This window comes from Streptacidiphilus carbonis, from assembly GCF_000787775.1.
Classification (GTDB): domain Bacteria; phylum Actinomycetota; class Actinomycetes; order Streptomycetales; family Streptomycetaceae; genus Streptacidiphilus; species Streptacidiphilus carbonis.
The window spans coordinates 213,044-270,714 of sequence record NZ_BBPM01000002.1 but is presented as its reverse complement, the minus strand read 5'-3'; the positions used below and the strand labels follow the sequence as shown (position 1 = coordinate 270,714).

51 protein-coding genes, 1 tRNA gene and 1 pseudogene (1 of these 53 cut by a window edge) are annotated in these 57,671 nt (G+C 70.2%); 37 read left to right on the top strand and 16 right to left on the bottom strand.

Annotation, left to right across the window (positions count from 1 at the left end; genetic code table 11):
- From TR46_RS02635 to TR46_RS02615, 5 genes are all read right to left on the bottom strand, one after another.
- Positions 1-516: the 5' portion of a helix-turn-helix domain-containing protein gene (locus TR46_RS02635; RefSeq protein ID WP_042392690.1), read on the bottom strand. The gene continues 690 nt to the left of window position 1, outside the view; the window shows 516 of its 1,206 coding nt (coding positions 1-516); it begins with the start codon at positions 514-516; its stop codon lies beyond the left edge, outside the window.
- Between the two features lie 136 nt (positions 517-652).
- Entirely contained in the window at positions 653-4,123 is a 3,471-nt protein-coding gene (locus TR46_RS02630; RefSeq protein ID WP_042392688.1) for a DEAD/DEAH box helicase family protein, read from the bottom strand.
- A gap of 48 nt (positions 4,124-4,171) precedes the next feature.
- Positions 4,172-5,341, bottom strand: coding sequence for a restriction endonuclease subunit S (locus tag TR46_RS39045; RefSeq protein ID WP_084717785.1), 1,170 nt, complete (start codon positions 5,339-5,341; stop codon positions 4,172-4,174).
- Positions 5,338-6,888: a type I restriction-modification system subunit M gene (locus TR46_RS02625; protein WP_042392685.1), complete on the bottom strand. Its 1,551-nt coding sequence runs from the start codon at positions 6,886-6,888 to the stop codon at positions 5,338-5,340. Before TR46_RS02625 ends, TR46_RS39045 begins: the two co-directional genes overlap by 4 nt.
- 742 nt (positions 6,889-7,630) lie before the next feature.
- Positions 7,631-8,074 (bottom strand): ATP-binding protein, encoded by a 444-nt coding sequence (locus TR46_RS02615; protein ID WP_042392681.1) that lies wholly within the window; start codon positions 8,072-8,074, stop codon positions 7,631-7,633.
- A 171-nt stretch (positions 8,075-8,245) separates the two neighbouring features.
- Here TR46_RS02615 and TR46_RS02610 point away from each other — a divergent pair, with 171 nt between their 5' ends.
- Positions 8,246-9,556, top strand: a complete 1,311-nt coding sequence (locus TR46_RS02610) for a helix-turn-helix domain-containing protein (RefSeq protein ID WP_052432499.1) — start codon at positions 8,246-8,248, stop codon at positions 9,554-9,556.
- Positions 9,557-9,572: 16 nt separating this feature from the next.
- Here TR46_RS02610 and TR46_RS02605 read toward each other — a convergent pair whose 3' ends face one another.
- Positions 9,573-10,106 carry an NUDIX hydrolase gene (locus tag TR46_RS02605; protein ID WP_042392679.1) on the bottom strand — a complete coding sequence of 178 codons (534 nt, stop codon included), beginning with the start codon at positions 10,104-10,106 and terminating at the stop codon, positions 9,573-9,575.
- Between the two features lie 524 nt (positions 10,107-10,630).
- Between TR46_RS02605 and TR46_RS37640 the strand changes: the two genes are divergently transcribed.
- Positions 10,631-11,536 (top strand): replication-relaxation family protein, encoded by a 906-nt coding sequence (locus TR46_RS37640; protein ID WP_052432498.1) that lies wholly within the window; start codon positions 10,631-10,633, stop codon positions 11,534-11,536.
- 103 nt (positions 11,537-11,639) lie between these two features.
- Positions 11,640-11,807 (top strand): hypothetical protein, encoded by a 168-nt coding sequence (locus TR46_RS42040; protein WP_161790079.1) that lies wholly within the window; start codon positions 11,640-11,642, stop codon positions 11,805-11,807.
- Positions 11,808-12,071: 264 nt separating this feature from the next.
- Here the strand turns inward: TR46_RS42040 and TR46_RS43920 are convergent, their stop codons facing one another.
- A complete protein-coding gene (locus TR46_RS43920) occupies positions 12,072-12,449 on the bottom strand; it encodes a hypothetical protein (protein ID WP_236655177.1) in 378 nt (125 codons plus the stop codon).
- Here TR46_RS43920 and TR46_RS45275 point away from each other — a divergent pair.
- A pseudogene (locus TR46_RS45275) lies at positions 12,412-13,068 on the top strand (recombinase family protein); the annotation flags it as partial. The gene TR46_RS43920 and the pseudogene TR46_RS45275 sit on opposite strands and share 38 nt — an antisense overlap.
- 240 nt (positions 13,069-13,308) lie before the next feature.
- Here TR46_RS45275 and TR46_RS40615 read toward each other — a convergent pair.
- Together TR46_RS40615 and TR46_RS02575 are read right to left on the bottom strand one after the other, a co-directional pair.
- Entirely contained in the window at positions 13,309-13,605 is a 297-nt protein-coding gene (locus tag TR46_RS40615; protein WP_152626263.1) for a hypothetical protein, read from the bottom strand.
- A 200-nt stretch (positions 13,606-13,805) separates the two neighbouring features.
- Positions 13,806-13,877: transfer RNA gene (locus TR46_RS02575), tRNA-Arg, on the bottom strand.
- Positions 13,878-14,105: 228 nt separating this feature from the next.
- Here TR46_RS02575 and TR46_RS02570 point away from each other — a divergent pair.
- From TR46_RS02570 to murA, 27 genes are all read left to right on the top strand, one after another.
- Positions 14,106-14,525 carry a response regulator gene (locus TR46_RS02570; RefSeq protein WP_439654333.1) on the top strand — a complete coding sequence of 140 codons (420 nt, stop codon included), beginning with the start codon at positions 14,106-14,108 and terminating at the stop codon, positions 14,523-14,525.
- A gap of 76 nt (positions 14,526-14,601) precedes the next feature.
- A complete protein-coding gene (gene argS, locus TR46_RS02565; RefSeq protein WP_042392667.1) occupies positions 14,602-16,263 on the top strand; it encodes an arginine--tRNA ligase in 1,662 nt (553 codons plus the stop codon).
- Between the two features lie 73 nt (positions 16,264-16,336).
- Positions 16,337-17,728: a diaminopimelate decarboxylase gene (gene lysA / locus TR46_RS02560; RefSeq protein ID WP_042392664.1), complete on the top strand. Its 1,392-nt coding sequence runs from the start codon at positions 16,337-16,339 to the stop codon at positions 17,726-17,728.
- A 164-nt stretch (positions 17,729-17,892) separates the two neighbouring features.
- A complete protein-coding gene (locus TR46_RS02555; RefSeq protein WP_042392661.1) occupies positions 17,893-19,185 on the top strand; it encodes a homoserine dehydrogenase in 1,293 nt (430 codons plus the stop codon).
- A gap of 6 nt (positions 19,186-19,191) precedes the next feature.
- Entirely contained in the window at positions 19,192-20,277 is a 1,086-nt protein-coding gene (gene thrC / locus TR46_RS02550; RefSeq protein ID WP_042392659.1) for a threonine synthase, read from the top strand.
- 255 nt (positions 20,278-20,532) lie between these two features.
- Positions 20,533-21,453, top strand: a complete 921-nt coding sequence (gene thrB, locus TR46_RS02545) for a homoserine kinase (RefSeq protein ID WP_042392655.1) — start codon at positions 20,533-20,535, stop codon at positions 21,451-21,453.
- A 560-nt stretch (positions 21,454-22,013) separates the two neighbouring features.
- Positions 22,014-24,149: a transcription termination factor Rho gene (gene rho / locus TR46_RS02540; RefSeq protein WP_042392654.1), complete on the top strand. Its 2,136-nt coding sequence runs from the start codon at positions 22,014-22,016 to the stop codon at positions 24,147-24,149.
- Between the two features lie 113 nt (positions 24,150-24,262).
- Positions 24,263-25,351 carry an LCP family protein gene (locus TR46_RS02535; protein ID WP_063770506.1) on the top strand — a complete coding sequence of 363 codons (1,089 nt, stop codon included), beginning with the start codon at positions 24,263-24,265 and terminating at the stop codon, positions 25,349-25,351.
- Positions 25,352-25,649: 298 nt separating this feature from the next.
- Positions 25,650-25,874 (top strand): 50S ribosomal protein L31, encoded by a 225-nt coding sequence (rpmE, locus tag TR46_RS02530; protein ID WP_042392652.1) that lies wholly within the window; start codon positions 25,650-25,652, stop codon positions 25,872-25,874.
- 128 nt (positions 25,875-26,002) lie between these two features.
- Entirely contained in the window at positions 26,003-27,082 is a 1,080-nt protein-coding gene (gene prfA, locus TR46_RS02525) for a peptide chain release factor 1 (RefSeq protein ID WP_042392649.1), read from the top strand.
- Between the two features lie 123 nt (positions 27,083-27,205).
- On the top strand, positions 27,206-28,072 hold the full coding sequence (gene prmC, locus TR46_RS02520) for a peptide chain release factor N(5)-glutamine methyltransferase (protein ID WP_042392648.1): 867 nt from the start codon (positions 27,206-27,208) through the stop codon (positions 28,070-28,072).
- 67 nt (positions 28,073-28,139) lie between these two features.
- A complete protein-coding gene (locus tag TR46_RS02515) occupies positions 28,140-28,787 on the top strand; it encodes an L-threonylcarbamoyladenylate synthase (protein ID WP_042392644.1) in 648 nt (215 codons plus the stop codon).
- Positions 28,784-29,542, top strand: a complete 759-nt coding sequence (locus TR46_RS02510) for an arsenate reductase/protein-tyrosine-phosphatase family protein (RefSeq protein ID WP_236655176.1) — start codon at positions 28,784-28,786, stop codon at positions 29,540-29,542. The genes TR46_RS02515 and TR46_RS02510 overlap by 4 nt, the downstream gene beginning before the upstream one ends.
- A gap of 111 nt (positions 29,543-29,653) precedes the next feature.
- Positions 29,654-30,922, top strand: coding sequence for a serine hydroxymethyltransferase (gene glyA, locus TR46_RS02505; protein ID WP_042392642.1), 1,269 nt, complete (start codon positions 29,654-29,656; stop codon positions 30,920-30,922).
- A 152-nt stretch (positions 30,923-31,074) separates the two neighbouring features.
- Positions 31,075-32,418, top strand: coding sequence for an MraY family glycosyltransferase (locus TR46_RS02500; RefSeq protein ID WP_042392641.1), 1,344 nt, complete (start codon positions 31,075-31,077; stop codon positions 32,416-32,418).
- Between the two features lie 218 nt (positions 32,419-32,636).
- Entirely contained in the window at positions 32,637-33,071 is a 435-nt protein-coding gene (locus TR46_RS02495; RefSeq protein ID WP_042392639.1) for a Cg1360 family ATP-synthase-associated protein, read from the top strand.
- 215 nt (positions 33,072-33,286) lie between these two features.
- Positions 33,287-34,096 carry a F0F1 ATP synthase subunit A gene (atpB, locus tag TR46_RS02490; RefSeq protein ID WP_042392637.1) on the top strand — a complete coding sequence of 270 codons (810 nt, stop codon included), beginning with the start codon at positions 33,287-33,289 and terminating at the stop codon, positions 34,094-34,096.
- 65 nt (positions 34,097-34,161) lie between these two features.
- The gene (gene atpE, locus TR46_RS02485) at positions 34,162-34,413 is read left to right on the top strand and encodes an ATP synthase F0 subunit C (protein ID WP_030257237.1); all 252 of its coding nucleotides are present in this window, start codon (positions 34,162-34,164) and stop codon (positions 34,411-34,413) included.
- Between the two features lie 40 nt (positions 34,414-34,453).
- Positions 34,454-35,002 carry a F0F1 ATP synthase subunit B gene (locus TR46_RS02480; protein ID WP_042392632.1) on the top strand — a complete coding sequence of 183 codons (549 nt, stop codon included), beginning with the start codon at positions 34,454-34,456 and terminating at the stop codon, positions 35,000-35,002.
- On the top strand, positions 34,999-35,814 hold the full coding sequence (locus TR46_RS02475; RefSeq protein ID WP_042392629.1) for a F0F1 ATP synthase subunit delta: 816 nt from the start codon (positions 34,999-35,001) through the stop codon (positions 35,812-35,814). The genes TR46_RS02480 and TR46_RS02475 overlap by 4 nt, the downstream gene beginning before the upstream one ends.
- Positions 35,815-35,954: 140 nt before the next feature.
- Positions 35,955-37,529, top strand: coding sequence for a F0F1 ATP synthase subunit alpha (gene atpA, locus TR46_RS02470; RefSeq protein WP_042392626.1), 1,575 nt, complete (start codon positions 35,955-35,957; stop codon positions 37,527-37,529).
- 28 nt (positions 37,530-37,557) lie between these two features.
- Positions 37,558-38,469, top strand: coding sequence for a F0F1 ATP synthase subunit gamma (locus TR46_RS02465; protein ID WP_042392624.1), 912 nt, complete (start codon positions 37,558-37,560; stop codon positions 38,467-38,469).
- A 2-nt stretch (positions 38,470-38,471) separates the two neighbouring features.
- Positions 38,472-39,917 carry a F0F1 ATP synthase subunit beta gene (gene atpD, locus TR46_RS02460; RefSeq protein ID WP_042392622.1) on the top strand — a complete coding sequence of 482 codons (1,446 nt, stop codon included), beginning with the start codon at positions 38,472-38,474 and terminating at the stop codon, positions 39,915-39,917.
- 166 nt (positions 39,918-40,083) lie between these two features.
- Positions 40,084-40,455, top strand: coding sequence for a F0F1 ATP synthase subunit epsilon (locus TR46_RS02455; protein WP_030257222.1), 372 nt, complete (start codon positions 40,084-40,086; stop codon positions 40,453-40,455).
- 165 nt (positions 40,456-40,620) lie between these two features.
- Positions 40,621-41,145 carry a DUF2550 domain-containing protein gene (locus TR46_RS02450; RefSeq protein ID WP_042392619.1) on the top strand — a complete coding sequence of 175 codons (525 nt, stop codon included), beginning with the start codon at positions 40,621-40,623 and terminating at the stop codon, positions 41,143-41,145.
- Between the two features lie 142 nt (positions 41,146-41,287).
- Positions 41,288-41,860, top strand: a complete 573-nt coding sequence (locus TR46_RS02445) for a cob(I)yrinic acid a,c-diamide adenosyltransferase (RefSeq protein ID WP_042392617.1) — start codon at positions 41,288-41,290, stop codon at positions 41,858-41,860.
- Between the two features lie 27 nt (positions 41,861-41,887).
- Positions 41,888-43,222, top strand: coding sequence for a UDP-N-acetylglucosamine 1-carboxyvinyltransferase (murA, locus tag TR46_RS02440; RefSeq protein WP_042392615.1), 1,335 nt, complete (start codon positions 41,888-41,890; stop codon positions 43,220-43,222).
- Between the two features lie 132 nt (positions 43,223-43,354).
- On the opposite strand, the gene TR46_RS02435 is transcribed toward murA, so the two are convergent.
- The gene (locus tag TR46_RS02435; RefSeq protein WP_052432497.1) at positions 43,355-43,696 is read right to left on the bottom strand and encodes a hypothetical protein; all 342 of its coding nucleotides are present in this window, start codon (positions 43,694-43,696) and stop codon (positions 43,355-43,357) included.
- Between the two features lie 206 nt (positions 43,697-43,902).
- Here TR46_RS02435 and TR46_RS02430 point away from each other — a divergent pair, with 206 nt between their 5' ends.
- The 3 genes from TR46_RS02430 to TR46_RS02420 all read left to right on the top strand — a co-directional run bounded on the left by TR46_RS02430 (position 43,903) and on the right by TR46_RS02420 (position 48,018).
- On the top strand, positions 43,903-44,757 hold the full coding sequence (locus TR46_RS02430; protein WP_042392612.1) for a 3-hydroxyacyl-CoA dehydrogenase family protein: 855 nt from the start codon (positions 43,903-43,905) through the stop codon (positions 44,755-44,757).
- A 216-nt stretch (positions 44,758-44,973) separates the two neighbouring features.
- A complete protein-coding gene (locus tag TR46_RS02425; RefSeq protein WP_042392610.1) occupies positions 44,974-45,315 on the top strand; it encodes an STAS domain-containing protein in 342 nt (113 codons plus the stop codon).
- Positions 45,316-45,501: 186 nt separating this feature from the next.
- A complete protein-coding gene (locus tag TR46_RS02420) occupies positions 45,502-48,018 on the top strand; it encodes a hypothetical protein (RefSeq protein ID WP_052432496.1) in 2,517 nt (838 codons plus the stop codon).
- 51 nt (positions 48,019-48,069) lie between these two features.
- Here the strand turns inward: TR46_RS02420 and nucS are convergent, their stop codons facing one another.
- Complete coding sequence (nucS, locus tag TR46_RS02415; protein ID WP_042392608.1) at positions 48,070-48,729, bottom strand: endonuclease NucS; 660 nt, start codon at positions 48,727-48,729, stop codon at positions 48,070-48,072.
- 504 nt (positions 48,730-49,233) lie between these two features.
- On the opposite strand from nucS, the gene TR46_RS02410 reads away from it, so the two are divergent.
- Entirely contained in the window at positions 49,234-49,626 is a 393-nt protein-coding gene (locus TR46_RS02410) for an SCO5389 family protein (protein WP_042392606.1), read from the top strand.
- Between the two features lie 89 nt (positions 49,627-49,715).
- Here the strand turns inward: TR46_RS02410 and TR46_RS02405 are convergent, their stop codons facing one another.
- Positions 49,716-50,831 (bottom strand): LLM class flavin-dependent oxidoreductase, encoded by a 1,116-nt coding sequence (locus TR46_RS02405; protein ID WP_042392790.1) that lies wholly within the window; start codon positions 50,829-50,831, stop codon positions 49,716-49,718.
- 383 nt (positions 50,832-51,214) lie between these two features.
- On the opposite strand from TR46_RS02405, the gene TR46_RS02400 reads away from it, so the two are divergent.
- Positions 51,215-51,553, top strand: a complete 339-nt coding sequence (locus TR46_RS02400; RefSeq protein WP_042392602.1) for an Rv1322 family protein — start codon at positions 51,215-51,217, stop codon at positions 51,551-51,553.
- 114 nt (positions 51,554-51,667) lie between these two features.
- On the opposite strand, the gene TR46_RS02395 is transcribed toward TR46_RS02400, so the two are convergent.
- Together TR46_RS02395 and TR46_RS02390 are read right to left on the bottom strand one after the other, a co-directional pair.
- Positions 51,668-52,435, bottom strand: coding sequence for an ABC transporter permease (locus TR46_RS02395; protein ID WP_042392599.1), 768 nt, complete (start codon positions 52,433-52,435; stop codon positions 51,668-51,670).
- A gap of 1 nt (position 52,436) precedes the next feature.
- Complete coding sequence (locus tag TR46_RS02390; RefSeq protein ID WP_042392598.1) at positions 52,437-53,474, bottom strand: ABC transporter ATP-binding protein; 1,038 nt, start codon at positions 53,472-53,474, stop codon at positions 52,437-52,439.
- Between the two features lie 128 nt (positions 53,475-53,602).
- Between TR46_RS02390 and TR46_RS02385 the strand changes: the two genes are divergently transcribed.
- Positions 53,603-54,403, top strand: coding sequence for an alpha/beta fold hydrolase (locus TR46_RS02385; RefSeq protein ID WP_042392596.1), 801 nt, complete (start codon positions 53,603-53,605; stop codon positions 54,401-54,403).
- Positions 54,404-54,507: 104 nt separating this feature from the next.
- On the opposite strand, the gene TR46_RS02380 is transcribed toward TR46_RS02385, so the two are convergent.
- Both TR46_RS02380 and TR46_RS42035 read right to left on the bottom strand, forming a co-directional pair.
- The gene (locus tag TR46_RS02380; RefSeq protein WP_042392594.1) at positions 54,508-55,443 is read right to left on the bottom strand and encodes a coiled-coil domain-containing protein; all 936 of its coding nucleotides are present in this window, start codon (positions 55,441-55,443) and stop codon (positions 54,508-54,510) included.
- Between the two features lie 130 nt (positions 55,444-55,573).
- The coding region (locus tag TR46_RS42035) for a polarized growth protein Scy-related protein (protein WP_042392591.1) at positions 55,574-57,671 on the bottom strand (2,098 nt) is incomplete at its 5' end.

Genomic DNA, 57,671 nt, shown 5'->3' with positions numbered 1-57,671 from the left:
CAGCACGGCGGTGTCCACTCCGGTGAATCGCTCGATCAGCTCGTCGATGTCGGAGATTGGGGCGCTGCCCAAGCCGAGATCGGCTCGTACCTGAGCAGCAAGCTCTTTGGCCTGCTTCTCCATCGGCAGTGACTCGTCGGGAATGGTGACGCCGACGGGTCGGCGTCGTTGCCGCTTGGAGGTCAACCCGGCGGCGTCGAGTCGGGCGTCCAGTTCGAGGACTTCCAGGACATGCCGGATGGCGGCGTCGCGGTCGGCAGGGACGAGATCATTGGTCCTGGCGGCGATCTGGACACGGTCCCGCAGCGGGTTCCCACTGGTGAGAAGCCGTACCGGGATGTCGAGGGCGGATGCGATGCGGTCGATTTCGACCAGGGTGACTCTGGCACGTGTGCCGAGTTCGATGCGGTTCAGGGTGGGCTGGGAGAGCATGGAGCGCTCGGCGAGCTGTCGCTGGTTGTAGCCGGCACGCTCGCGCTCTTGGCGGATCCGCTCCCCCACAAGCACGAGATCCACGTAGCACCTCCTTTTGAATCTAGTTTACAGCGCTGATTCAAGGTAGCCAGAGATATGTCTACCAGGTTGGTCTTAAGTCAGCCGGGCGGTCCGGACAGGCCACCCGAAAGGGTGATGGGAGCGTGTAGAGGACAGTTCAAGACGCTTGCTCGGCGGCTACGGCTGTCGCGCGGATGCCGTGGATGACGGTGACGATCGCGTCGACGTCGGCTCCGGGGAAGATGCCTTCGGGGCCGCCTGGGGCGAGTGAGTTGAAAGGGGACTCGTAGAGGGCTTCGATTTCTATGGTGCCGTTGCGGGCGAGGTAGTCGATCACGTGGTTGACGAAGCGGAGCTGAGGGGAGGTGAGGGTCTTGCCCTCCTGGAACTTGCTGAACGCGTGGGCGGCGTCCGCGCGGTCCAGGCCGGTGAGAGAACGCAGGAACAGGCCCATGCCGCCGGATCCTGTTCGGGCGTGGTCGATGTCGGCCTCGGTGCCGATGCCGGCCTCCAGGAAGATCTGCTCCAGCTGAGTCAGGTCGGTGGCGGTGATCTGACGGTTGCGGCGGATCTTCTGGACCGCCAGGTCGTTCTCGTGGGTGCGCAGGAAGATCCGCATCTTCTGCTCGAAGCGGGTGCGGTCGGCGCCGATCTCCATGCCGCGCAGGGAGGCGGCGGCGATCTCGCCGAGTTCGTCCTCGAAGTCGGTGAAGACGATCTCGCGCTTGGTCTTCACGATCAGCTTGACCAGGCTGCGGATGCGGCGGCGCATGGTTTCCAGCATGGGCAGGGTGACGTCCTGCCACCATTCGTCGCCGGCGAGCTCGTCGAGCAGTAGCTGCTGGGCTGCGATGGCGGGGATGGTCGTCTGGTCCAGGAGGAGTGAGGCGATTTGCTGGACCTGGCCCTGGAGCCGGGCGTAGCCGGGGTCGGCGTTGATCAGGGCGAGCTGGAGGCGGAGGGAGAGCAGGTCGAAGCGCTTGGCTTCCTCGCTGCTGTCCTGGTCGCGGAAGCTGGTCGGGAGTCCGGCGAGGTGGTCGACGACCTCGGCATGGGCTTCGGGGGTGAGAGTGAGCCAGCTGTCGAAGGCTGCGTAGGTGTCGTACTGGCGGCGGTGCTGGCGGACCAGGAAGTTTTCGGGGTTCATCCCGACGACCTCGTCGTGGAGGCGGTGGGCCAGGTCGCGGCGCAGTCCGGTGTCGCTCTTGGTGCCGTCGGACGGGTCGCTGTCGTCGGCGTCGGCGTCGGCGTCGGCGGGCTGCGGCGAGGTCGGGTGCTGGTCGTCCAGGGCCAGGATGAGGTCCGCGCGGCGCTCGAAGAGGCGCTGGCCGAGGGAAGGGCCGACCTTGCCCTCGGGCGGCATGAGGTCCTGGTTGAAGAACTCGATGTTCTGGCACAGGTCGAAGACCAGGAAGCCGGTCTTGTCGCGGTTGGGGCCGAAGAGGTCGGGAGAGAGACGGGTGCCGCGGCCGATCATCTGCCAGAACTTGGTCTTGGAGCGGACGAGCTTGAAGAAGACCAGGTTGACGACCTCGGGGACGTCGATGCCGGTGTCGAGCATGTCGACGGAGATGGCGATGTGCGGGGCCTTGGCGGGGTCGGAGAACTGCTCGATGAGGGACTGGGCGTAGTCCTTCCCGCTGACGATCACCTGCGCGAATTCGCCCTTGAACTCCGGGTAGTTGGCGTCGAAGCGCTTGGCGATGAACTCGGCGTGGTCGATGTTCTTGGCGAAGATGATGGTCTTGCCCAGGCGGTCTCCGCCGGCGACCTTGAGGCCCTCGGTCATCAGCGTCATCAGGGCCTTGTCGACGGTGTCTGCGTTGAAGAGGTACTTGTTGAGCTCTTCGGTGCTGACCTCGTCGGGGACGTCGCCGTCCTCGCTCCACTCCAGCTCGTCCCAGCGCTCCTTGTCCTCCTCGGAGAGGTCGGCGTACTTTATGCCGCCGCGCTGGAACTTCAGGGGGACGTTGACGGCCTGCGGGGCGACCAGGTAGCCCTCGGAGACGGCGGTCTCCAGGCTGTAGACGTCGGTGGGGATGCCGTCTTCCAGGTTGAAGCGGCGGTAGGTGTTTCGGTCGATCTCGTCCTTGGGGGTGGCGGTGAGGCCGACCAGGAGGGCGTCGAAGTAGTCGAAGATCGCGCCGTACTTCTGGTAGATCGAGCGGTGCGCCTCGTCGACGACGATCAGGTCGAAGTAGCCGGGACCGAAACGGCGCAGGCCGTTGGCGTCGATCTCGTTGATGCGGTTCATCAGGGTCTGGTAGGTGGAGACGAAGACCCGGGCTTCGAGGTCCTTGTCGGCGTTCAGCAGGTTGACGACCGGTGAGTTCGGCAGGTGCTTCTTGAAGGCGTTGGTGGCCTGGGCGACCAGGGCAGTGCGGTCGGCCAGGAACAGGACGCGCTTGGCCCAGTTGGCCCGGAACATCAGGTCGGTAAGGGCGATGACCGTACGGGTCTTGCCGGAGCCGGTCGCCATGACCAGCAGGGCCTGGCGGGCGGCATCCTGCTCGAAGGTTTCGGCGATGCGGCGTATGGCGTGGGTCTGGTAGTGCCGTCCGGCGATCTCGTCGTTCACCGGCAGCTTGGCCAGTCTGCGGCGACTGGAGCGGCGCTGGATCAGCAGGCGGAGTTCGTCCTTGGTGTAGAAGCCCTGGACGAAGCGGGGCGGGTAGGTGCTGTCGTCCCAGAGGTAGGTCTCGTAGCCGTTGGTGTAGAAGATGACGGGGCGCTGGCCGAACTGCGCGGTCAGGCAGTCGGCGTAGAGCTTCGCCTGGTGCTGGCCGGCGGTGGCGTCGCGGGTCGCGCGCTTGGCTTCGACCAGGGCGAGGGGCTTGCCGTCGTCGCCCCACAGGACGTAGTCCACCTTGCCGGTTCCGGAGGGGGAGGCTGTGGTCGGCATGCCGGTGACCGGGTACTCGCGGTCCTGGGGCTGTTCGAGGGTCCAGCCTGCCTCTTTGAGGAGCAGATCGATGATGAGGTCGCGGGTTTCGGCCTCGTTGTAGTCGTGGGTGTCGGGCTTGGACGCGTTCGCGGCCTTGGCGGTCTTGATCTGGGCGCGCAGGGCCTTCAGCTCGGCGTCGAGGTTCGCGTTCTTGTTGCGCTCGGCGATCAGGGCGGCGTCCTGCTCGGCGTACTTCGCGGCCTGCGCCTTGAGCTCGGCCTGCTTGGCGATGCGGGTCGTGGGGGAGAGCGGGCGGGGGACGGCAGCCGGGTCGAAGGCCAGCCCGGGGGTGGGGGTGTCGGCCTCGTGGAGGGAGTAGGTGCGGGCGAGCCAGTACATGACATGGAACAGCTCGCTGATCACGCGGACGGCGTCGTTGGCCGTTACGCCGGTTTTGCGGTGGACGGCGACGTTGCCCTGACGCCGGATCACATCCATTTTGGTGCGGATCGCCGGACCGGCGGCCTTGAGGAGGGTCGGCTCGGCGATCATCGCGGCCAGGTCCTCCTTGTAGGGGAGCTGGAGCGTGCTGTCGGCCTGGTAGAGCCAGGTCAGCGCGATCTCCAGGGACCGGCGGGCGTAGAAGCACGACGCGCGGGGGTCCGCGTGGGCGAGACGCTCGGCGTGGGTCGCCTCAGCGTGCAGGTCGGGCCACTCGGCCTTGAGGAACGCGAAGTTGCTCATGGGTGGTGCCCTTTCCTGGTGCGGACGGGGTGGGTGGCACGGGGCGGGTCAGGCGCTGGGGACTGGGGCGTTCCAGAGCTCGCCGCGGAAGGCGCGGTGCTGGAGGGAGGCGAAGAGGGAGTCGAGCTCGCCGAGAGATGCGGTTTGTGATCCCTTGAGAGCTGAGATTTCCTGCAGGCGCGCCGCAAACCTATCGATCAAAACGCTTCCCGGGTGCGGAATTTTGAGACCTCTGAGGATGGCGAGATTGATATTCTTCTGAGCGGACTCGGGGGCCATTCGTTCGAGGTTCTTCTGCAGGAATGACAGCCATGTCTGCACGTATTCAGCGGTAGAGGAATCGGCAGAAAATCCGACGATGCTATCGGGGAAGCAGGCGTCAAATTTGAGAATGCCAGTTTTGGCAATATTTGCAGCAATGGTGATGCATAGAGTTCCGGTCGGCCAGAGTCGACTTTGAGCCAGTCCGAAATCTGAATAGGTGCTGGTGAAATCCGTGATATATCCATGTGATGACGCAACGTCGCCGGTTTGAATTAGTGGATGATCTCCCCCTAGTAGTTTTGGGTCATTGCGTGGACGATGCTTTGATACGCCACGGTCCAAGCTGCCGAGATCCCCCAAGGGGTGCATTGGCCAGCCCTTGAGATTTTTAGCAGGATCGCCGAACATGTCCAGGAAGATTGACTGGGCGAGGTCGTCGAGGAGGGCGATGGCCTCGCGGCGCTTGGCGCGCAGCGCATCCACGCTATCCAGCACCTGGGCGATGCGACGCTGCTCTGCGATGGAAGGAAGAGGGATTTCGATGCTTGCCAGCTCTTTTGGTGCCAGGCGTGGGAGATTTGCGCCAGTAGAGCGGGATGCGGCAAGGGCCACCGTACTTGGGAGGGAGAGAAAGTGGCACAGGTAGTCTTTGTCGAGATCGGGCCCCGGTGAAATTGGAAGAATGTCAGTGCTGCAAACTCCGCTGAATGTAGGGCGTGAGATTTTTGCCAAGTAAGGACGCAATTTCCCAAAGAGAACTTGCTTATCCGTGAATCTGAATTTAGCGCTGGCAATCTCGGCAGCGCCGGCGGATTCGACGTTGATGATTTTTCCGCCGCGCTGGATATTTTCGAGAGCAATATACGGCGTAGTGTCATCGATTTCGGAAGGTTGAATGGCAATGCGCTCGATCGTCGCCGCCATGCCCAGTTTAGTTAGGGGAAACTTGCTCATCCCAGCATCCCCTTCAATTCGCTCATCCCCTGCTGAATTTCTGCTTCAATCCGAGCCAGCTCGTCCAGAATGTCCCCCGGCGCCCGGTGCTCGACTTCCTCGTGCACGATCTCCTTGTACCGGTTCAGGCTGAGGTCGTACCCCTGTGCCGCAATGTCGGCCTTCGGTACGCAGAAACTCTGTTCCGTCCGCTCCCGCTTCTGCTCGCTGCCGTTCCGCCGCTTCCAGCGGTCCAGCACATCCGGCAGGTTGTTCTTCGCGTGCTCACCAGCGTCCCCGCTCGGGGCCTCACTCGGCACCGGGCCGAGCTTGTCCTCGGCCAGCAGTGGCTGCCGCTTGTCGTCCAGGCTCCAGCCGTCCGCCGTGACCTCGTAGAACCACACGTTGTCCGTGCCGCCGCTGTTGGTCTTGGTGAAGAACAGGATCGCGGTCGAGACCCCGGCGTACGGCTTGAACACCCCGCCCGGCAGCTTCACCACCGCGTCCAGCTTGTGCCCTTCGACGAGGAGCTTCCGCAGTTCCGTGTGGGCCTTGCTGGCGCCGAACAGCACCCCGTCCGGGACGATGACCGCCGCCCGCCCGCCAGGCTTGAGCAGCCGCAGGAACAGTGCCAGGAAGAGCAGTTCGGTCTTCTTGGTCTTGACGACCGCCTGCAGGTTCTTCGCAGTGGCTTCGTAGTCCAGGCTGCCGGCGAACGGCGGGTTGGCCAGGATCATCGAGTACCGCTCCTCCTCGCCCGCTGTGCCTTCGGCCAGGGAGTCGCGGTAGCGGATGTCGGGGTTCTCGACGCCGTGCATCAGCATGTTCATGCTGCCGATGCGGAGCATCGTGCTGTCGAAGTCGAAGCCGTGGAACATGCTCTCGTTGAAGTGCTGCCGCTGCTCCGGCCCGAGCATCGCCTCAGCGTGCGTGCGTTCCACGTACTCCGCTGCCGCGACGAGGTACCCGGCGGTGCCGCACGCCGGGTCGCAGATCTCGTCCATGGGCCGGGGCGCCATCATCTCCACGATCAGCTGGATGATGTGGCGCGGAGTGCGGAACTGCCCGTTCTGGCCGGCCGTGGCGATCTTGCTGAGCATGTACTCGTACAGGTCGCCCTTGACGTCGCGTTCGTCCAGGGGGATGCCGTCGAGCATGTCGACGGCCTTGGCCAGCAGGCTCGGGGTGGAAATGGTGAAGCGGGCGTCCTTCATGTGGTGCGAGTAGGTGGAATCCTCGCCGCCGAGGGTCCGCAGCCAGGGGAAGACGCCTTCGCGAACCACGTCGAGCATCGCCCCGGGGTCGCCGAGGCCGGTGAACCGTGACCAGCGGAGATGGTGAGTGTCCTTGGTTCCCTCCGCCTCCGAGGCGAAGGTGTAGATCGGACTCTCGACCGGCCTGCCGAGTCGGTTGGCCTTGTTCTCCTTGGTGGTCTGGATCCCGTCCAGGCGGCGGATGAACATCAGGTAAGTGATCTGCTCGATGACCTCCAGCGGGTTGGAGATCCCTCCTGACCAGAAGGAGTCCCACAGTCGGTCGATCTTGCTCTTCAGCTCACCTGTAATCACAGGACTGAGGCTATCTGACCCCACTGACACACGTAGGGTCCATGGTCCTCTTCGTCCACCTTGGGAGTGGCTGGGCGCTGGTGCGGTTCTCGCCTCAGGGCCGGTCTCGGAGGAGTGCGAGCCCGGCGAAGACGACCTTCCCGACCCTGCTGCCCGGCGTGCTGGACCTGGGCGTGTTCGGGATCTTCTGGTACCGCAGGACGCGGCGCAATCCGGTGCGCAAGGCCCTGGTGGCGGTCATGGTCTGCACGGTCGGCGTGATGGTGGTGCAGTTCGCCGCGCCCTCTACGGGGAGGCCATCGAGAACACCAAGCACCTGGTCTACGGCATCTTCGCCGCCGGTCTCGCCCTGGTCTCACACCCGCCGCCATCTTCTGCAGTCCCCAGGGCCAGGAGGCCGTCGGGGGCGACCCTATGGATTCCGCGAAGCCCCGGACGAGTCGCCGCCCCGCTGGTGCGCAACTGACCGAGCCGGCACAGCGAAGACGTCGTTGGCGGGACGGTACCGTGCGGGATCGCGAGCCTTGGTGTCGAATGCCTCGTAAGCGCAGGTAGGCGTTCCGGATGAGTCGACCAGAATGTCGCGGTTGGTGCGCAAGGTTGCGCATTCGGCGTTGGTGGTGAGTCCGCTGGTGATGGTGACCGCGTCGTCGGTGCGGTCGGCGGCGATGCCCCGTGATCAGCCAGGGTTTCGGCCGGGAGGAGTCTGCGGCTGTGGGTGACGCTGGTGTCGGTGTCGACTCTACTTCTCTCGTCCTGTTGTCAGGTGTACGTATGCGCGGACGGTTTTGCCGACTGGGTGGCGTTCTTGGTGGCTCAGTCGTCCGTTGGTGAGGTCGGCGACCAGGTGGAGGCCCCGGCCGTGCTCGTGGTCGTCGGTGAGCGGGGTGGCCCAGTTGGGTGGGGTTCGGTTGGCGTCGGAGACTTCGATGAGCAGGTCGCCGGGGGTGAGGGCGAGCCCGACTTCGAAGAGGTGACCGTGGATGTGGCCGTGGCGGACTGCATTGGTGGCCAGTTCGCTGGAGATGAGGATCGCGGTGGTGGTGTCGTCCTCGGGGATGTTCCAGGTGTCCAGGGTGCGTCGGACCTGCTTGCGGACCAGGCTGACGGACTGGATGTGGGAGGTGAACTGCATCTGCCAGGTCAGGTGGGTGACCTGGTCAGGTGCGGCGGCCGTGCTGGGCATGTGGAGGTCCCTTCCGTAGCTGCGGGGTGTGGCTGGCGGTGGTCCGCGTGTCGATCGTGCTGTGCGGCGGGGTGACGGATTCAGGCCATGGTGGTTACCCAACGTGGGTAATGTCGTTCGTGGGCGGTGTTCGGAGCCGTGGTCGGCGTGGTGCCAGGGAGGTGGCGACCGGTGGCGGGGACGGGCGAGTGGGGCGGGTTACCGGCGGAGCTTGTGGCGGAGGCGGGGTTTCGGTCGGCTTGCCGGGATCGGGACTTCGGGCGGATCTTTCGGATGGTTCAGGCGCGGGCCGGGGTGTACCCCTCGCGGATCGCGCGGCTGTGCGAACTGACACCGAGTCGGGTGGGGGAGGTGATGGCGGGACGGCGGAGACTGGCCCATATCGAGGTCATCGAGAGGGTGGCGGACGGACTGCGCATCCCTGGAGCGCTGCTGGGGCTGGCGCACCGGCCGTGGGAGATTCCCGTGACGGCCGAGGTGCGAGTGCGGGAGGCGGAAGCGCCCGCGGCGGCGGAGGTGGGAGAGGGGGGCGAGGGTGCCGATGCGGGGTTGGCGGACGTGTTGGCGTTGGCGGACGGGCAGATCACCCGCTCGACGCTGGTGGCCTTGGAGTCCTCGGTCCAGGACTACTGGCAGCGCGATGACCGGCACGGCGGGGCGTCGCTGCGCCCGGCGGTGGTCGGACACTTGCGCTACGTCACAGACCTGATGGGCGGCTCGTGCTCCGAGGCGTTGCTGCGTGACCTGCGGGTGCTGGCGGCGGAGTTGGCACGCCTCGCGGCATGGGCGTACTTCGACGCCCGGCAGTTCAGTACCGCACGGATCTACTTTCGGCAGGCCCTGGCCACGGCGCGGGCACTGGAGGACCGCTCGTTCACCGCGAACGTGCTGTCGTGCATGAGCTTGCAGGCGACGTACGAGGGCGCGGCGACGCAGGCGGTTGCGCTGGCCTGCGCCGCACAGGACACGGTTCGCCGGGGCGTGGAGTCGCCGCTGGTCATGGCGATGCTGCAGATACGGGAGGCGTTCGCGCATGCCGCGCTGAGGGACGCAGCTGCCTGCCACGACGCGATCGGACGGGCGAACTCCGCCTTCAGCCGTGCCCGGCAGGCGGAGGAGGCTCCGGCGTGGGTGCGGTACTTCGACGAGACGAAACTGCTGGTGGACACCGGTATCGCTCTGGCGCGCCTCGGTGAGGCGCCGCGGGCGGAGCCGTTGATCGCTGAGGGGCTGCGGCGTGAGCGCGCGGAGCAGCAGCGCGGCCGGGCGTTCCATGCCTTCTGGCTGGCCAGCGCCCAGTTCCAGCAGGGGAAGCTGGACCAGGCGTGCGACAGCGCGACGCTTGCGCTGGACCTGGCCAGCGCGATCGACTCCCCGCGCGTGGCCGGCCATGTGCGGGACTTCCACCGCCGACTCGCGCCGTATGCCGGTGCGGCCCCGGTGGTGGCGTTCGAGGCGCGGATGCGGGCGGCGTTCGGCTGACGGCGGCGGCCGGGGGCTATGTGGTGGCCTGGTCCAGGAGGAGGTAGAGGAGGCCGACGAGGGTGCCGCTGCTGACGATCTCGCGGCGGTCGATCATGGCCCGGATCTCGTTGAGGGGGATCCACTCGATGCGGTCGGACTCGTTCACCTCGGTCGGTGGGGCGATGTAGGTCGCCCCGTCGGCGCGGAAGACGTAGTGCTCGGAGTCGGTGATGCCGTTCGCAGGTTGAGCGTAGATCAGCGGTTTCATCGCATGCACCCGCCACCCGGTCTCCTCCTCGACCTCGCGAGCGGCGGCGTGCTCGGGGGTCTCGTCGGCCTCGATCAGGCCCATGGGCAGTTCCCAGCCCCAGGTGTCGGTGATGAAGCGGTGCCGCCACATCATCAGCACGCGCTTGCGGTCGTCGACCACCGCAGCGACAGCCAGGTGCCGCATCCGCACGACGTGGTGCTCCCAGCGGCGGCCGTCGGGCTGCTGGACGTCGACCAGCCAGAGGTTGACCCACGGGTTGCTGTAGATCTGCCGCTCGCCATGGATCTGCCACCGCATGAGCCCCAACTCCCTGTCGCCGTCCCCTCCCAGGATGGCAGTCCGGCGGCGGAACGGTGAGCGGTTGGATCATCCTTCTGCGTCAGCCCGTCCAGGCGGGCTGACGATATGACCTATGCGGGAGGTGGTTTGGGAGGGGCCCGTGCGGGGTCTTCCTGCTGGTGAGGGGCGAATCGTCGCTCGTGGCGGCTGAGAGCGAGGCGTGTGGGTGGGTGGTGCTCTCCTGATTGCTTCACGGTGTCGTTCGGGTCGGACGCTCTGGCGGCAAGTGTGGTGGACGATGGCGCGGACGCTTTCACCGTCCGCCCCTGCCAGCACTGTAATGCCTGGTCAGGGCCGTGTTGGGGTGGACGGTGGTGTCGGCGACCTATCGTGTGAGGGGGTCTGTTCCCACTCGATAGGTGTGCGCGGGCGGCGGGCGGCGGTGTCCCGTGCCTGGTGACCATACGGCTCCTGTCCGTCTTCCGTTCCAGGCCATGCGTTCGGTCTCCCGGCATCTGACTGCCCGTGACCGTCGGCTGCTCGTGCTGCTGGCGGAGTTGCGGGTGCTGACGACGTGGCAGATCGCGGCGCTGGAGTTCACGAGTCCGATTAGTGCGCGGCACCGGATGAAGGTGCTCGTCGGTTTGAAGGTGCTGGACTGCTTCCAGCCGCGCCGCGAGCTCGGCTCGGCCCCGATGCACTACGTGCTCGCGCCGCTGGGCGCGGCGGTCGTTGCGGCCGAGGATCCGGATCGTACGCCGGAGGAGGTGGCGAAGATCCTGCGGCGTGCCAGGAGCGATCAGGCGCTGGCGCTAGTGTCGGAGCCGAAGCTGGCGCATTCCTTGGGCGTCAACGACTTCTACTGCGCGCTGCACGCCAGGGCGTCCCGGCTCAACGTGGTGGGGGAGGGGTTGGTGGCGTGGCAGGGGGAGCGGACGCTTCGGGATCTGGGGGACCTCTACCGCAGCTTCCGCCCCGACAGTTGGGGCTGGTGGCGCGAGGGCGGCGGGCAGACGGCGTTCTTCCTGGAGTACGACCGCGGCACCGAGCAGTTGAAGCGGCTGAGCGAGAAGCTGTCCGAATACCGCTTCTTCCAGAGCCTGCGGGACGACCACTGGCGCCAGCAACACGGAGACCAGGACGAAACGGTCCCGTGGCCGGAGCCCTGGGTGCTGTTCTGCTTCCTCAGCGAGCAGCGTGAGCGCAACGCCCGCACGCACCTGCGCCCCGCGGCGCTGGCGGCGGGCCTGTCGGTGGCCACCGGGGTGCTGGCCCCGGGAGCGGATCCGGGGGAGGCGGTGTGGCTGCCGGTCGCAGCCGCGGGCATCAGCGGCGGGACCCCTGCGCGGTTCACCCTCGCGGGCCTGCCGCCGGCCCGGTCCGCATACACCGTCGACCGGCGCAGCCGCGTCCCCGTCGAACCGGAGGGCTTCGATGACGATCGATGAGGACTTCCCCGAACCGCTTGAAGATGTCGGCGGACCACGGGTGGATGGACGGGGATCCCGTTCCGTTCCTGGTCGACCGGCACGCCGCCGCATGCGGTCGGCGGTGGTGCCGGCTGTCCGGCCGCTGCGGGTGACCGTCGAGTACATCGCCGTGGACGGCCCGGAGGGCGAGGCCCTGCAGGAGCGGCAGGACGCGGCGATCCGCGCGGCACTGGAGTGGCTGCACGCCAACCCGGAGCGGGAGCAGGACCCGCCTGCCGGGGGCGCGTGAGCTGCCGGGCCGCACCGAGCGAGAGGCAGGAGCGGGCATGACTGACACTGCATCGAGTGGACGGACCTGGGGCAGTCCGGTGCCGGGACGGCCCTGGGCGGAACAGCGGCTCCCGGACGCGGACCGGATCCCGGTCGCGGTCCCGGTGGCGTGGCTGGGCCGCACGTCGACCGAGGACAGCCAGGACCCGACGCTGTCCCTGCCCCGCCAACTGGCCAATGCCCGCAAGGCCCTGCCGCAGGGGTGGGTGATCGTCGCGCACTTCTACGACGTCGAGTCCGGCCGCAAGGACCTGGCCCAGCGCGGGCACTCCCAGGCCCACACCCGCTTCGACATCCCCGTCCCGCGCGACGGCGGCATCGCCGACCTGCTCGCCGAGGCCCAGCGCCCGGACCGCCGCTTCGCCGCGGTGATCTGCGAGTCCATCGAGCGGGTCGCCCGGCGCACGTACTTCGGAACGAAGGTCGAGTACGAGCTGGAGCAGGCCGGGGTGGCCCTGTGCGCGGCGGACGAGCCGATCTCCACCGGCGCGAAGGCGAAGAAGGCCACCCCGACGCTGACCCGCCGCGTGAAGCAGGCCGTCGCCGAGTGGTACGTGCTGCAGATGCTGGAACTGTCCTGGGACGGCTTCGTGGAGCACACCCAGCAGGGCTGGAACACCGGCAAGCCGCCCTACGGCTACCGGGCGGAGAAGGTCGCCCACCCGGTCCCCGCGCGCCGCGCGGAGGGCGGGACGAAGCACCGGCTGATCCCCGACCCGGAGCGCGGACCGGTCGTCACCCGGATCTACCAGCTCCGCGCGCTGGAGAAACTCGGCTACGACTCGATCGCGGCCCGGCTGAACGCGGACCTGGCCGCGAACCCGATCCCGCAGCCCACCCGCGCCGGCGCGGCAGTGGGGTGCTGGACCGGCGGCGCGGTACGCGAGATCCTGCGCAACCCTAAGTACACCGGCTACCAGGTCTGGAACCGGCGCTCGACCAAGCACGGCGGCAAGAACGTCGACCCGAGCGAGTGGGTCTGGTCGCCCCGGCCCACCCACGAACCGCTGGTCACCAAGGAACTGTTCGACGCCGTCGCCCAGATCCTGGGCACCCGCACCGGCTCGCGCGGCAGCGCCGAACCGAACCCGCACAAGCTGACCAAGCACGTCTACCCGCTGCGCGGCTACGTGTTCTGCGACCTGTGCGGGCGGCGGATGTGGGGCGTGACCCACCACGGTGTCCCGTACTACGCCTGCTCGAAGGACCCCAAGCGGCACTCCGACCGGCCCTGGTACGACGCCCACCCACGGATGATGATGGTCCGTGAGGAGCGGCTGATGCCGCATATCGCCGACTTGTTCGCAGACCGGGTCTTCGGACCCGACCGCCGCTTCCACCTGGCCGGCCGGCTCCAGGCCGCGCCCGGCGGTGCGGAACAGGAAGCACGAGAGGCCGAGCGCGCCCGGCTCGTGAAAGCCGCCGAGGACCTGGAACGCCGCCAACAGCGCCTGATCCAGTCACTCGCCGGTGGAACCGGCGGCGACAGCGATGACGATGAGGACGCCGAGCGGCAGTTCCGCGACGCCATCCGCGCCGAACACGCCGCCCTGGGCAGGAAGCTGAAGACCCACCGGTCCCGCCTGGCCGAGCTGGCCGCCACCCCCGCCACGACCCTCGCCGCCGACGAGGCCCTGCTGGACGCACTCCCGCACCTGGCTCTCGACGTGACCCGGCTCCCCGACGCCGAGCAGCGCCGCCTGTTCGACGCCTTCAACCTGGAACTGCGCTACAGCCGCGCCCGCGAAGACCTGCACCTCCAGGTCACCCTCCGCGCTGCCGCCATCGAGGCCCAGCGCACCGTAGCACTGGAGGTCGCACAGACCATCGGCGCACCACCCCTGAACCACTCCGAAACCGCATGCAAAACGGGCGTGGACAGTAAACTATCCACGCCCGCAGGCACTGCTGACGGCACACGTGCCCATCGCGGCGAACCGCGGATGGATGCACGGAGTGCCCCCGGTAGGATTCGAACCTACGCACCCGCCTCCGGAGGGCGGTGCTCTATCCCCTGAGCTACGGGGGCGCACTGTCTTGCGACGTGCAGAACATTACCAGCCCGGCCGTGGTGCTCGTGCACGGGTTTTCCGGTCGTGGCGTCAGGAGGGGGCGGAGGCGGTGCCCGGGCGGGTCCGGGGGCGCGTCCGGGACGGCTTCGGGGCGGGTCCGGGGCCGGGGTCGGAGCGGGCGACGCCGCGGCCCGGGGCGGCGGGATGCGGGAAAGCGGGGACGGGGAGTCACCCGTCCGCCTACCCTGAGTGATGTGTCCGCTTCGTCGGGACGGGTCCTCGTGGTGGATGACAGCGAGGTGATCCGCCATCTGATCAGGGTCAACCTTGAACTCGAGGGGTTCGAGGTGGTGACCGCGGCCGACGGTGCCGAGTGTCTGGACATCGTCCACGCGGTCCAGCCCGATGTCATCACCCTCGATGTCGTCATGCCCCGGCTGGACGGGCTGCGGACGGCGGCCCGGCTGCGGGCCGATCCGGCGACCAGCGGGCTGCCGATCGCCATCGTCAGCGCGTGCACCCAGCTGGATCTGGAGCGCGGGGAGTCGGTCGGGGTGGACGCGTACCTGGGCAAGCCCTTCGAGCCGATGGAACTGATCGCGCTGGTACGGCGGCTGGCGGAGGCGCGGTCGGCAGCATCGGGGTCGGAATTTCGCTCAGAGTGAACAAATCCGGCTCACTCCGTCTCGCACCGCAAAAGCGATGAAGGTCGACGGGCCCTTCTCGCCTACGCTTGCCCCTGTGACACCCGCAGAGCTTTCCCAGGCAGTCCAGTCCGCGGTTCGTGCCGCCGTAGAGGCGGGCGAGCTGACCGTCGCCGTGCCCGAAACGGTGACCGTCGAGCGGCCCAAGAACAGGGACCACGGCGACTACGCCACCAACGTGGCCCTCCAGCTGGCGAAGGCGGCCGGACAGCCGCCGCGCCAGGTGGCCGAGCTGGTCGCCGCACGCCTGCGAACGCTGCCCGGGGTCGCAGGAGTCGACATCGCCGGGCCGGGCTTCATGAACATCACCCTGGACGCCGCCACCCAGGGCGAGCTGGCCCGGGCCATCGTCGCGGCCGGGGCCGACTACGGCCGCAACGACTCCTTCGCGGGCCGCCGGATCAACCTGGAGTTCGTGTCCGCGAACCCGACCGGCCCGATCCACATCGGCGGCGTGCGCTGGGCCGCCCTCGGCGACTCCCTCGGCCGGGTGCTGCGCGCGTCCGGCGCGGAGGTCACCACCGAGTACTACATCAACGACGCCGGCGTGCAGATCTCCAAGTTCGGCGGCTCGCTGCTGGCCGCGGCCAACGGCCGGCCGGTCCCCGACGACGGCTATGTCGGCGAGTACATCAACGACATCGCCGCCGACATCGTCGACGCCAACCCGGGCATCCTCGACCTCCCCGAGGCCGAGCAGCTCGCCCGGTTCCGCGCCGAGGGCCTGCGGCTGATGATCGCCGAGATCCAGCGGTCGATGGAGGAGTTCGGCGTCCACTTCGACGTCTGGTTCTCCGAGAAGTCGCTGCACGACTCCGGCGCGGTGGAGAAGGCGGTGGAGCGGCTGCGCGAGCAGGGCCACGTCTTCGACCAGGACGGTGCGACCTGGCTGCGCACCACCGACTTCGGCGACGACAAGGACCGCGTCCTGATCAAGGCGGACGGCGAGACCACCTACTTCGCCTCCGACTCGGCGTACTACCTCAGCAAGCGGGACCGCGGCTTCGACGTCAACGTCTACATGCTGGGCGCCGACCACCACGGCTACGTCAACCGGCTCAAGGCCATCGCCGCCTGCGCCGGTGACGACCCGACCGTCAACATCGAGGTCCTCATCGGACAGTTCGTGAAGATGCTGAAGGACGGCCAGGAAGTCCGCATGTCCAAGCGTGCGGGCAACATCATCACCATCGACGACGTCGTCGAGTGGATCGGCGTGGACGCCGCGCGCTACACCCTGTCGCGCTCGCCCTCCGACTCCACCATCACCCTCGACATCGACGTGCTCACCAGCACCTCGAACGAGAACCACGTGTACTACGTGCAGTACGCGCACTCCCGGATGTGCTCGATCGAGCGCAACGCCGCCGGGCTCGGCTTCGACAAGGGACCGGCCGAGGGCTTCAAACCGGAACTGCTCGCCCACGAGGCCGAGAAGGAACTCCTGGGCCAACTGGCCGAGTTCCCTCGGATCGTGGCCAAGGCGAGCGAGCTCCGCCAGCCCCACCACGTCGCCCGCTACTTGGAGGAGTTGGCCGGTTCCTACCACCGGTTCAACGACAAGTGCCGGGTCCTGCCCTTCGGTGACGACGAGGTCACCGACCTGAACCGCGCCCGCCTCTGGCTGGTCGAGGCCACCCGAACGGTGATCGCCAACGGCCTGACCCTGCTGGGCGTCTCAGCCCCCGAACGCATGTGAGTCAGGGGAGGGGCGCGGGATCAACCCCCGCGCCCCTCACCGTAGATCACCCGGACCCCCGGAGACAGAAGACATGAGCCGCTCCGCCCACCCCGCCGGCCCGCGCCACGGGGACGTCCTGCCGGAGGGTCACTTCACCGCGCCCCCGGCCGACCTGAACCTGCTCGACCCCAAGGTCTGGTCCGCCACGGTGCGCCGCACCGACGCCGGCTCGGTCACCGTCGGCGGTATCGACGTGCGGGATCTCGCCGAGCAGTTCGGCACCCCCGCCTACGTCATGGACGAGCAGGACTTCCGGGCCCGCTGCCGCGCCTGGCGCGAAGCCTTCGGGACCGGCGCCGACGTCTACTACGCCGGCAAGGCGTTCCTCTCCCGCGCCGTGGTCCGCTGGCTGCACGAAGAGGGCCTGAACGTGGACGTGTGCAGCGGCGGCGAGCTCACGGTCGCGCTGTCCGCGGGGATGCCGGCCGAGCGGATCGCCTTCCACGGCAACAACAAGTCCAAGGCCGAGCTGGAGTACGCGGTGAAGTCCGGGGTCGGCCACATCGTGGTGGACTCCTACGACGAACTGGTCCGGCTGTCCTGGATCGCACAGCAGCAGGGTGTGCGCCAGCAGATCCTGATCCGGGTCACCGTCGGCGTCGAGGCGCACACCCACGAGTTCATCGCAACCGCCCACGAGGACCAGAAGTTCGGCCTCTCGCTCTCCGGCGGCCACGCCGCCGAGGCGGTGCGCCGTGCGCTGACGCTGGACGGACTGGAGCTCCGCGGCATCCACTCGCACATCGGTTCGCAGATCTTCGACACGGCCGGCTTCGAGGTCGCCGCCCGCCGGGTGGTCGGCCTGCTGGCCGAGATCAAGGCCGAGCACGGCGTCGAGCTGCCCGAGATCGACCTCGGCGGCGGTCTGGGCATCGCCTACACCAGCGACGACGACCCCCGCGAGCCCGCCGAGATCGCCGGGTCGCTCACCGAGATCGTCCGGCGCGAGTGCGCTGCGGCGGATCTCACACCGCCGCGGATCTCGGTCGAGCCCGGCCGCGCCATCGTCGGCCCCACCGCGTTCACGCTCTACGAGGTCGGCACGGTCAAGCCGCTGGACGGCCTGCGTACCTACGTCAGCGTCGACGGCGGCATGTCGGACAACATCCGCACCGCGCTCTACGACGCCGAGTACAGCGTGGCGCTGGTCTCCCGGGCCTCCACCGCCGAGCCGATGCTCAGCCGGGTGGTCGGCAAGCACTGCGAGTCCGGCGACATCATCGTCCGGGACGCCTTCCTGCCCGCCGACCTGGCCCCGGGCGACCTCATCGCGGTCCCGGCCACCGGCGCCTACTGCCGGTCCATGGCCAGCAACTACAACCACGCCCTCAAGCCCCCGGTGGTGGCCGTGGCCGACGGCCGTTCCCGGGTGATCGTCCGCCGGGAGACGGAGGAGGATCTGCTGCGCCTCGATATCGGCTGATGAAATCCCGGTCTCAGACTATGGAACGGCCGAAGATTTATCGGTTCTGTCCCTGAGACTTGTCGGTGGGGACAGGCACCCCTGCGACACCAGCCAGCACCAGCAGGCAGCACCACCCAAGAGACCACACTCACCAGAGATCATCAGCAGAGCGGAGTCGGACGATGCGCACACTGAAGGTAGCGCTCCTCGGTTGTGGAGTAGTAGGCACCGAAGTGGCCCGCATCATGACGACGCACGCCGCCGACCTCGCCGCCCGTATCGGGGCCCCGGTGGAGCTCGCCGGGGTCGCCGTGCGCCGGGCCAACCGGCCCCGGCCCGGCATCCCCGAGCACCTGATCACCACGGACGCCGCCGAACTGGTGAAACGCGGCGACATCGACGTGGTGATCGAGGTCATCGGCGGGATCGAGCCGGCCCGCACGCTGATCCTCAGCGCCTTCGACAGCGGCGCCTCGGTCGTCAGCGCCAACAAGGCCCTGCTCGCGGCCGACGGGGCCGCCCTGCACGGCGCGGCCGCCAAGGCCGGCGTCGACCTGTACTACGAGGCGGCGGTGGCCGCGGCCATCCCGCTGGTCCGCCCGCTGCGCGAGTCGCTGGCCGGCGACAAGGTCAACCGGGTGCTCGGCATCGTCAACGGCACCACCAACTTCATCCTCGACAAGATGGACTCCACCGGCGCCGGCTACTCCGAGGCGCTGGAGGAGGCCACCGCGCTGGGCTATGCCGAGGCCGACCCCACCGCCGACGTCGAGGGCTTCGACGCCGCCGCCAAGGCCGCGATCCTGGCCGGCATCGCCTTCCACACCCGGGTCACCGCCGCCGACGTCTTCCGCGAGGGCATCACCGAGGTCACCGCCGCCGACATCGCCAGCGCCAAGGCGATGAACTGCGTGGTCAAGCTGCTCGCCATCTGCGAGCGCGGCGTCTCGGCGGACGGGACCGAGTCCGTCACCGCCCGGGTGCACCCGGCGATGATCCCGCTCGCCCATCCGCTCGCCAACGTCCGCGGCGCCTACAACGCCGTCTTCGTCGAGGCGGACGCCGCAGGGCAGTTGATGTTCTACGGCCCCGGCGCCGGCGGCGCGCCGACCGCCAGCGCGGTCCTCGGCGACCTGGTCGCCGTCTGCCGCAACAAACTGGGCGGGGCCACCGGCCCCGGCGAATCGGCGTACGCTCAGCTCACCGTGAACCCCATGGACGACGTGGTCACCCGCTACCACGTCAGCCTCGACGTCGCCGACAAAGCAGGCGTCCTCGCCCAGGTCGCCACCGTCTTCGCCGAGCACGGCGTGTCCATCGACACCGTCCGCCAGCAGGGCCGGGAGGGCGACGCCTCACTGGTCGTAGTGACCCACCGCGCCACCGACGCCGCGCTGTCCGCTACGGTCTCCGAACTGCGCACTCTGGACAACGTCCGCGGCGTGGCCAGCATCATGCGTGTCGAAGGGGAGTAACCCACTATGCGAAACAGCGCAGTCACCAGCGCCCGTACCCACCAGTGGCGTGGCCTCATCAACGAGTACCGCGACCGGCTCCCGGTCACGGACGCCACGCCCGTCGTCACCCTGCTGGAGGGCGGCACGCCCCTGGTCCCGGCCCAGCTGCTGTCCGAGCGCACCGGCTGCGAGGTCTACCTCAAGGTCGAGGGCGCCAACCCGACCGGCTCCTTCAAGGACCGCGGGATGACCATGGCCATCTCCAGGGCCGCGGAGGAGGGCGCGCAGGCCGTCATCTGCGCCTCCACCGGCAACACCTCGGCCTCGGCCGCGGCGTACGCGGTGCGCGCCGGGATGGTCTGCGCGGTGCTGGTGCCGCAGGGCAAGATCGCGCTGGGGAAGATGGGTCAGGCCCTGGTCCACGGCGCGAAGATCCTCCAGGTGGACGGCAACTTCGACGACTGCCTGACGCTGGCCCGCGACCTCTCCGACAAGTACCCGGTCGCGCTGGTCAACTCGGTTAACCCGGCCCGCATCGAGGGGCAGAAGACCGCGGCCTTCGAGATCGTCGACATGCTGGGCGACGCGCCCGACATCCATGTCCTGCCGGTCGGCAACGCGGGCAACATCACCGCCTACTGGAAGGGCTACCAGGAGTACGCCAAGGACGGGATCTCGTCTCGGTCTCCCCGAATGTGGGGGTTCCAGGCCTCCGGCTCGGCGCCGATCGTGGACGGGGCCCCCGTCCTCAAGCCGCAGACGATCGCCACCGCGATCCGGATCGGCAATCCGGCCTCCTGGGACTTCGCACTGGCCGCGCGGGACGAGTCCGGTGGCCTCATCGACAAGGTCACGGACCGTCAGATTCTTTCCGCTTACCGGCTGTTGGCCGCGAAGGAAGGCGTGTTTGTGGAGCCGGCCTCGGCAGCGAGTGTCGCGGGGCTGCTCCACGCGGCCGACCAGGGGCTGGTCGACCGCGGGCAGAGGATCGTCTGCACGGTCACCGGGAACGGGCTCAAGGACCCCGACTGGGCCGTTGCGGGCGCGCCGCAGCCGATCACCATTCCGATCGACGCCACGGCTGCCGCGGAGCGGCTCGGGTTGCTCTGACAGCTGCCACTCGGGGCGCGGTGTTGCGGTCTGTGGGGAGTTGCAGGTCCGCTGTGGTTGTTCGCGCAGTTCCCCGCGCCCCTGAAAGCAGCGCGGGCGTCGCCTGTCTTCCAAGGGGCGCGGGGAACCGCGCGAACAGCAACCCCAAGGTGACGTTCACCCGCGACGCGGCCCGTCCCGGTACCAACGGTGAACGCATCTTCGATACGCTGGAGGCTCCCCGCCCCAGGCGAGAACCTTCCAGGAGCGACAGCGATGCCAGCCCCCGCTTTCCGCGCAGCGGCGACCCGCGTCCGGGTCCCCGCCACCAGTGCCAACCTGGGGCCGGGGTTCGACGCGTTCGGCCTCGCGCTGGGCCTCTACGACGACGTCGTGGTGCGGGTCGCCGACAGCGGCCTGCACGTCGACATCGCCGGCGAGGGCGCCGACACCCTTGCCCGTGACGAACGCCACCTCGTGGTCCGCTCGATGCGTGCCGCCTTCGACCGCCTCGGCGGCCAGCCCCGCGGGCTGGAGGTCGTCTGCGCCAACCGGATACCGCACGGCCGCGGCCTCGGCTCCTCCTCGGCCGCCATCGTCGCGGGCATCACCGCCGCCCGCGCGGTCACCGTCGGCGGACCCGAACTCATGGACGACGCAGCGGTTCTCGCGCTCGCCTCGGAGATCGAGGGCCATCCCGACAACGTCGCCGCCTGCATCCTCGGCGGCTTCACCATCGCCTGGACCGAGGCCGGTGACGAGGCCCGGGCGATCACCCTGGCGCCCTCGCCGGACGTCGTCCCGCTGGTGTTCGTCCCGTCGGACCCGGTGCTCACCGAGGTCGCCCGGGGGCTGCTGCCGGCGACCGTGCCGCACGCCGACGCCGCCGCCAACGTCGGCCGCGCCGCGCTGCTGGTGGAGGCGGTCACGCACCGCCCCGAACTGCTGCTGCCCGCCACCGAGGACCGGCTGCACCAGGACTACCGCACCCCGGCGATGCCGGCCAGCGCCACCCTGGTGGCCGTGCTGCGCTCCCAGGGGGTGGCCGCGGTCATCTCGGGTGCCGGACCCACCGTGCTGGCCCTGACCGACGAGGCCACCGCCGAGAAGGCCCTCGGCGAGGCGGGTCCCGAGTGGGCCGCCCACCGATTGGCCCTGGATCTCGAAGGAGCCTGCGTACTGCCCCTCACCGGCTGAGCGCGCCCGTGCAATGGGGCCTCTTCCGGCGGATTTCGGGCCGGTCGGGGGTGTACCGAGGGGTGAGACAGGGGACACGATTGACAGACACACAGTGGGGGAATGTTTGTTGGGTCCAGTAGTGTTAATCTCATGTCTGCACCAGGCGCCCTACGGGGCCCGGTGCGCCGCGTCCCGATCCCGGTCCTCTCCGTTCCGCGGAGTGACCGTTCCGGGGCAGCAATTCTCCGGGAGCCCGCCACAGCGCGTACGCAGCCTGCCTGCGCAAGTGTGACCGCATCCCGAAGCCGTGTCGGTGCCCCAGTCCCGCATGAGACGCACATGGCCTGCAGATTCCGCGCAGCCGTGCCGAATCCTGCAGACCGGGGCAGGGAATGTCGTGACACGCGACGGGGGCCCGGGAAGCGCGGTGTGCTTCGCCACGTGGGACACCGCACGTCCGTATGACCCGCCATCCGGCGGACCACCGCCCCGCCACTGCGAAAACGAGCGCAGCGACGGACAGCACAACCGGTCGCCGAGCCAGACAGGCCGACGTCCGCTCCAGGGAAGGACCCTTCGTGAGCGACACCACCGATCTGATGGGCGTGCGCCCGGACGCTGACGCGTCGGACGCCACTGCGGCCCCCGCGCCGAAGCGCCGTCGGACCACGGGCACCGGGCTCAACGCCATGGTGCTCGCCGAGCTCCAGCAGCTCGCCACCGGCCTTGGCATCAGCGGCACCGGCCGTATGCGCAAGAGCGACCTGATCGACGCGATCAAGGCCAAGAGCGGCGGGGACCCGCTGCTCGCCGCCTCTTCGGAGGCACCCCCCGCGAAGCGCGCCACCCGCGCCGCGAAGGCGACCGCTGCCGCCCCCGCCGTCGAGGAGGCCCCGGCTGCCCCCGCGCGCCGCACCGCCCGCTCCCGCGCGGCCGAGCGCGCCGTCGACAGCACCGTGGCCGAGCAGCAGCAGATCGACATCCCGGTCCAGACCGCGGGCGACAGCGCCCCCGCGGAGCGCGCCCCGCGCCGCAGCCGCCGTGCCACCGCTCCGGTCACCTCGCTCACGGGTGCACCGGAGGAGGCGCCGGCCGCTGCGGAGCCGGTCGCCGCCCCCGCGTCGGTCGCGACCGAGGTGCGCGAGCGCCAGACCCAGGAGCAGCCCGAGCAGGGCCGTGGCGACGGCTCAGACGGCCGGGAGGGCCGCCGGGACCGTCGGGAGCGCCGCGAGCGCGGTCAGCAGGGCCAGCAGGACGGCGCCGCTCCCGCCGCCGAGTCGGAGGGCGGCGAGGGCCGCCGCGACCGCGGCAACGACCGTGGCAACGACCGCAGCGGCGGCAACGACCGCAGCGAGCGCCGCAACCGCCGGGACCGCGACCGCGGCGGCAACCAGGGCCAGGACGGCCAGGGCCAGGGCCGCCAGCAGGGCCAGGGGCAGAACCAGGGCCAGAACAACCAGGGCAACTTCCCCGAGGACGACGAGTTCGGCGGCGGCCGCCGCCGCGGGCGCTACCGCGACCGCAACCGCCGCAACCGCCGCGACGGCTTCGAGGGCCCGGCCGAGCCGCAGGTCAACGATGACGACGTGCTGATCCCGGTCGCGGGCATCCTGGACATCCTGGACAACTACGCCTTCGTCCGGACCTCGGGCTACCTGTCCGGTCCCAATGACGTCTATGTGTCGCTGGCCCAGGTCCGCAAGAACGGCCTGCGGAAGGGCGACGCGATCACCGGCGCGGTGCGCCAGCCCAAGGACGGCGAGCGCCGCGAGAAGTTCAACGCGCTGGTCCGCCTGGACTCGGTGAACGGCAGCGAGCCCGACAACGGCCGCAACCGTCCGGAGTTCAACAAGCTCACTCCGCTGTACCCGCAGGAGCGGCTCCGCCTGGAGACCGACCCGGGCGTGCTGACCACCCGGATCATCGACCTGGTGGCCCCGATCGGCAAGGGCCAGCGCGGTCTGATCGTCGCCCAGCCGAAGACCGGCAAGACGATGATCATGCAGGCGATCGCCAACGCGATCACCCACAACAACCCCGAGTGCCACCTGATGGTCGTCCTGGTCGACGAGCGTCCGGAAGAGGTCACCGACATGCAGCGCTCGGTCAAGGGCGAGGTCATCTCCTCGACCTTCGACCGGCCGGCCGAGGACCACACCACCGTCGCCGAGCTGGCCATCGAGCGGGCCAAGCGGCTGGTGGAGCTGGGCCACGACGTGGTCGTGCTGCTGGACTCCATCACCCGTCTGGGACGCGCCTACAACCTGGCGGCCCCGACCTCCGGACGCATCCTGTCCGGTGGTGTCGACTCGACCGCGCTCTACCCGCCGAAGAAGTTCTTCGGCGCCGCGCGCAACATCGAGAACGGCGGCTCGCTGACCATCATCGCCACCGCGCTGGTCGACACCGGCTCGCGGATGGACGATGTGATCTTCGAGGAGTTCAAGGGCACCGGCAACATGGAGCTCAAGCTCGACCGCAAGCTCGCCGACAAGCGGATCTTCCCGGCGGTGGACGTCGACGCGTCCAGCACCCGCAAGGAAGAGATCCTGCTCGGCTCGGAGGAGCTGGCGATCACCTGGAAGCTCCGCCGGGTGCTGCACGCGCTGGACTCGCAGCAGGCCATCGAGCTGCTCCTGGACAAGATGAAGCAGACCAAGAGCAACGCCGAGTTCCTGATGCAGATCGCCAAGACGACGCCGGGTCAGGACTGACCGCTCCGGCCGGACGCCGTCCGCCCGCCCACATGCCGCCGCCCCGGGTCAGTACCCGGGGCGGCGGCATTTTGTGAGAGTGCTTCTCAGACTCGGCGCTTACTGTTTGGGACATGGAGGACAAGTCGCACGAAACGCCGCAGCACAAGCTCCCGCGCTCCCGAAGGCGGGTCCTCACCCTGCTGGCCTGGGCCGTCGCGGCCGTGCTGGTGATCTGCGGCGGTACGGGCGGCTACCTCTACTGGAAGCTCAACAGCAACATCAAGACGGTGGACATCAACGGCGCGCTCGGCACCGACCGGCCTGCCATGAGCAGCACCGGGGCCATGGACATCCTGGTCCTGGGCTCGGACTCGCGCTCCGGCGGCAACAGCACGCTGGGCGGCGGCACCGACGACGGCACGGCCCGCTCCGACACCGCGATGGTGCTCCACGTCAACGAGGCGCACACGCACGCCACCGTGGTCAGCATCCCCAGGGACACCCTGGTGACCCGGCCCACCTGCGGTACCAGGGCGGGGGCGAGCAGCGTGATGTTCAACACCGCCTACGAGGTCGGCGGCGCGACCTGTGCGGTGAAGACGGTCGAGTCGATGACCGGGCTGCGGATGGACCACTACATCGAGCTCGACTTCGAGGGCTTCGCCAAGCTCATCGACGCGCTCGGCGGGGTCACCGTCACCACCACGGTCGACATCAACGACTCGGACAGCCATCTGCACCTCGCGGCCGGCACCCACAAGCTGAGCGGGGACCAGGCCCTGGCGTTCGTCCGGACCCGGCACGGCATCGGCGACGGCAGCGACCTGGGCCGGATCGAACTGCAGCAGCAGATGGTGAAGTCGATAGCGGACCAGGTGCAGCAGCTGGGGCTGCTGACCAGCCCGACCAAGCTCTACAGCCTGGCCTCCACCGCGACCGGCGCCGTCACCACCGACAGCGACCTGGGCTCGGTCGCCTCGCTGATCTCCTTCGCCGAGAGCATGAAGTCCATCAAGTCGTCCGACATCACCGCGGTGACCATGCCCAACACCAGGGCGCCCGCCGACGCCAACCGGGTGGTGGCGCTGGAGCCGGAGGCCACCGAGCTGTGGACGGCGCTGAAGAACGACGCGGCGGTGCCGCAGTCGGTCACGGCGCTGCAGAGCGCGGACCCGGCGACCTCCACCACCGCCTCGGCGTCGGCCTCGGCGGCGGGTTAGTCCTTCGGCCGCTGCTTCCGCATGGCCGGCCGCGCAGCTCCCCGCGCCCCTGGGGGCTGCGACTGAACCGCTGTGGGTCAGTAGCACCTGCCTGAGGGGCGCGGGGAACTGCGCAACCAGCCACCCGAGACCCGCAGCGAAGATCCCAGAGAGGGCCCCCGCGCCTATCAGGAATACCCGCTGCCCGTCCCCGGTTTTGGGAGATGCGGCCAGTGCTGGCAGACTGGTACGTCGGTCCCGGTTCACGGACGGCAGCCCGCTGCCCGACCCGGAGCCCTCCCGAACCTAGGAGCACCCCTTGAAGCCCGAGATCCACCCGACCTACGTGGTCACCCAGGTCACCTGCACCTGTGGCAACGAGTTCACCACCCGCAGCACCGAGGCAGCCGGCGTCATCCGCGCCGAGGTCTGCTCCAACTGCCACCCCTTCTACACCGGCAAGCAGAAGCTCATGGACACGGGTGGCCGCGTGGCCCGCTTCGAGGCCCGCTTCGGCAAGAAGCACGCCGCCAAGCAGGGCTAGCGACCTGTCGGCGCCGACCGGATGCCCTCCCGCAACGGAGGCACCCGGTCGGCGCCGTTCGCGTTGAGTCAGCGTTGATCCACCCCATCCACAGTGTCGTCACGTACGTCGGAAGAAGGCGCAGCCCCATGTTCGAGGCAGTCGAGGAGCTCCTGAGCGAGCACGCGGTTCTCGAGGAGCGGCTGGCCGATCCGGCGGTCCACGCGGACCAGGGCGAGGCACGCCGCCTCTCCAAGCGCTACGCCGAGCTCACCCCGATCACCGGCACCTACCGGCAGTGGCGGCAGACCGGCGAGGACATCGAGACCGCCCGCGAGCTCGCCGACGACGACCCGGACTTCTACGCCGAGATCAAGCAGCTGGAGCAGCGCCGCGAGGAGCTGACCGAGCAGCTGCGGCTGCTGCTGGTGCCGCGCGACCCCAACGACGACAAGGACGTCCTGCTGGAGGTCAAGGCGGGCGAGGGCGGCGAGGAGTCGGCGCTGTTCGCCGGCGACCTGCTGCGGATGTACCTGCGCTACGCCGAGAAGGTGGGCTGGAAGACCGAGATCATCGACTCCAACGAGTCCGACCTCGGCGGCTACAAGGACGTCCAGGTGGCCGTGAAGGCGCGGGCCGGCGCCGAGCCGGGCCAGGGCGTCTGGGCCCGGCTGAAGTACGAGGGCGGCGTGCACCGGGTGCAGCGGGTGCCCGCGACCGAGTCGCAGGGCCGGATCCACACCTCCGCCGCCGGCGTGCTGGTCACGCCCGAGGCGGAGGACGTAGAGATCGAGATCAACGCCAACGACCTGCGCATCGACGTGTACCGCTCGTCCGGTCCGGGCGGCCAGTCGGTGAACACCACCGACTCGGCGGTACGGATCACCCACCTCCCCACCGGTATCGTCGCCTCCTGCCAGAACCAGAAGAGCCAGCTCCAGAACAAGGAGGCGGCCATGCGCATCCTGCGCTCCCGGGTCCTGGCGGCAGCCCAGGAGGAGGCCGACCAGGAGGCCAGCGACGCGCGCCGCAGCCAGGTCCGCACGGTGGACCGCTCGGAGCGCATCCGCACCTACAACTTCCCCGAGAACCGCATCTCGGACCACCGCACCGGCTTCAAGGCGTACAACTTGGACCAGGTGCTCGGCGGCGAGCTCGACCCGCTGATCCAGTCGGCGGTCGACGCCGACGCGGCGGCGAGGCTCGAAGCCGCGGCCCAGAACGGCTGACCCCGCCCCATCTCCCTTCCCCTGACAGGAGGAGCCGGTGCTCCAGCATTTCGGGGAGCGACCCCCCGAACCCGCACGCACGGTGGCGGGGGCCGGCTCCATGGACTCTTCGAGGAGGAGCCGGTGAACCTGCTGCTCGCCGAGGTGGCCCAGGCCACCCAGCGATTGGCCGCCGCGGGCGTGCCCTCGCCGCGGTTCGACGCCGAGGAGCTGGCCGCGTACGTCCACGAGGTCAAACGCGGGGAACTGCACACCGTCGCCGACGGCGACTTCGACGCCCGCTACTGGGAGGTCATCTCCCGGCGCGAGGCGCGCGAGCCGCTGCAGCACATCACCGGCCGGGCCTTCTTCCGGTATCTGGAGCTGCAGGTCGGGCCGGGCGTCTTCGTGCCCAGGCCGGAGACCGAGTCGGTGGTCGGGTGGGCCATAGACGCGCTGCGCTCGATGGACGTGGCCGAGCCGCTGGTGGTCGACCTGTGCACGGGCTCGGGGGCCATCGCGCTGGCACTGGCCCAGGAGGTGCCGCGGAGCAGGGTGCACGCCGTCGAGCTGTCGGACGAGGCCTACGCCTGGGCCCGCCGCAATGTCGACGCCAGCCCGGACGCGGCCCGGATCAGCCTGGTACGGGGCGACGCCACCCGGGCCTTCGAGGACCAGTCCGAGCTGCACGGCCGCTTCGACCTGGTGATCAGCAATCCGCCCTACATCCCGCTGACCGAGTGGGAGTACGTGGCGCCCGAGGCCCGCGACCACGACCCGCAGCTGGCGCTGTTCTCCGGCGAGGACGGCCTGGACACCATCAGGGGCATCGAGAAGGTCGCGGCCCGGCTGCTGCGGCCCGGGGGCGTCGTGGTGATCGAGCACGCCGACACCCAGGGCGGTCTGGTGCCGTGGATCTTCCGCGAGGAGTCCGGCTGGACGGACGCGGCGGACCACCGCGACCTCAACAACCGCCCCCGTTTCGCCACCGCGCGCAGGGCCGCCCTGTGACCACTTCCACCACGACTGCTACCGCCAAAGCCACGTCTTCACCGTCCCAGGGAAGGGGCCTGCACCGATGAGCCGCCGCTACGACTGTGCCGATCCGAGCGACCGCGCCGCCGGTCTGCGTGAGGCCGCGTCCGCGATCAGGCGCGGTGAGCTGGTCGTGCTTCCCACGGACACCCTGTACGGCATCGGCGCGGACGCCTTCAAGCCGGAGGCCGTCGCCGACCTGCTGGCCGCCAAGGGCCGCGGCCGCAATATGCCCACCCCCGTGCTGGTCGGCTCGCCGACCACGCTGCACGGCCTGGTCAGCGACTTCTCCGAGTCGGCCTGGGAGCTGGTGGACGCCTTCTGGCCGGGCGGGCTGACCATCGTCACCCGGCACCAGCCCTCGCTGCGCTGGGACCTGGGCGACACCAGGGGCAGCGTCGCGGTGCGGATGCCGCTGCACCCGGTGGCCATCGAGCTGCTCAACACCACCGGACCGCTGGCCGTCTCCAGCGCCAACCTGACCGGCGGCACCCCGCCGGCCGACTGCGACGAGGCGCAGCGCCAGCTCGGCGACAGCGTCTCGATCTACCTGGACGGCGGGCCGGCCGACCACGCCGTCGCGTCCTCGATCGTCGACGTCACCGGGAAGACCCCGGTACTGCTGCGGGAGGGCGCGATCTCCGCGGCCCAGCTCCGCGAGGTGGTACCGGACCTGGAGGCCGGCAGTTGACCGATGTCCGATCGGCCGACTCCAGGGCCGACCAGGTCGGCGCCGGGTCCCTGCGGGGGACCGCGGTGCGTGTCGGCATGCCCTTGGGCGCCCGGTCGGGGCGACCGGTGCCGCGGCCCTACTACGGCGGCGCGGAGCCCCGGCACGGGGCCTTCAAGATCCTCTATGTCTGCACCGGCAATGTCTGCCGCTCGCCGATCGCCGAGCGGCTGACCCGGCACGAGCTGACCGACCGGCTCGGCGCCCGGGCCGGCGACATCCTGGTGGAGAGCGCCGGAACCTGGGGCCACGAGGGCGCGCCGATGGAGTCCAACGCGGCCGAGGTGCTGGTCGAGTACGGCGCCGACACCGGCGGCTTCGTCGGCCGGGAGCTGCTGGACGAGCATGTGATCGGCGCCGACCTGGTGCTGACCGCCACCCGGGACCACCGGGCCCAGGTCATCTCCATGGGGCACGCGGCCGGGCTGCGCACCTTCACCCTCAAGGAGTTCACCCGGCTGGTGAAGGCGATAGACCCGGCCACCCTGCCGGAGGCCGCCGAGTCCCCGGCCGAGGTGGCGGAGCGGGCCAGGGTGCTGGTCCGCGCCGCGGCCGCGCTGCGCGGCTGGCTGCTGGCGGCGACCCCGGAGGCGGACGAGGTGGACGACCCCTACGGCGCGCCGCTGGGGATGTTCCGCAACTGCGGCGAGGAGATCTTCGACGCCCTGGACCCGATCGTGACGGCCCTGACCGGCGTGGCCCGGGTGACCGTCTGACCGGCTGCCGGAACGATTCCGCAGCGCACCGGCGCGGCGCAGTCCCGAGGGCGCAACCGCGCACCCCGCCCTACAGTGAGACTGTTCGCACCGTTGAGGGAGTGTGCAGCCATGTCCGATCCCGCCCTAGCGGCCATCCTTGCGGCCGAGCGGACCAGGCGCGCGGATCAGATCGGACTGCTGGCGGGGGAGAACCACTCCGCTCCCGAGGTCCGCGAGCTGCTGGGCTCGGTCTTCGCGGACAAGTACGCCGAGGGGTATCCGGGTCGGCGCCACCACACCGGCTGCGAGCAGGCCGACGCCGTGGAGACCCTGGCCGTCGAGCGGGCCAAGGCGCTGTTCGGCGCCGAACACGCCAATGTCCAGCCGCTCTCGGGCACCGGGGCCGTGCTCGCCGCCTATGCGGCGCTGCTGCGGCCCGGCGACGCGGTGCTGGCGATGTCGCTGGCGCACGGCGGGCACCTGTCGAACGGCTCCGCGGCCAACTTCTCCGGGCGGTGGTTCGACTTCTCCGGGTACGGGGTGCGCGAGGACGACGGCCTGATCGACCTGGACCAGGTCCGCGACCTGGCCAGGGCGGTACGGCCGAAGGCGATCGTGGCGGGGTCGATCTCCTATCCGCGGGACGTGGACTGGCCGGCCTTCCGGGCCATCGCGGACGAGGTCGGCGCCTACCTGGTGGCCGCCGCCGCGCAGACCATCGGCCTGGTCGCGGGCGGTGCCATCACATCGCCGGTCCCCTGTGCCGACGTGGTCTGCGGGGTGACCCACAAGGTGCTCGGCGGGCCCAGGGGCGGGCTGCTGCTGTGCCGGGACGAGCTGGCCGAGCGGGTGGACCGGGCGGTGTTCCCGTTCACCCAGGGCGGTCCGGCGATGAACCAGATCGCGGCCAAGGCGCTGGTGCTCGGCCGGGCGGCGGAGCCCGAGTTCGCGGACTACACGGCCCGGACGGTGGCCAACGCCCGGGCCCTGGGCGAGGGGCTGGCCGCGTCCGGGCTGCGGCTGCTGACCGGGGGCACCGACACCCACCTGGTCACCGCCGACGCCAGGGGCCTGGGGCTGAGCGGACGGGAGGCCGAGCGCCGCTGCGAGGCGGTGGGGCTGCTGATCGGGCGGTGCGCGGTGCCGTTCCACGAGGTGCCGCCGGCCGAGGCCTGCGGGATCCGGCTGGGGACCGCCGCGGTGACCACCAGGGGGATGGGGCCCGAGCAGATGACCGAGCTGGCCGAGCTGCTGGGCCGGGTGCTGCGGCCGGCGGACGCGAAAGGGGCAAAAGGCGCGAGGGGCGCTGACGGCGCTGAGGAGGTGGCGGAGCGGGTACGCGGACTCGCACAGCGCTATCCGGTCGACGCCGCGGTCCGTGAATCATCAGTGAATTGATCTGTAGACAAAACCGCAATGATGGTTGCGGGCGTCCCCATCAATAAGGTGGTGCGCTGTGACGCTCCATCATGCACACCCAAACCACCAGACTCGGCCGCTATGCTCAGCCGTTGTCACGGGGGTGCCGACCGCAATTCTGGAGGGCGCTGGTGCGTGAGTTCCTGCTGACGCTGTGCGTCGCCACCGCGGTCACCTATCTGCTCACCGGCCCGGTGCGGAAGTTCGCGATCATCGCCGGAGCGATGCCGGAGATCCGCGACCGGGACGTGCACAAGGAGCCGACGCCGAGGCTCGGCGGCATCGCCATGTTCGGCGGCCTGTGCGCGGGGCTGCTGGTCGCCTCCCACCTCACCACCCTGTCCAGCATCTTCAGCGGCAGCAGCGACGTGCGTGCGCTGCTGTCCGGTGCCGCGATCATGTGGATCATCGGGGTGCTGGACGACAAGTGGGGCGTGGACGCGCTGGTGAAGCTCGGCGGCCAGATGGTCGCCGCGGGCGTGATGGTCTACCAGGGCGTCACCGTGCTCTGGCTGCCGATCCCCGGCGTGGGCACCTGGATCCCGCCGCAGACGCTGGGCACCGTGCTGGCGGTGGCGCTGGTGGTGATCAGTGTCAACGCGGTGAACTTCATCGACGGCCTGGACGGGCTGGCGGCCGGCATGGTCTGCATCGCGGCGCTGGCCTTCTTCGTCTACTCGTACCGGCTGTCCTACGGCTACGGGATCGCGGACGCGCTGCCGGCCACGCTGTTCAGCGCGATCCTGGTCGGGATGTGCCTGGGCTTCCTGCCGCACAACCTGCACCCGGCGCGGATCTTCATGGGCGACTCCGGCGCGCTGCTGCTGGGCCTGCTGCTGTCGGTGTCGATGATCTCGCTGACCGGCAGGGTGGACCCGGCGGCGCTGATGACGGACAAGACCTACAGCTCGCAGACCCAGGCCGTGCACAGCATGGTGCCCATCTACATCCCGCTGCTGCTGCCGCTGACGGTGATCGCGATCCCGCTGGCCGATCTGGTGCTCGCGGTGGTCCGCCGCACCTGGGCCGGCAAGTCGCCGTTCGCCGCCGACCGGCAGCATCTGCACCACCGACTGCTGGACATCGGGCACTCGCACACCCGGGCCGTGCTGATCATGTACTTCTGGGCCGGGCTGTTCGCCTTCGGCACGGTGGCCTTCTCGGTGAACCGGACGCCGCTGCTGCTGGCCGAGATCGCCATGGCGGCCTGCCTGCTGGGGATCGTCGTGCTGCTGATGCCCCGCTTCAAGCCGCGCGCTCCCCGGATGGCGGAGCGCTTCCTCCCGCCGCGCTACCGCCATGCGGCGGAGGACGAGGCAAAGGTAAGGGAAGTTCTTACCGGGGCGGTCGGAGGGCCGGCCGACGCCGCCGCCGATTCCCTGTCCCACGAGGACGAAGAGCTGCTTCGCAAGATCGGCACAGGGGCGCACGCCGCCGGACGTCATTCGGGCGCATCCGGACGAAACGGACGTTAGTCCCTACGGGTGAGGCAGATGTGGCACGGAGCACAGCTCTAGGGTAAAGACCTCACCAAATAGCTTGTGATACCGTTCACGACATCAGGAGAAGAGCCGAAGGACCTTATGGGAGAAGGTCGTTCGGTCGCGACCCGCCTCGCGGGTCTGTGATCCAGTGCTCGGTCTCCGCCTTCCTTGATCGCCCTTTCCCTTTCATTGCGCCGGAGTTGAAGACGATGCTGTCCAACGACGCCAAGATCCTGCGTGGATCGGCCGTACTGGCCGCTCCCGTGTGGGTTGTCGCCGCTGTGCTCAGTACCGTCCTCGCCGGCGAGAAGGGTCTGATCGGCGCACTCGTAGGCCTGGCTGTGGTCCTGGTCTTCTTCGGAGCGGGCTTCTGGGCCCTGATGCGGATCACCCAGGACAAGCCGCAGTTGGTCATGTCGGCCGGCCTGCTGGTCTACGCGGTGCAGATCCTGCTGGTCGGGGTCTTCATCGTGGTCTTCAAGCACACCACCCTGTTCAACGGCAAGGCCTTCGCCGTCACCCTGCTGGTCACCGCACTCGCCTGGGTCGGCGGCCAGGTCCTGCACACGGTGAGGTCCAAAACGCTCTACGTCGACCCGGAGCCCTCGGTCCCGGTGAAGGCGAAGTCCCGAGATGGGGCATAAGGGCGGGCTAAAGACGCTTCATCCCGATCTGCTATCGTCCGGAATCGCATCCGGTCGGCAGCTGTAGCAACGGTGCAGATCCCGGCGGTGCCCGGTCCTCGGATCCCGAGTCGACCGCACCACCAACCCCACGTCCCCGTGCCGACCCGTGGCCATGAAGGCCGCGCCGACACACAAGGTTGCAGTTCTTATGCGTCACGACGAAGGAGTCACGGGTGAGTACCCACAAGCTGCTCGCTGAGAGCGGGTGTCACATCACGCCTTCGGGCTGTGGATTCCCCGCGCCGGGTCTCAACTCGTTCAACTTCAAGCCGATCTTCAGCATCGGCAGCTTCGACTTCACCAAGCCGATGCTCCTCGCGCTCATCTGCATGGTGATCGTGGTCGGGTTCTTCTGGGCGGCCTTCAGCAAGCCCAAGCTCGTCCCCGGCAAGCTCCAGCTCGTCGGTGAGATCGGCTACACCTTCATCGCCCGCGGCATCGCCCGCGATGTGATCGGCAAGAAGGGCGACAAGTTCGTTCCCTTCCTGACCTCGATCTTCTTCTTCGTGTGGATCATGAACATCATGTCCATCATCCCGCTCGCCCAGTTCCCGGTGGCCTCGCGCTTCGCGTACCCGGTGGCACTGGCGCTGCTGGTGTGGCTGACGTACATGTACCTGACGTTCAAGACCCACGGCTTCAAGGGCGGCGTCAAGAACCTGGTCTGGATGGAAGGGCTGCCCAAGCCACTCATCCCGCTGATCGTGTTCCTGGAGTTCCTGCAGAACGTGATCACCCGTCCGTTCACCCTCGCGGTGCGGCTCTGGGCGAACATGTTCGCCGGACACATGCTGATCGTGATGTTCAGCGTCGCCAGCTGGTACCTGCTCACCCCGTCGATCATGACGGCCTTCGCGGGCGGCTCGTTCATCCTCGCCGTCGGCATGACCGCCTTCGAGGTGCTGATCCAGTTCCTGCAGGCCTACATCTTCACGCTGCTCACCTCTCTGTACATCAGCGGAGCGCTTGAAGAGGGTCACTGACCCACCCCCACCAGACTTCCGCTGGGAAGCCCCCCAGCGGATCGCATCAAAGGAAGACAGGGAAAATGTCTGCCGCTCTCGAGACCATCAACCTCGCTGCCTCCACCGGCGTCAAGGGCAACCTCGGCGCCGTGGCCTACGGTCTGGCCGCCATCGGCCCCGGCGTGGGCATCGGTCTGGTCTTCGGCCACTCGATCGAGGCCATGGCCCGTCAGCCCGAGGCTATGCCGATCATCCGTCAGAACATGTTCCTGGGCTTCGCGCTCTGTGAGGTTCTGGCTCTCCTCGGCCTGGTCGTCCCCTTCATCTTCAGCTAAGCCGACCAGCCAGTAGCCACACTCGACGAAAGGTTCAGACATGCTGAAGTTCATGGCGGAGGGGGCGGCGCAGAACCCGCTGATCCCCGACACCGCGGAACTGATCATCGGCCTGCTCTGCTTCTTCATCGTCTTCGGCGTCCTCGGCAAGAAGCTTCTGCCCAACATCCAGAAGACTCTGGACGAGCGGCACGACGCGATCGAGGGTGGCCTGGAGCGGGCGGAGAAGGCGCAGGCGGAGGCCAACCGCACGCTGGAGGAGTACAAGGCCCAGCTCGCGGAGGCCCGTCACGAGGCCGCTCGGATCACCGAGCACGCCCGTGAGCAGGGTGCTGTGATCATCGCGGAGATGAAGGAAGAGGGCCAGCGCCAGCGCGAGGCCATCATCACCGCCGGTCACGCCCAGATCGACGCGGACCGCCGCCAGGTGACGACGGCACTGCGCCAGGACGTCGGCCGCATCGCGACCGACCTGGCCGGCCGGGTCGTCGGCGAGTCCCTGGAGGACTCCGCACGGCAGAGCCGTATCATCGACCGCTTCCTCGACGAGCTCGATGCGAAGGCCAGTGAGTCTGCGGGTGCCAAGTGAGCAACGCCACGCGTCAGTCGAACGCCGCAGCCCGTGAGCGCCTGGAGGCCCTGACCGACAGCGCGTCGGTCGACCTGAAGGCGCTCGGTGCGGACCTGCTGGCCGTGACCGGGCTGCTGGACCGCGAGGTCGGGCTGCGCCGGACCCTGACCGACCCGGCGACCTCCGGTCAGCGCAAGGCCGACCTGGTCACCGCGCTGCTCGGCGGCAAGGTCGGTGCGGAGACGCTCGACCTGGTCTCCGGCATGGTGCGGTCGCGCTGGGCCTCCTCACGGGACCTGGTCGACGGCATCGAGCAGCTGGCCGCCTTCACCGAGATCATCGCCGCCGACAAGGCCGGCGCGCTGGACGAGGTCGAGGACGAGCTGTTCCGGTTCGGCCGGGTCGTCGCGAGCAGCCCCGAGCTGCGTGCCGCGCTCACCGACAGCGCCGTGGACGGGCCCGCCAAGACGGGACTGGTCAAGCGGCTGCTGGACGGCAAGGCCAAGGCCGAGACCGTGCAGCTGGTCGGCGCTCTGGTCAGCCAGCCGCGTGGACGTAGCCTGGAAGGCGGCCTGGAGGAGTACTCCCGGCTCGCTGCCAGTCGGCGGGAGCGCGTGGTCGCCCTGGTCACCGCGGCCGTGCCGCTGTCCGACGTCCAGAAGGAGCGCCTCGGCGCCTCGCTGGCGCGGATGGTCGGACGCCAGGTGCACCTGAACATCGACGTGGACCCCTCGGTCCTCGGCGGCGTTCGGATCCAGATCGGCGACGAGATCATCGAAGGCACCATCGCGAGCCGTCTCGACGGCGCGCGGCAGGGCCTGGCGGGTTAAGCACAGCGGGCTTGTGCCCATGCAGCATCCGACCCTCGGTCGGTAAGAAGCGGTCAGTCCACACAGCTGGCCGAGAGTCGAATACTTGCGGCCCTCCACGGGCGGGCCGAGGATCGCAACTAGGAGAGCAGGGAACCCAGATGGCGGAGCTCACGATCCGGCCGGAGGAGATCCGGGACGCGCTGGACAACTTCGTCCAGTCGTACCAGCCGGACGCCGCCTCGCGTGAAGAGGTCGGCACGGTCGTCTACACGGCTGACGGTATCGCCCGAGTCGAGGGCCTGCCCTCGGTCATGGCGAACGAACTGCTGAAGTTCGAGGACGGTACCCTCGGCCTCGCACTGAACCTCGACACCCGCGAGATCGGTGTCGTCGTCCTCGGCGAGTTCAGCGCAATCGAGGAAGGCCAGACGGTCCGCCGTACCGGCGAGGTCCTCTCGGTCCCCGTGGGCGAGGGCTACCTCGGCCGCGTCGTGGACCCGCTGGGCCAGCCGATCGACGGCCTCGGCGAGATCGCCTCCAGCGGCCGCCGCGCCCTGGAGCTGCAGGCCCCCGGCGTCATGGTCCGCAAGTCGGTGCACGAGCCGATGCAGACCGGCATCAAGGCCATCGACGCGATGACCCCGATCGGCCGCGGCCAGCGCCAGCTGATCATCGGCGACCGCCAGACCGGCAAGACCGCGGTGGCGATCGACACGATCATCAACCAGCGCGACAACTGGCGCTCGGGCGACCCGAAGAAGCAGGTCCGCTGCATCTACGTCGCCATCGGCCAGAAGGGCTCCACCATCGCCTCCGTGCGCGGTGCGCTGGAGGAGGCGGGCGCGCTGGAGTACACCACCATCGTGGCTGCCCCGGCGTCCGACCCGGCCGGCTTCAAGTACCTCGCCCCGTACACCGGTTCGGCCATCGGCCAGGAGTGGATGTACGACGGCAAGCACGTCCTCATCATCTTCGACGACCTGTCGAAGCAGGCCGAGGCCTACCGCGCCGTCTCCCTGCTGCTGCGCCGCCCGCCGGGGCGCGAGGCCTACCCGGGTGACGTCTTCTACCTGCACTCCCGTCTGCTGGAGCGTTGCGCCAAGCTGTCGGACGAGCTGGGCGCGGGCTCGATGACCGGTCTGCCGATCATCGAGACCAAGGCCAACGACGTCTCGGCGTACATCCCCACCAACGTGATCTCGATCACCGACGGCCAGTGCTTCCTGGAGTCCGACCTGTTCAACGCCGGCATCCGCCCGGCCGTGAACGTCGGTATCTCGGTCTCCCGCGTCGGTGGCTCGGCCCAGATCAAGGCCATGAAGTCGGTCGCCGGACGCCTGCGTCTGGACCTGGCCCAGTACCGCGAGCTGGAGGCGTTCGCCGCCTTCGGTTCCGACCTGGACGCGGCGTCCAAGGCCCAGCTGGAGCGCGGCTCCCGCCTGGTCGAGCTGCTGAAGCAGGGTCAGTACCAGCCGTTCCCGATCGAGGAGCAGGTCGTCTCCATCTGGGCCGGCACCACCGGTCAGCTGGACGAGGTCCCGGTCGAGGACATCCGCAAGTTCGAGCGTGAGTTCCTGGACTTCCTGCGCCGCGAGCACAAGGGCGTCCTGACCACGATCGTCGAGACCAGCAAGCTCGAGGACGGCACGATCACCTCCCTGACCGAGGCCATCACCTCGTTCAAGAAGGAGTTCACCACCTCCCAGGGCGCGCTCCTCGGCGACTCGGCCTGACGAGAGACGGAAAGGACGGTAACGACCCATGGGAGCACAGCTTCGGGTCTACAAGCGCCGGATCCGCTCTGTCACCGCGACGAAGAAGATCACCAAGGCGATGGAGATGATCTCCGCGTCGCGCATCATGAAGGCGCAGCGCGCGGTGGCCGCCTCCTCCCCCTACGCGGACGAGCTCACCCGGGCGGTGACCGCGGTGGCGACCAAGTCCAACGCCAAGCACCCGCTGACCACCGAGCCGGAGAACGCGGTCCGCGCGGCGGTGCTGGTCATCACCGCTGACCGCGGTCTGGCCGGCGGCTACTCCACCAACGCCCTCAAGGCGTCGGTGGCGCTGGCGGAGCGGCTGCGGGCCGAGGGCAAGCAGGTCGACATGTACGTCGTCGGCCGCAAGGGCGTGGGCTACTTCGGCTACCGCGACCAGCCGGTCGTGGAGGCCTGGACCGGCTTCTCGGACAAGCCGACCTACCAGGACGCCAAGACGGTCTCGGCCCAGCTGATCGACGCCTTCGTGACGGAGACGGCCGAGGGCGGCGTGGACGAGCTCCACCTGGTCTCGACCGAGTTCGTCTCGATGCTCACCCAGAACCCGGTGGACGTCCGTCTGCTTCCGCTGAGCCTGGCGGAGACGCAGGAGAACGCCAAGGAGCAGGGACCCTTCCCGCTCTACGACTTCGAGCCGTCCGCGGAGGGTGTGCTGGACGCACTCCTTCCCCGGTACGTCGAGAGCCGGATCTACAACGCGCTGCTGCAGTCGGCCGCCTCGGAGCACGCCGCCCGCCGCCGTGCGATGAAGAGCGCGACCGACAACGCGGGAGAGCTCATCAAGTCGCTCTCGCGACTTGCCAACTCGGCCCGACAGGCCGAGATCACCCAGGAAATCAGCGAGATCGTCGGTGGCGCCACCGCCCTGGCCGACGCGAACGCGGGGAGAGACTGACAATGACTGCCACTGTTGAGACCGCGACGGCCACCGGCCGTGTCGCGCGGGTCATCGGGCCGGTCGTCGACGTGGAGTTCCCCGTCGACGCCATGCCCGAGATGTTCAACGCCCTCAAGGTCGAGATCGACGCGCCGGACGGTACCGGTCGCAAGGTCCTGACCCTCGAGGTCGCCCAGCACCTCGGCGACGGCCTGGTCCGCGCCATCTCCATGCAGCCCACCGACGGCCTGACCCGCGGTGCGGGTGTCGTGAACACCGGCGGCGCCATCTCGGTGCCGGTCGGCGACATCACCAAGGGCAAGGTCTTCAACGCCCTCGGCGAGGTCCTGAACACGGACCGCGCGGAGTTCGACGCCCAGGTCGAGACCCGCTGGCCGATCCACCGCACCGCCCCGCGCTTCGACCAGCTCGAGTCCAAGACCGAGATGTTCGAGACCGGTATCAAGGTCATCGACCTGCTCACCCCGTACGTCCAGGGTGGCAAGATCGGCCTGTTCGGCGGCGCCGGTGTCGGCAAGACGGTGCTCATCCAGGAGATGATCTACCGTGTCGCCGAGAACTTCGGTGGTGTGTCGGTCTTCGCCGGTGTCGGCGAGCGCACCCGTGAGGGCAACGACCTCATCGAGGAGATGAAGGACTCCGGCGTTCTGGACAAGACCGCGCTGGTCTTCGGCCAGATGGACGAGCCCCCGGGCACCCGTCTCCGCGTCGCCCTGTCCGCACTGACCATGGCGGAGTACTTCCGCGATGTGCAGGGCCAGGACGTGCTGCTCTTCATCGACAACATCTTCCGGTTCACCCAGGCCGGTTCCGAGGTGTCGACCCTGCTCGGCCGCATGCCCTCCGCGGTGGGCTACCAGCCGAACCTGGCCGACGAGATGGGCCTCCTGCAGGAGCGCATCACCTCGACCCGCGGTCACTCGATCACCTCCATGCAGGCGATCTACGTCCCCGCGGACGACCTGACCGACCCGGCCCCGGCCACCACCTTCGCCCACCTCGACGCGACGACGGTCCTTTCCCGTCCGATCTCCGAGAAGGGCATCTACCCGGCCGTGGACCCGCTGGAGTCCTCGTCCCGCATCCTGGACCCGCGCTACATCACCCAGGAGCACTACGACACCGCCCTGCGCATCAAGGGCATCCTGCAGAAGTACAAGGACCTGCAGGACATCATCGCGATCCTCGGTATCGACGAGCTGAGCGAGGAAGACAAGACCACCGTCTACCGCGCCCGCCGCATCGAGCGCTTCCTCTCGCAGAACACCTACGTGGCGAAGCAGTTCACCGGCGTCGACGGCTCGACCGTCCCGCTCGACGAGACCATCCACGCGTTCAACGCCATTGCCGACGGCAAGTACGACTCCACTCCGGAGCAGGCGTTCTTCATGTGCGGTGGCATCGAGGACCTGGAGCGCAACGCCGCCGAGCTGGCCAAGAAGTAATCCTTCCTGGTCGGCCTGGCAGGTGCTGAGGGGCGGCCCCGTACGGGACCGCCCCTCCGTTCTTACCCTGCAGTCCAGCCCCCGATTGCACTCTTGATCGGCTGGACCGTTATTCTTTCCGCAACCCGGGCTTCACGGCACGGGCATCAAGACCGAGGAGCCCACTGTGGCTGAGCTGCACGTCGAGCTGGTCGCGGCCGACCGCAAGGTCTGGTCGGGCGAGGCCACGATCGTCCTTGCCCGTACCAAGTCCGGTGACATCGGCATCCAGGCCGGGCACCAGCCCGTGCTGGGCGTGCTGGAGTCCGACCCGGTGACCATCCGCCAGGCGGACGGCACCACCGTCGTCGCGGCGGTGCACGGCGGCTTCCTGTCCTTCGCGGACAACAAGCTGTCGGTGCTCGCCGAGGTGGCCGAGCTCGCCGAGGACATCGACGTCGAGCGCGCCGAGCGGGCGCTGGCGGCGGCCAAGGCCGAGACGGAGGCCGGCGCCGCGCGCCGCGCCGAGGTCCGGCTGCGGGCGGCGTCCGGCCGCTAGGCGCCGATTGCACGACCGGTCCCGGGGCACGCGAGTGACCCCGGGACTGCTGTATCTGCTTGGCCGACCGTCGTACGGGAGAACGAGAGTTACTCCTGGGACGGAACGGGCGTTGACTAGGCACGGCATGGATTGTGGGCCGGCAGGCGAGGGAGGTGGCAGGGCGTGGTCCTCGTTGTGGTGATCGTCGTGGCGGTGCTGCTGGCCGCCCTGCTCGGCCTGGGCGCGTTCGCCATGCGGCGGCGGCTGATCCAGCGGGTCGGCGGGACGTTCGACTGCTCGGCTCGGTTGCGGGTGCCGGTGCTGGACGCCGTCCCGGTGCCGGACGTCTCGCCGGACGCGCCGCTTCCCTCGGGCTCCGCCCCGGACCCGTCCGGCTCGGCCGCGGACAACGGCGGGAAGGGCTGGCTGTTCGGGATCGCGCGGTACAACCGGGACTCGGTGGAGTGGTTCCGGGTCTTCAGCTACTCGCCCCGGCCGCGGCGGGTGCTGCAGCGGTCCCGGATCGAGGTGCTGCACCGGCGGACCCCCGTCGGGCAGGAGGAGCTGGCGCTGCTTTCCGGGGCCGTCGTGCTGGTGTGCCGGCACGCGGGGGAGCCGCTGGAGCTGGCGATGAGCGAGGACGCCCTGACGGGGTTCCTCGCGTGGCTGGAAGCGGCGCCTCCCGGGCAGCGGGTCAACGTCGCCTGAGCGGGTGCAGGTCTGTGCATGGTTTCTGTTCGCGCAGTTCCCCGCGCCCCTAACCAATTGCAACTGAGCCAGTTGCAGCCCCCAGGGGCGCGGGGAACTGCGCGACAAGCCACGCACTGAGGTGCGCGATACGCTCCGACCTATGGTCAACCTCACGCGTATCTACACCCGCACCGGCGACGACGGGACCACCGCCCTCGGCGACATGAGCCGGACTGCCAAGACGGATCCGCGGATCTCCGCGTACGCGGACAGCAACGAGGCCAACGCCGCCATCGGGGTGGCCCTCGCCTGCGGTGGCCTGACCGACGAGGTCACGGCGGTGCTGACGCGGGTTCAGAACGATCTGTTCGACGTCGGCGCCGACCTCTGCACCCCTGTGGTCGAGGACCCGAAATATCCCCCGCTGAGGGTTTTGCAGAGTTATATCGACCGCCTTGAACAGGACTGCGACCGGTTCAACGAGGAACTGGAGAAGCTCCGCAGCTTCATCCTCCCCGGCGGCACCCCCGGTGCCGCCTACCTGCACGTCGCCTGCACCGTGGTCCGCCGTGCGGAACGCAGCACCTGGGCGGCGATCGAGGCGCACGGCGACAGCATCAACCCGCTTGCCGCGACTTACCTGAACCGGCTCTCCGACCTGCTGTTCATCCTGGCCCGGACCGCCAACAAGGCAGTCGGGGACGTGCTCTGGGTGCCGGGGGAGAACCGTTAGGCCGCTGTCCCCCCGTACGATGCCGGGATGGAACGGTTGCGAGTGGTGGGCGGCGCGAGGCTGGTGGGCCGGGTGCGGGTGCCCGGGGCCAAGAACAGTGCGCTGAAGCTGATGGCCGCCGCGCTGCTGGCGCGGGGGGAGACCCGGCTGGAGAACCTGCCGCGGATCCTCGACGTGGAGATCATGGCGGAGCTGCTGCGGCGGATGGGCTGCACGGTGACCCTGGAGTGGTCGACAGAGCCCGGGTCCTCGGGGGTTCGGGGGTCGTCCCCCGGGGTGTCGCAGCATTCCGGCACTGCGGTCATCGACGTGCCGGCCGAGCCCGGGCACGAGGCCGACTACGACCTGGTGCGCCGGATGCGGGCCTCGATCGCGGTCCTGGGGCCGCTGCTGGCCCGCTGCGGACAGGTGCGGGTGGCCCGGCCCGGCGGGGACGCCATCGGGTCGCGCGGGCTGGACATGCACATCGACGGGCTCACCAGGCTGGGCGCCGTGATCACCAACGAGCACGGCTTCCTGGTGGCCTCCGCGCCGGACGGCCTCACCGGTGCCACCGTCGAGCTGGACTTCCCCAGTGTCGGGGCGACCGAGAACATCCTGATGGCGGCGGTGCTCGCGGAGGGCGCCACGGTCATCGACAACGCGGCGCGTGAACCGGAGATCGTCGACCTCTGCCTGATGCTGCAGGCGATGGGCGCCAAGATCGGCGGCGCGGGCAGCTCCACCATCGAGGTGCAGGGCGTCCCGAGCCTGTCCCCGGTGACCTACGAGACCGTCCCGGACCGGATCGTCGCCGGGACCTTCGCGGTGGCTGCCGCGATGACGCAGGGCGACATCACCGTCGAGCACGCCCGCGCCGAGCACCTGCGGATCGCCCTGGACAAGATCACCGCCTGCGGTGCCGAGGTCGTCGACATGCCGGACGGGTTCCGGGTGGTGATGGACCGTCGGCCCAGCGCGGTGGACGTGGTCACCCTGCCGTACCCGGGCTTCGCCACCGACCTGCAGCCGCAGTTCGCGGCGCTGAACGCGGTGGCCGAGGGCGTCGCGATGATCACCGAGAACATCTTCGAGGCGCGGTTCGTCTTCCTGCAGGAGCTGGCCCGGCTCGGCGCACAGGTGCGCACGGACGGGCACCACGCGGTGCTCCGCGGCGTCCCCCGGCTCTCCGGGGCGCCGGTGCAGGCGACCGACGTACGGGCCGGTGTGGGCCTGGTGCTGGCCGGGCTGGTCGCCGAGGGGGTGACCCTGGTCACCGAGATACACCACATCGACCGCGGCTACGCCGGCCTGGTGGAGCAGTTGAACGGGCTCGGCGCCGAGGTGACCCGCGAGGCGGATCCGGACTCGGCCGCGTTCTGACTGCTGCGGCATGTGCCTGGTTGGTCGCGCAGTTCCCCGCGCCCCCAGCGGGCTGCAAGTGGCCCGGTTGCAAACGTCCAGGGGCGCGGGGAACTGCGCGACCAGCCCACCGCACGCCGCAACCGGGAACGGTCAGCACCCCGCCGGCCCGCCGCCGTCCTTCTGCGGCTCACGCAGCAGCCGCCGGGCGCTGGCGGCCGAGTCGGGCCAGACCATCAGCCGCGGGCCCTGGGTGGTGTCCACCACCGTGCAGCGGATGCCCGCCGACTCCAGGACGGCGGTCAGCCGCACGCTCTCGGCGGCGTCCGCCGGGGCGGCGACCGGGACCAGCAGACCGTACTCGCCCGGGTCGCCGCGTCGGGGGGTGCGGGCCACCAGCGACCGCCCCCTGCGCGGGGTCCAGGTCCAGCGCAGCAGCAGCACCAGGACCACCAGCAGCACGACGGGGACGGCCAGTTGGACGACGGGATCCATTCCGCCCATGGTGACCCTCCCGGTCCGCCCCGAGTAGCTGCTGCCAGTATGGCTCCGCCGCGTCCCGGCGTGCCAGCGGACTGGTGAGCTTCGCCACTGGAGGGCGTTGCACCGTCGCCGGGTGCGGGTCGGTGCCGTTAGATTCAGCCCACGGCCCCGTCACCCTCGGCGCCGTCGAACGCAGAGATCTACCGAAGGACACCACAGTGGCCAAGCAGATCGCCGTCATCGGAGCCGGCCTGATGGGCTCCGGCATCGCCCAGGTCGCCGCGCAGGCGGGGTACGAGGTCGTGCTCCGGGACGTCACCGACGCCGCGCTGACCCGGGGGCTGGACGGCATCAAGTCCTCCTACCAGCGCTTCACCGCCAAGGGGAAGCTCTCCGAGGAGGACGCCGGGGCCGCGCTGGCGCGGATCAGCACCACCACCGACCTGGACGCGGTGGGCTCCGCCGACCTGGTGGTGGAGGCGGTGTTCGAGCAGTTGGAGGTCAAGCAGGAGCTGTTCGCGGCGCTGGACCGGATCGCCCGGCCCGGTGCGGTGCTGGCGTCCAACACCTCGGCCATCCCGATCACCCGGATCGCCGCCGCGACGGAGCGTCCGGAGTCCGTGGTGGGCACCCACTTCTTCTCGCCCGTGCCGATGATGCAGCTCTGCGAGCTGGTCCGCGGCTACAAGACCAGCGACGAGACGCTCGCCGCGGCACGGGAGTTCGCGGAGGGCGTGGGCAAGACCTGTGTGGTGGTCAACCGCGACGTGGCCGGCTTCGTCACCACCCGGCTGATCTCGGCGCTGGTGGTGGAGGCGGCCAGGCTCTACGAGTCCGGCGTCGCCACCGCGGAGGACATCGACGCCGCCTGCCGGCTCGGCTTCGGCCACGCCATGGGCCCGCTGCAGACCGCCGACCTGACCGGGGTGGACATCCTGCTGCACGCCACCAGGAACATCTACACCGAGACCCAGGACGAGAAGTTCGCACCGCCGGAGATCATGGCCCGGATGGTCACCGCGGGGGATCTCGGCCGCAAGAGCGGGCGCGGCTTCTACGGTTACCAGGACTGAGATCGCAAGGGCCGGGTGAGCGCCGGGTGAGCTTCCTCACCTGGTGCTGTGCAGCTGGACGCGCTGGACGATAATCGTGCGCAGTTCCGCTTCGGGAAGGGAAGTCCTCACCCGAAGGAGTGAATTCGCATCAGATTTCGCCGTGGCCAGCAACCCTGGCACCTGGTTCCGCGTCAGATGAGAGAAGCATCAGTTCAACGCCACGGAGGAGCACGTATGCGGATCAGGGGTGACCATACCCTGCTGGCCATCGAGGGACGCCTCGATGTGCGCTCCGCGGCCGACGCGCGCTCGGTGCTGCACCAGGCCGTCGACTACGGGCTCGGCGATCTGGTCCTGGACCTCTCCCGACTGGAGTCCTGGGACGCCACCGGGCTCGGTGTGATCATGGGCACCCACCGCAGGGCCGGCCGCGGCGGTCGCCGGCTGGTCCTGCGCGGGGTGCCGGCGCAGCTGCAGCGGCTGCTGGTGGCGACCCGGCTGCACCGCATCCTCGCCATCGAGGGATACGTCCCCGAGGCCTTCGCCGCCGAGCCGGCCGTCTCCTCGGCCCAGTAGCTCCCCGCCGCACAGTCCGCACTGCCGGTGACTTTCAGCCGTGCAGTATGAATTTCGGATAACGGTGTCCTGCAGACTCTCGCCCCGGCGTGTACCGCTGCGACAGAGTGTGCGAAAGTCCGGGGACCGGTGAGCTCATTGGGACACGTGTAGGGCCCGGGCCGGGACGGCTCGGAGCGAAAGAGGATGATGAACCCACACCAGGTGGGCGGTGGCGCGGACCAGGACGGGCGCCCCTCGCACGACACCGAGTCCCCGACGATCGCCTTCATACCCGCGGCCGACCCGGCTGCCCCGTACGCCGGCGCCGCCTCCACCGAGCTGGCCAGGGTCGCCCACACCAAGGAACTGGAACCGGCCACCCCCGTGGGCGGTTCCGCCGAGGCCGGCGCCGACGGCAGCAGGCGGGCGGGCACCGTGGTGTCCGGCGAGCTGCGCCTGGACGTGAACGCGCCGGACGGCAGCAGCGCCGCGGACTGCCCGCCGGACCGGCGCCCCCAGGCCGTGCCGGCCCCCGTGGACGCCACCCTCCGCCCCCGGACCGTCAGCGGCCTGCTGGAGCGGGACGCCCTGTGCGAGCGGCTGCGCGGGCAGCTGCTCGAAGGCCGCTCGGTCCGGCTGGTCGGCGCGCCGGGATCGGGCCGCACGGCCATCCTGGACGCGGTCGCCGCCGCCTGCTCCGGACTGGCCCCGGCCGGCGTGGTCCGGCTCAGCGGCTGCTACCGCACCCCGGCCGACCTGCTCCAGGACCTGTTCGCGGCCGCCTACGACGCCCCGGGCTACCGGCCGGGACGCGCCCTCGCGCCCGAGATCATGCGCGACCTGTGCGCCATCGTGGTCATCGACGACGTCGAGTTCGGCGGCGAGGCGCTGGAGGAGCTGATCGCGGCCGCGCCGGAGAGCTCCTTCCTGATCGGCTCCACCCCGGCGGCGGCCGGCCCGGTCTCCGACGGCGCCGGCGAGAACCGGCGGCTGGAGGACAACCGGCTCCCCGGGCTGTCCCGGCAGTCCTCGCTGGCCCTGCTCGCCCGGCTGGCCGGGCGCACCCTGGACGACACCGAGCGCGCCTGGGCCGTCGACCTCTGGTTCGAGTCCGAGGGCCTGCCGCTGCGCTTCGTCCAGGCCGCCGCGCTGCTGCGGCACCGCGAGGCGGCCATCGAGGCGATGGCGGCGTTCGCCCCCGAGGAGGACGGCTCAGGAGCCGCGCCGCAGCTGATGCCCGGCAGCTTCGAGGCCTACCTGCGGCAGCACGGCGGCGCCGACGGCGGCCCTGTGGCGGGCGGGTCCGGGGAGGCGCTTCCTGATCCGGTGCCGCTGCCCTCCGTGGCCGAGAGCGCCGCTCCGGCGCTGCGGATCGCACGCGGGCTCAGCTCCGGCGCCCGGCGCACCCTGCTGCTGGCGGCCGGGCTCGGCGGGGTCTGTCCCAGCGCACCGCACCTGCCCGCGCTGATCGACGTCGGCCACGGTGAGGCGGCGCTGGAGGAACTGGTCGAGGCCGGACTCGCCACCCCGACCGGCGTCCACCACCGGCTGGTCGAGGGCGTCGCCGGACCGGTCGCCGCCGAATGGCCGGTCGAGACCGCCCTGCGGGCCGCGGCCCAGCACTTCACCTGGTGGACCGGGCACGCCTCGGTGACGGAGCAGCAGATCGCCGACGAGGCCGAGGTGCTGCTGGCCACCATGCACGCCGACCGCGATGCCGGCCGGCACCGCCAGGTCGTGCTGCTGGCCCGGGCCTGCGCGCCGGCCTTCGCGCTGGCACTGCGCTGGGGGGCGTGGGAACGCGCGCTGCGCTTCGGCCTGGAGTCGGCGCGGCAGACCGCCGCGGTGGCCGAGGAGGCCTGGTTCCACCACGAACTCGGGGTGCTGGCGCTGTGCGTCGGCGCCCACGACCGGGCGCGCGCCGAACTGGAGGCCTCGGTGGCCCTGCGCGGCGCTCTGGGCGACGCCAGGGGAACGGCGGCGGGTCGGGCCGCCCTGCGCCAGTTGGACAGCCAGGCGGCCCGTCAGGGCCGCCGCATGGTGGCAGTGAGCGGTCGCGGCAGCGCCGGCCTGACCGGCCTGCGCCGGGTACTCCCGTTCTCCCGGCCCGCGCTGCTGCGCCAGGTGCAGCGGCGCACGTTGGCCGACCACTCGCTGTCCCGGCGTCAGATCGTGCTGGCCGCGGCCGCCGTGGTGCTGATGGGCGGTCTGGGGGCGGCCGCGGCCTACGGGATCGGGGCCTTCCAGCAGACCGGCGCCAGTGTAGGTTCGCTGGATCCGGCAGCCACGGACGCACCGCCGCTGAGCACCGGGTCGGCCGACCCGGGCGGGGCGCCGTCGGCCGGTGCCTCCGCCTCCGCGAGCGCCTCGGCCTCCGCTTCCGGCTCGGCGTCCGCGTCGGCCTCGGGCAGTGCGACGTCGGGCCCCACCGGGGCCGGTTCGCAGAGCCCGAGCGCCGGATCGGGGTCGACCGGCGGCAGTTCGGGGCAGAGCGGCACCTCCCCGAGCGCCCCGGTCAGCTCCAGGCCGAGCGGCCACTCGCCGAGCCCGACGCTGAGCCCGAGCACCCCGCCCAGTCCGTCGACGTCGTCCAGCAGTTCGCCGTCGAGCAGTTCTTCCACCTCCCCGAGCGCCTCGGCCAGTGCCTCGGCCTCGGGCAGCTCGGGGATGTCCGCGGCCAGCACCATGGTGGAGCAGGGCGCGTCCCCCTCGGTCTCCTAGGCGGGGACTCCTTGGCGGTGACTCCCCGGCGGGGACTCCCAGGTCGGACTCCTAGAACAGCTTGAGCTTGTCGTCCTCGATGCCGCGCAGCCCGTCGTAGTCCAGGACCACGCAGTGGATGCCGCGGTCCGCGGCCAGCACCCGGGCCTGCGGCTTGATCTGCTGCGCGGCGAAGACGCCCTTCACCGGCGCCAGCAGCGGGTCGCGGTTCAGCAGTTCCAGGTAGCGGGTGAGCTGCTCCACACCGTCGATCTCGCCGCGGCGCTTGATCTCCACCGCGACGGTGACGCCCTCGTCGTCGCGGCACAGGATGTCCACCGGGCCGATGGCGGTCGGGTACTCACGGCGGATCAGCTTCCAGCCGGCGCCGAGCACCTCCATCCGGTCCGCCAGCAGCTCCTGGAGGTGCGCCTCCACGCCGTCCTTGATCAGGCCGGGGTCCACGCCCAACTCGTGCGAGGAGTCCAGCAGGACCTCCTCCAGGGTGATGATGAGCTTCTCCCCGGCCTTGTTCTCCACGGTCCACCGGCCGTCCTCCTCCTTGAGGGTGCAGGGCGGTGACATCCAGTTGAGCGGCTTGTAGGCGCGGTCATCGGAGTGGATCGCGACGCTGCCGTCGGATTTCACCAGGATGAGCCGGGGGGCGGAGGGCAGGTGGGCGGTGAGCCGTCCCGCGTAGTCGACGGAACAGCGGGCAATCACGAGACGCATGGCCGACCACGCTAGCCCACCGGAGCCATTCGAAGCGATTCGGTCAGCAGACAGTGATCCTTCAGAACGGAGAGTACCCGTCCCCGCGTTCTGGACATACAACGGGCTGCGCATATGGTGCGTGCGCACACGGTGCCCTACGGTGAGTCACGGGGCGTGACGGAGAGGGGGGATGGGATGGACGATCGCACCGACCTGTCTCGATGGTAGGGATCTGGCCGGACTAGGGCCGGAATGTATGGTTCCGCCCCCTGCGCGAACTTTCCCTGCGAACCTGTTCTGTACGTCTCCCTCTGCTCTCTGGACAACCAGGGCACAGGAGTTGGACACACAGATGTGTACGCACCAGGGCCGGGTGCCCTCCCGGTCCGGTGCGTGCCCGTCGCCGGCAACCAGTACCAACGGCACAGCACCATGGCACAGCACCTTCGCACAGCAGCGCCCCCGCGCTGTGGCACCACCTCGGGAGCCGTCCGGCCCACGAGGTCCGCGAGAGGAGAACCCATGTCGCTCGACGTCTCACCGGCCCTGCTCGAGAAGGCCGAGCGAGGCGAGGTCGACGAGAGGGAATTCGTCGACTGCGTCCGTAACTCCCTGCCCTACGCCTGGGCACTGATCAGTTCGCTGGTCGCCCAGCAGAAGGTCGACGGCAGCGAGTTCGCCGACAACCAGGTCCCGCCACCCTCGGAGCAGGCACGTGGCCAGCTGCTCCGCGCGATGGCGAGTGATGCGATCCGGGGATCGCTGGAGCGGCACTTCGGTGTCCGCCTGGCGTTCCAGAACTGCCACCGGGTCGCGGTGTTCCCGCCCGGCCCTGGGTCGGAGGCCCGGTACGCCCTTTTCACCTCCGTGCGCGCGCAACTGCTCAACCAGTCCGAGGAACTCAGGGACTGCTGAGCCGCAACGCGACCATCCGGTCCGCCGACGCACCCCCCGGTGTCGGCGGACCCGCGCTGTCTCGGCCCGGTTCACTGCGGGCCCTCCCGTCAGGCCAGCAGCGGCAGGACCTCTGAGCCCAGCCGTTCCACGTTGCGCAGCGTCAACTCCCGGTCGCCGGAGCCCTCCACCAGCAGGGCGAAGCGCCGCACCCCGGTCCGCTCGGCGGTGGCCGCCAGCCGGTCGGCGCAGAGCTTGGGCGTGCCCACCGCGTGCAGGTCGCAGAGCAGCTCGGTGTACTCGTGCGGGTCGCGCATCCGCCGCTCCCGGCCGTCCACGGTGCGGTGCGCGGACAGGCCGTAGTGCAGCCAGCCGGGCATCGACTTGAGCAGCACCCGGCGTGCCTCCGCGCCGCTGTCCTCGATCTGGGCCACACCTGCCGCCATGTGCTCGGCCTCGATCCGCTCGATCTGCTCCGGGGTCCGCCCGGCCTCGCGGGCCGCGGTCCGGTAGGCGGCGACCATGGCGGCCTTGTCCTCGTCGCCGGAGTGCATCCCCAGCAGCATCGGCAGGCCGCGCTCGGCGGCCAGCCGGACCGTGCCCATCGAGGTGCAGGCCACCGTCACCGGCGGGCCCTGGCCGGCCGCGCCGGGGCGCGCGTCCGTGTGCTCCGGGCGGGCGCCCGCGTACTCCGGGCCGCGAGCGCTGCCGACGGACGGGAGCGGCAGCGGCTGCTCGGTGGCCCTGGGCACCACGGCCACCTCGGGGAAGCTGTAGCGGGGCCCGGAGGCGCCCACCCTGGCCGAGCGCAGCCACCGCAGCAGCAGGTCCAGCGACTCGGTGAAGCCGCTCTCGTAGGCCTCCGCACCGGCGCCGAAGACGTCCAGGTCCACCCAGGGTCCGCCGCGGCCCACGCCGAGGGTGAACCGGCCGCCGGAGGTGAGGTGCAGCAGTGCGGCCTGCTCGCCCAGCGCCACCGGGTGCTGGGTCGGCAGCACGCTGACGGCGGTGCCGACCCGGATCCTGCGGGTGCGGCCGAGCAGCAGCGCGGCGAGCGTGGTGGCCGAGGGGCAGACGCCGTAGGGCACGAAGTGGTGCTCGGCCAGCCAGACGCCGTCCAGCCCGGCGTGCTCGGCGGCGACGGCGGCCGAGACCGCCCGGTCCAGTGCCTCGGCGTGGCCCTGGCCGGGGAACTGCGCCGCGAGCAGGAAGGCGCCGGTACGGATCGGCCCCGGCCCGCTGCGGACCGCGGCGGGGACGGTGCGCTGGCGCGGCAGCCGCAGCCTGGGCCCGAGGGCGGGCGCGGCGACGTCAGGAGCGACAGCGTTCCTGGTCACGGCGGTGCGGACGGTTCTGGTCCTGCTGGGCATGAGGGATTCAACTCCTAGGTCCCGCGGGGAACTTCGGTCCCGCATCTCCCTCTGGAGTAACTCATGTCATGTGCCGCTGGCACACGGATTCGGGCCCGGGAGCCCGATAACGGGTGGAATTGGGGTCGCACCCTGGATCTACGGGCGATCTTGTGCTAAAGGGGAATCCGGGACGCTATCGTTGGATTCGCCGGTCCCCGCTACGGGTTCCAGCATGCCCCGTCTACCCAGGGAGTCCCGTGTCACCGCGCCGAAGCCGCCCCCGGAGGAGTGAGCAGTCGGAACCGCGTTCGGGCGGCTACGGCGGGCTGGGCTGGACCCTGGGCCAGACCGACAGCTACGGCGGCGAGGACTGGCAGGTCCGTCCGGTGGCCGGGGACAGCGGGAAGTCCTACCGGTGTCCCGGCTGCGACCAGGAGATCCCGCCGGGGGTGGGGCACCTGGTGGTGTGGCCGCTGTCCTCCGTGAGCGGGACGGCCGGGGTGGACGACCGCCGGCACTGGCACCGGGCCTGCTGGAACGCCCGGGAGCGCCGCGGGGCGGCGGTGCAGCGGGGGCGGAACGCCCCGCGGTACTAGGCGGTGCCGGGGGGTTCCCGGCTGCGGACCGTGGGCTGCTTGTCGCGCAGTTCCCCGCGCCCCCGGACAGTGCAACGTGCCCACGGCGGGTCGGTCGCAGACCCGTACTCCGTCCTACGCGTCCCGCCTTTTGAGCAGCGCGTACCCGCCGACGAGGCAGGCGGCCACCCAGGCCAGGCAGATGAAGAGGCCGGCGGTGGGGCCGTAGGGGACCGAGTTGTCGCCGACCACGCGGGCCATCTGGGTGCCCGCGATGTCAGGGAAGTAGTGGGCGACCGTCTTGACCTTGGGGACGTTGGACAGGATCGGCGAGATCAGGAAGAAGAAGGGCATCAGCAGGCCCAGCGAGAGTACGGGCTTGCGGAGCATGAAGCCCACGCCCAGGGACAGCAGGGCGATGAAGGTCATGTAGAGGGCGGCCCCGACGACCGCGCGCAGCACATGGGTGGACCCGATCGAGGTGCCGTGGTCGCCGAGCAAGGCCTGGCCCAGGAAGAAGGTGACGAAGCAGGTCACCAGGGCCACCGGCAGCACCAGCACCAGCACCACCACCGTCTTGGCGAGCAGCAGGGTGATCCGCTGGGGCACGGCGGCCAGGGTGGCCCTGATCATTCCGCTGCTGTACTCGTTGCCGACCACCAGCACCGCGAAGACGATCACCGCCAACTGGCCCAGGTAGATGCCGGAGAAGCTGGTGGAGGTGGCGTCGAAGGTCAGCCGGTCCCGGTCCGACATGCTGTTCCACTGGCTGTTGGTGACCGCGGAGATCACCGCACCCAGGCCCACCGTCACCACGAAGGCCACCAGCAGGGTGATCCAGGTGGACCTGACCGTCCTGACCTTGGTCCATTCGGAGAACAGCACCGCGCTGAAGTCGCCCATCTCAGCTCTCCTTCCGGCGCTTGCCGCTGGTCCGGTTCCACTGCGCGCCCCAGCCGCCGCTGTCGGCGGCCCCGGTGCGCGCAACCCCGGCGTCCTCGGGTGGCGGGGGGGCGGTCCCGTCGGCGCTCGGGTGGATGTCGCCGGTCCGGTACTCCACCGAGTCCGCGGTCATCTGCATGAAGGCCTCCTCCAGCGACGCCCGCTGGGGGCTGAGTTCGTGCAGTGAGATGCCGTGGTCCCGGGCCAGGTCGCCGATCTGGGCCGGGTTGCCGTCGATGACCTCGAAGCCGCCCTCGGCCAGGGGCCTGGTGCTGATCCGCGCCATCGCCAGCGCGTCCAGCAGCGCCTCCGGCTGCGGGGTGCGGACCCGGACGAAACCGTGCGAGTTCTGGTCGATGAAGTCGTTCATCGACAGGTTGGCGAGCAGCCGGCCCTGGCCGATGACCACCAGGTGATCCGCCGTCAGTGCCATCTCGCTCATCAGGTGCGAGGAGACGAAGACCGTGCGGCCCTCCTGGGCGAGCGACTTCATCAGGTTGCGGACCCAGAGGATGCCCTCGGGGTCGAGGCCGTTGACCGGCTCGTCGAACATCAGGATCTTCGGGTCCCCGAGCAGCGCGGCGGCGATGCCCAGCCGCTGGCCCATGCCCAGCGAGAACCCGCCGGACTTCCGCTTGGCGACCTCGCGCAGGCCCACCAGGCCCAGCACCTCGTCCACCCGTCCGGCCGGGATCCGGTTGCTCCTGGCGAGCCACAGCAGGTGGTTGTACGCCGTCCGGCCCGGGTGCACCGCCTTGGCCTCCAGCAGGGCGCCGATGTGCTTCAGCGGCTGGTGGAGCTGGTGGTAGGCCCGACCGTCGATGGTGACGCTGCCGCTGGTGGGGCGGTCCAGGTCCAGCATCATCCGCATGGTGGTGGACTTGCCGGCGCCGTTGGGGCCGAGGAACCCGGTGACCACACCCCGCGGGACCTGGAAGCTGAGACCGTCCACGGCCAGCGTGCTCCCGTACCGCTTGGTCAGCTGGTGGACCTCGATCATCCCTGCTCCTCACTCCGCCCGCCGTGGTCACTGTGCGTCAGACTAGGACAATCAGGACAAAGATGCTGAATGATAGGGCCGACCGGTCGCTCCCGGGCATCGGCGGCGTACCCGCATAGGCTGCTGGCATGACCGATCGCATCTCCGTACGTGAGGCCGGCCACGGCACTCCGCTCGTGCTGCTGCACGCCTTTCCGCTGTCCTCCCGGATGTGGCGGGACCAGTTGGACGAGTTGCCCGGGGCCGACGGCTCCGGGGCCCGGGTGCTCGCCGTGGACCTGCGCGGCTTCGGCGGTACCGAGCTGGGCGAGGACGAGCCCTCGCTCGACCTGCTGGCCGACGACGTGGCGCTGCTGCTGGACCGCGCCGGGATCGAGCGGGCGGTGGTCGGCGGCCTGTCGATGGGCGGCTATGTCGCCATGGCGCTGGCCCGCCGCCACCCGGACCGGCTGTCCGGGCTGCTGCTGGCCGACACCAAGGCCACCGCGGACACCGACCAGGCCCGGGCCAACCGCGAGCGGATCGCGGCCGCGGTGCTCGCCAGGGACAGCGTGCGGCTGCTGGTGGACGAGCAGGTGCCGTCGCCGCTGCTCGGCGCCACGTCGGTGCAGGAGCGGCCCCGGCTGGCCGAGCGGGTGCAGGCCATGGTCGAGGAGGCCTCGCCCGAGGCGGTGGCCTGGGCCCAGCGGGCGATGGCGTCCCGCCCGGACTCGCTGGACGTCCTGGCCGAAGTCCGGGTGCCGGCGCTGGTCGTGGTCGGGGAGGAGGACGCGATCACCCCGCCGGGCGACGCCGAGGCGATGGCCGCGGTGCTGCCCGACGTGGTCCTGACGGTCCTCCCGGCGGTCGGGCACCTCTCGGCGATCGAGTCGCCGGACGCCTTCAACTGGGCGGTACGGGGGCTGCTGGCCCGGGTGGAGGGGGAGTAGCCGCGGGCTGTGCATGGCTGCGCGACCAGCCGGCTACGGTCCGCAGACGAAGGCCCGGTCCGCACCCCCAGGAAAGCGGGCGGACCGGGCCTTCGCGGAGAGGGTCAGCGCGACTGCTGCGCGGGCACCCCGCGGGTCAGCGAGTCGTCCTCGGGCAGGGTCGCCGCGGCGACGGCCGCACCCGTGAGGGTGGCGAGCATCTCGCGGACATTGGTGAGCTGGGCGTTGATGCTGTCCCGACGGTTCGTCAGGGCGGCCAGCTCGCGCTCGGACTCGCTGCGGATACGGTCGGCCTTGGCGTTGGCGTCCGCGACGATGTCCTCGGACTGGCGCTGGGCCGTCTCGACCGTCTGGCGCGCGCGGCGCTCGGCGTCCGTCCGCAGCTTCTCCGCCTCCAGGCGGAGCTGCTCGGCGCGGTGCTCGATCTCCGCGAGGCGCTTCTCGGCCTTGGCCTGACGGGCCGCCAGATCGCGCTCGGACTGCTCGCGACGCTTGGCCAGGTTGGTCTCGAAGTCCGCGGCGGCCTGGGCCGCCTTGGCGCGGGTCTCCTCGAAGAGGGCGTCGGCCTCCTCGCGCTTGTTCTGCGCGTCCTTGGTGGCCTCGGCACGGAGTTGGGTCGAGTCGCTCTTCGCCTTGTCGACGATGCGCTGGCCCTCGTCCTCGGCCTTGGCCTTGCGGTCCTTGGCGTAGGTCTCGGCCTCGCTGCGGACCTGCTGCGCGGCGGCCTCGGCGAGCTCGCGGTGCTGCTCGGCGGCGCGACGGGCCTCCTCGCGCAGGTCCTTCGCCTCCTCCTCGGCCAGGCGCAGGATCTTCTCGACGCGTGCGCCGAGACCCGCGTACGACGGCTCCGAGTCGGTGACCTGGGCCTGCGCGTTCTGCGTTTCGAGGTGGAGTTCCTCGATCCGCTTCTCGAGGGCGGTGATGCGGGCGAGGGCGCTGTCCCGGTCTGCGACCAGCTTGCTGATGCGCTCGTCGACCTGAGCACGCTCGTACCCGCGGCGCACGGTGTCGAAGCCGTGCGGAGAGTGTGGATCGCTCATGGGGTGGAGTTCCTGTCGTATGCCCGGTGAGGTGTGAGGTGAATAGGCGAATCCTGGCACGGATTCGGAGTGTCATCGGCTGAAAGCCCATGAAGAGTGGAGAATGTCCGCTCAATCGAGTGGTGCGGCGTCACTGCGCTTGTCCCCCAGACGGGCTTCCGCCGGCCCGGGTGGAACCCGCGCCGACTCCCGCCGGGGAACTGCCCCTGCCGCCCCGACCGCCCCCGTCGGACCCGTTGGTACCGCCCCCGTTGTTCTTGCCCGCCCCGGACCCTGACGGAGCCTCGAAGGACTCCAGGGCCTGCAGGACATCCTGCACCCGAGCGATCTCGGTGTTGATGTCCTTCCTGCGGTTGACGAGCTCGTCGAGTTCACGACGGCCCTCGTCGGTGATCCGCTGGGCCTCCGCCAGCGCCTCGTCGGTGAGCTGCTCGGACTCCTCGCGGGCCCGGGCGATCTCCTCCTGCGCGGCCTGGACGGCTTCCTTGCGGATCCGCTCCGCGGCCTCGGCGGCAGCGGCACGCAACTGCTCCGCCTCGGTCCTGGCCGTGGCCAGGTGCTCCGCGGCCTCGGCTTCGCGGGCCTCCGCCGTGGCGGTGGACCCGCTGAGCTTCTGCTCCGCCTCCTTCAACAGCGCCTCCGCCTTGCGGACGGCTGCCAGGCGGACCTTGCTCGCCTCCGTCGACGCTTCGGACTGCGTCTCCGCAGCCTCCCGCTCGGCGGCGGCGACAAGCTCTCCGGCCTTCTCCTCGGCGTCGGTGACCAGCTTGGCCGCCCGAGCCTGCGCCTCGGCGAGGGCCTTGGCGGCCCGCTGCTGGGCGTCGTCGACCTGCTCGGTGGCCGCGGCCACCAGCTTGTCCACGCGTTCACCGGCGGCCTTCATGGCCTCGGCGGACTCCTTGCGGGCCCGCTCGTGCAACGCGGTGGTCTCGGCGTCGGTGCGGTCCCGCAGCTCCTCGGCGCGCTCCCGTATGGCGGTGGCGTCCCTGCGGGCCTCCACCAGCATCACGTCCGCGTCGGCGCGGGCCCGCTCGACCAGCGCCGCGCCCTCGGCCGCGCCCTCGGCGGCCAACCGCTCGGCCTCCTTGCGGGCGGCCGAGACCATGGCGTCGGCCTGCTCCTCGGCGGCGGCGGTGGTCGCAAGCGCCGCGGTCTCGGCGTCGCCGGTGACCGACTCCGCCAGGGCCTGTGCCTCTTCGACGAGCCGCGCCGCCTCGGCCAGTCCCGCCGCCCTGACCGCTTCCGCCTCGGCGCGCAGCTCTGCGGCGTCGGCCTGCGCCCGGGCCAGCTCGGCCGCCGCCTCGGCGCGCACCTGCGCGCCCTCCTGGGCGGCCAGTTCGCGGATCTGCGCGGCCTCGGCCGCGGCCTGCTCGCGGGTCTCCTCCGCTGCCGCCGCGGTGCTCTCACGCAGCTCGGCGGCCTCCCGCTCGGCGGTGGCGCGCAGCTGTGTGGTCTGGTTCTCCGCGGCCTCGTACATCCCGGCCACGGACTGCCGTACCTGGGCCGCCTCGTCCTCGGCGGCCGCGACCGCCGCGGCGGCGACCTGCTCGGCCTCGGCCCGCACTCGGGCGGCCTCGGTGGTCGCCAACTCCCGTACCTGCTGGGCCTCCCGCTCGACGTCCTCGCGCAGCTCGGCCCGCTCCCGCTCGGCCCGCGCGCCGAGCTCGGCGATCTCCGCCTTCAGCTGTCCGGCCTCATCCCGGGCCGCCGCCAGCAGTTCGGCCCGCTCGGCCTCGCCCGCTGCCGCAGCCTCAACCGCCTCGATCCGCAGCCGCTCCGCCTCCGCCTGCGCGGCGCCCAGCAGTTCGGCCCGTTCGGCCTCGTTCCGCGCCGCAGCCTCAACCGCCTCGATCCGCAGCCGCTCCGCCTCCGCCCGTGCGGAGCCCAGCAGTTCGGCCCGCTCGGCCTCGCCCCGCGCCGCAGCCTCAACCGCCTCGGCCCGCAGCCGTTCCGCCTCCGCCCGTGCGGAGCCGAGCAGTTCGGCCCGTTCGGCCTCGCCCTGCGCGGCCGCCTCGGCGACCTCGGCGCGCAACCGGTCGATCTCCTCGGCCTGCCGCCGGGCCTCGGACTCGGCGGCGGACCGCACGCCCTCGCCCTCGGCGGCGGCCTCGGCCCGCATCCGCTCGGCGTCCGCCTGGGCCGCGCCCAGCAGCTCGCCGCGCTCCCGCTCGCCCTGCGCCGCGGCCTCGGCTGCCTCGGCCCTGATCCGCTCGGCGTCGGCCCCGGCC

Excerpts from the sequence above, each read along its gene's own strand:
- TR46_RS02630 (WP_042392688.1), bottom strand. The coding sequence starts at position 4,123 with ATGAGCAACTTCGCGTTCCTCAAGGCCGAGTGGCCCGACCTGCACGCT.
- TR46_RS39045 (WP_084717785.1), bottom strand. The coding sequence starts at position 5,341 with ATGAGCAAGTTTCCCCTAACTAAACTGGGCATGGCGGCGACGATCGAG.
- TR46_RS02615 (WP_042392681.1), bottom strand. The coding sequence starts at position 8,074 with ATGCCCAGCACGGCCGCCGCACCTGACCAGGTCACCCACCTGACCTGG.
- TR46_RS02605 (WP_042392679.1), bottom strand. The coding sequence starts at position 10,106 with ATGCGGTGGCAGATCCATGGCGAGCGGCAGATCTACAGCAACCCGTGG.
- lysA (WP_042392664.1), top strand. The coding sequence starts at position 16,337 with ATGAGCCGCTCCGCCCACCCCGCCGGCCCGCGCCACGGGGACGTCCTG.
- TR46_RS02555 (WP_042392661.1), top strand. The coding sequence starts at position 17,893 with ATGCGCACACTGAAGGTAGCGCTCCTCGGTTGTGGAGTAGTAGGCACC.
- thrC (WP_042392659.1), top strand. The coding sequence starts at position 19,192 with ATGCGAAACAGCGCAGTCACCAGCGCCCGTACCCACCAGTGGCGTGGC.
- thrB (WP_042392655.1), top strand. The coding sequence starts at position 20,533 with ATGCCAGCCCCCGCTTTCCGCGCAGCGGCGACCCGCGTCCGGGTCCCC.
- TR46_RS02535 (WP_063770506.1), top strand. The coding sequence starts at position 24,263 with ATGGAGGACAAGTCGCACGAAACGCCGCAGCACAAGCTCCCGCGCTCC.
- prfA (WP_042392649.1), top strand. The coding sequence starts at position 26,003 with ATGTTCGAGGCAGTCGAGGAGCTCCTGAGCGAGCACGCGGTTCTCGAG.
- TR46_RS02515 (WP_042392644.1), top strand. The coding sequence starts at position 28,140 with ATGAGCCGCCGCTACGACTGTGCCGATCCGAGCGACCGCGCCGCCGGT.
- glyA (WP_042392642.1), top strand. The coding sequence starts at position 29,654 with ATGTCCGATCCCGCCCTAGCGGCCATCCTTGCGGCCGAGCGGACCAGG.
- TR46_RS02495 (WP_042392639.1), top strand. The coding sequence starts at position 32,637 with ATGCTGTCCAACGACGCCAAGATCCTGCGTGGATCGGCCGTACTGGCC.
- atpE (WP_030257237.1), top strand. The coding sequence starts at position 34,162 with ATGTCTGCCGCTCTCGAGACCATCAACCTCGCTGCCTCCACCGGCGTC.
- TR46_RS02480 (WP_042392632.1), top strand. The coding sequence starts at position 34,454 with ATGCTGAAGTTCATGGCGGAGGGGGCGGCGCAGAACCCGCTGATCCCC.
- atpA (WP_042392626.1), top strand. The coding sequence starts at position 35,955 with ATGGCGGAGCTCACGATCCGGCCGGAGGAGATCCGGGACGCGCTGGAC.
- TR46_RS02465 (WP_042392624.1), top strand. The coding sequence starts at position 37,558 with ATGGGAGCACAGCTTCGGGTCTACAAGCGCCGGATCCGCTCTGTCACC.
- atpD (WP_042392622.1), top strand. The coding sequence starts at position 38,472 with ATGACTGCCACTGTTGAGACCGCGACGGCCACCGGCCGTGTCGCGCGG.
- TR46_RS02445 (WP_042392617.1), top strand. The coding sequence starts at position 41,288 with ATGGTCAACCTCACGCGTATCTACACCCGCACCGGCGACGACGGGACC.
- murA (WP_042392615.1), top strand. The coding sequence starts at position 41,888 with ATGGAACGGTTGCGAGTGGTGGGCGGCGCGAGGCTGGTGGGCCGGGTG.
- TR46_RS02435 (WP_052432497.1), bottom strand. The coding sequence starts at position 43,696 with ATGGATCCCGTCGTCCAACTGGCCGTCCCCGTCGTGCTGCTGGTGGTC.
- TR46_RS02425 (WP_042392610.1), top strand. The coding sequence starts at position 44,974 with ATGCGGATCAGGGGTGACCATACCCTGCTGGCCATCGAGGGACGCCTC.
- TR46_RS02420 (WP_052432496.1), top strand. The coding sequence starts at position 45,502 with ATGATGAACCCACACCAGGTGGGCGGTGGCGCGGACCAGGACGGGCGC.
- nucS (WP_042392608.1), bottom strand. The coding sequence starts at position 48,729 with ATGCGTCTCGTGATTGCCCGCTGTTCCGTCGACTACGCGGGACGGCTC.
- TR46_RS02410 (WP_042392606.1), top strand. The coding sequence starts at position 49,234 with ATGTCGCTCGACGTCTCACCGGCCCTGCTCGAGAAGGCCGAGCGAGGC.
- TR46_RS02395 (WP_042392599.1), bottom strand. The coding sequence starts at position 52,435 with ATGGGCGACTTCAGCGCGGTGCTGTTCTCCGAATGGACCAAGGTCAGG.
- TR46_RS02390 (WP_042392598.1), bottom strand. The coding sequence starts at position 53,474 with ATGATCGAGGTCCACCAGCTGACCAAGCGGTACGGGAGCACGCTGGCC.
- TR46_RS02385 (WP_042392596.1), top strand. The coding sequence starts at position 53,603 with ATGACCGATCGCATCTCCGTACGTGAGGCCGGCCACGGCACTCCGCTC.
- TR46_RS02380 (WP_042392594.1), bottom strand. The coding sequence starts at position 55,443 with ATGAGCGATCCACACTCTCCGCACGGCTTCGACACCGTGCGCCGCGGG.